51 protein-coding genes (1 of these 51 only partly in view) are annotated in these 57,671 nt (G+C 42.9%); 9 read left to right on the forward strand and 42 right to left on the reverse strand.

All coding sequences use genetic code 11. The features are described from left to right. Nucleotides 1-77 precede the first annotated feature (77 nt). From IJI01_RS01070 to IJI01_RS01090, 5 genes are all read right to left on the reverse strand, one after another. Entirely contained in the window at nt 78-1,391 is a 1,314-nt protein-coding gene (locus tag IJI01_RS01070) for a DUF6056 family protein (protein ID WP_292184517.1), read from the reverse strand. Nucleotides 1,392-1,409: 18 nt separating this feature from the next. After that, the gene (locus IJI01_RS01075) at nt 1,410-2,042 is read right to left on the reverse strand and encodes a flavin reductase family protein (RefSeq protein ID WP_292184521.1); all 633 of its coding nucleotides are present in this window, start codon (nt 2,040-2,042) and stop codon (nt 1,410-1,412) included. Nucleotides 2,043-2,112: 70 nt separating this feature from the next. Beyond that, a complete protein-coding gene (gene rbr, locus IJI01_RS01080) occupies nt 2,113-2,676 on the reverse strand; it encodes a rubrerythrin (RefSeq protein WP_292184524.1) in 564 nt (187 codons plus the stop codon). A gap of 152 nt (nt 2,677-2,828) precedes the next feature. Continuing rightward, nucleotides 2,829-3,077 (reverse strand): hypothetical protein, encoded by a 249-nt coding sequence (locus IJI01_RS01085; RefSeq protein ID WP_292184527.1) that lies wholly within the window; start codon nt 3,075-3,077, stop codon nt 2,829-2,831. A gap of 83 nt (nt 3,078-3,160) precedes the next feature. Next, complete coding sequence (locus IJI01_RS01090; RefSeq protein WP_292184530.1) at nt 3,161-3,733, reverse strand: hypothetical protein; 573 nt, start codon at nt 3,731-3,733, stop codon at nt 3,161-3,163. 167 nt (nt 3,734-3,900) lie between these two features. Between IJI01_RS01090 and IJI01_RS01095 the strand changes: the two genes are divergently transcribed. Beyond that, a complete protein-coding gene (locus IJI01_RS01095; protein ID WP_292184534.1) occupies nt 3,901-4,266 on the forward strand; it encodes a helix-turn-helix domain-containing protein in 366 nt (121 codons plus the stop codon). Nucleotides 4,267-4,297: 31 nt separating this feature from the next. Here the strand turns inward: IJI01_RS01095 and IJI01_RS01100 are convergent, their stop codons facing one another. Further along, entirely contained in the window at nt 4,298-4,723 is a 426-nt protein-coding gene (locus IJI01_RS01100; RefSeq protein WP_292184537.1) for a sugar 3,4-ketoisomerase, read from the reverse strand. A 47-nt stretch (nt 4,724-4,770) separates the two neighbouring features. Further along, a complete protein-coding gene (gene asnB, locus IJI01_RS01105) occupies nt 4,771-6,681 on the reverse strand; it encodes an asparagine synthase (glutamine-hydrolyzing) (protein WP_292184549.1) in 1,911 nt (636 codons plus the stop codon). Between the two features lie 178 nt (nt 6,682-6,859). Here asnB and IJI01_RS01110 point away from each other — a divergent pair, with 178 nt between their 5' ends. Next, nucleotides 6,860-8,104 (forward strand): glycosyltransferase family 4 protein, encoded by a 1,245-nt coding sequence (locus IJI01_RS01110; RefSeq protein ID WP_292184551.1) that lies wholly within the window; start codon nt 6,860-6,862, stop codon nt 8,102-8,104. A 99-nt stretch (nt 8,105-8,203) separates the two neighbouring features. On the opposite strand, the gene rd is transcribed toward IJI01_RS01110, so the two are convergent. The 18 genes from rd to IJI01_RS01200 form a co-directional block, all read right to left on the reverse strand. Next, nucleotides 8,204-8,362, reverse strand: a complete 159-nt coding sequence (rd, locus tag IJI01_RS01115; protein WP_013279763.1) for a rubredoxin — start codon at nt 8,360-8,362, stop codon at nt 8,204-8,206. Between the two features lie 105 nt (nt 8,363-8,467). Then, complete coding sequence (locus IJI01_RS01120) at nt 8,468-9,436, reverse strand: glycosyltransferase (protein ID WP_013279762.1); 969 nt, start codon at nt 9,434-9,436, stop codon at nt 8,468-8,470. Between the two features lie 48 nt (nt 9,437-9,484). After that, on the reverse strand, nt 9,485-11,113 hold the full coding sequence (locus tag IJI01_RS01125; RefSeq protein ID WP_292184557.1) for a hypothetical protein: 1,629 nt from the start codon (nt 11,111-11,113) through the stop codon (nt 9,485-9,487). Continuing rightward, on the reverse strand, nt 11,107-12,798 hold the full coding sequence (locus IJI01_RS01130) for a hypothetical protein (RefSeq protein ID WP_292184560.1): 1,692 nt from the start codon (nt 12,796-12,798) through the stop codon (nt 11,107-11,109). The genes IJI01_RS01125 and IJI01_RS01130 overlap by 7 nt, the downstream gene beginning before the upstream one ends. Nucleotides 12,799-12,906: 108 nt before the next feature. After that, nucleotides 12,907-15,672 carry a YfhO family protein gene (locus tag IJI01_RS01135; RefSeq protein ID WP_292184564.1) on the reverse strand — a complete coding sequence of 922 codons (2,766 nt, stop codon included), beginning with the start codon at nt 15,670-15,672 and terminating at the stop codon, nt 12,907-12,909. A gap of 59 nt (nt 15,673-15,731) precedes the next feature. Next, a complete protein-coding gene (locus tag IJI01_RS01140) occupies nt 15,732-16,844 on the reverse strand; it encodes a DegT/DnrJ/EryC1/StrS family aminotransferase (RefSeq protein WP_330622975.1) in 1,113 nt (370 codons plus the stop codon). A 58-nt stretch (nt 16,845-16,902) separates the two neighbouring features. Then, nucleotides 16,903-18,066, reverse strand: a complete 1,164-nt coding sequence (locus tag IJI01_RS01145; RefSeq protein WP_292184570.1) for a glycosyltransferase — start codon at nt 18,064-18,066, stop codon at nt 16,903-16,905. A 6-nt stretch (nt 18,067-18,072) separates the two neighbouring features. Further along, the gene (locus tag IJI01_RS01150; protein WP_292184572.1) at nt 18,073-18,954 is read right to left on the reverse strand and encodes an HAD family hydrolase; all 882 of its coding nucleotides are present in this window, start codon (nt 18,952-18,954) and stop codon (nt 18,073-18,075) included. A 132-nt stretch (nt 18,955-19,086) separates the two neighbouring features. Beyond that, nucleotides 19,087-20,325, reverse strand: a complete 1,239-nt coding sequence (locus IJI01_RS01155; protein ID WP_292184574.1) for a polysaccharide biosynthesis C-terminal domain-containing protein — start codon at nt 20,323-20,325, stop codon at nt 19,087-19,089. Nucleotides 20,326-20,445: 120 nt separating this feature from the next. Next, nucleotides 20,446-21,876, reverse strand: a complete 1,431-nt coding sequence (locus IJI01_RS01160; RefSeq protein ID WP_292184576.1) for a glycosyltransferase family 4 protein — start codon at nt 21,874-21,876, stop codon at nt 20,446-20,448. A 602-nt stretch (nt 21,877-22,478) separates the two neighbouring features. Beyond that, nucleotides 22,479-23,519, reverse strand: coding sequence for a polysaccharide biosynthesis protein (locus tag IJI01_RS01165; RefSeq protein WP_292184579.1), 1,041 nt, complete (start codon nt 23,517-23,519; stop codon nt 22,479-22,481). A 34-nt stretch (nt 23,520-23,553) separates the two neighbouring features. Further along, nucleotides 23,554-24,948 (reverse strand): sugar transferase, encoded by a 1,395-nt coding sequence (locus IJI01_RS01170; RefSeq protein WP_292184583.1) that lies wholly within the window; start codon nt 24,946-24,948, stop codon nt 23,554-23,556. A 27-nt stretch (nt 24,949-24,975) separates the two neighbouring features. Then, entirely contained in the window at nt 24,976-26,163 is a 1,188-nt protein-coding gene (gene wecB, locus IJI01_RS01175) for a non-hydrolyzing UDP-N-acetylglucosamine 2-epimerase (protein ID WP_292184586.1), read from the reverse strand. A 53-nt stretch (nt 26,164-26,216) separates the two neighbouring features. Then, entirely contained in the window at nt 26,217-27,419 is a 1,203-nt protein-coding gene (gene pseC, locus IJI01_RS01180) for a UDP-4-amino-4,6-dideoxy-N-acetyl-beta-L-altrosamine transaminase (protein ID WP_292184589.1), read from the reverse strand. Between the two features lie 35 nt (nt 27,420-27,454). Beyond that, a complete protein-coding gene (locus IJI01_RS01185) occupies nt 27,455-28,612 on the reverse strand; it encodes a glycosyltransferase family 4 protein (RefSeq protein ID WP_330622978.1) in 1,158 nt (385 codons plus the stop codon). Nucleotides 28,613-28,777: 165 nt separating this feature from the next. After that, nucleotides 28,778-28,972 carry a DUF6465 family protein gene (locus tag IJI01_RS01190; protein ID WP_292184592.1) on the reverse strand — a complete coding sequence of 65 codons (195 nt, stop codon included), beginning with the start codon at nt 28,970-28,972 and terminating at the stop codon, nt 28,778-28,780. A gap of 74 nt (nt 28,973-29,046) precedes the next feature. Further along, nucleotides 29,047-29,229, reverse strand: coding sequence for a hypothetical protein (locus tag IJI01_RS01195; RefSeq protein WP_292184595.1), 183 nt, complete (start codon nt 29,227-29,229; stop codon nt 29,047-29,049). Next, nucleotides 29,226-29,495, reverse strand: coding sequence for a hypothetical protein (locus IJI01_RS01200; protein WP_292184598.1), 270 nt, complete (start codon nt 29,493-29,495; stop codon nt 29,226-29,228). Before IJI01_RS01200 ends, IJI01_RS01195 begins: the two co-directional genes overlap by 4 nt. Before the next feature lie 12 nt (nt 29,496-29,507). Here IJI01_RS01200 and IJI01_RS01205 point away from each other — a divergent pair, with 12 nt between their 5' ends. Next, on the forward strand, nt 29,508-30,518 hold the full coding sequence (locus tag IJI01_RS01205) for a sensor histidine kinase (RefSeq protein ID WP_292184600.1): 1,011 nt from the start codon (nt 29,508-29,510) through the stop codon (nt 30,516-30,518). A gap of 61 nt (nt 30,519-30,579) precedes the next feature. Here the strand turns inward: IJI01_RS01205 and IJI01_RS01210 are convergent, their stop codons facing one another. From IJI01_RS01210 to IJI01_RS01245, 8 genes are all read right to left on the reverse strand, one after another. Continuing rightward, the gene (locus tag IJI01_RS01210; protein ID WP_292184602.1) at nt 30,580-31,317 is read right to left on the reverse strand and encodes a lysophospholipid acyltransferase family protein; all 738 of its coding nucleotides are present in this window, start codon (nt 31,315-31,317) and stop codon (nt 30,580-30,582) included. A 27-nt stretch (nt 31,318-31,344) separates the two neighbouring features. After that, nucleotides 31,345-32,382: a 5'-3' exonuclease gene (locus tag IJI01_RS01215; RefSeq protein WP_292184605.1), complete on the reverse strand. Its 1,038-nt coding sequence runs from the start codon at nt 32,380-32,382 to the stop codon at nt 31,345-31,347. 265 nt (nt 32,383-32,647) lie between these two features. Beyond that, nucleotides 32,648-33,283 carry an AAA family ATPase gene (locus tag IJI01_RS01220; RefSeq protein ID WP_292184606.1) on the reverse strand — a complete coding sequence of 212 codons (636 nt, stop codon included), beginning with the start codon at nt 33,281-33,283 and terminating at the stop codon, nt 32,648-32,650. Between the two features lie 76 nt (nt 33,284-33,359). Next, nucleotides 33,360-34,073 carry an ABC transporter ATP-binding protein gene (locus IJI01_RS01225; protein ID WP_292184608.1) on the reverse strand — a complete coding sequence of 238 codons (714 nt, stop codon included), beginning with the start codon at nt 34,071-34,073 and terminating at the stop codon, nt 33,360-33,362. Between the two features lie 101 nt (nt 34,074-34,174). Next, nucleotides 34,175-34,933, reverse strand: a complete 759-nt coding sequence (locus IJI01_RS01230; protein ID WP_292184610.1) for an ABC transporter ATP-binding protein — start codon at nt 34,931-34,933, stop codon at nt 34,175-34,177. Between the two features lie 3 nt (nt 34,934-34,936). Beyond that, on the reverse strand, nt 34,937-35,998 hold the full coding sequence (locus IJI01_RS01235) for a branched-chain amino acid ABC transporter permease (protein ID WP_292184613.1): 1,062 nt from the start codon (nt 35,996-35,998) through the stop codon (nt 34,937-34,939). Nucleotides 35,999-36,020: 22 nt separating this feature from the next. Further along, entirely contained in the window at nt 36,021-36,908 is an 888-nt protein-coding gene (locus IJI01_RS01240) for a branched-chain amino acid ABC transporter permease (protein ID WP_292184616.1), read from the reverse strand. A 90-nt stretch (nt 36,909-36,998) separates the two neighbouring features. Beyond that, a complete protein-coding gene (locus tag IJI01_RS01245; RefSeq protein ID WP_292184618.1) occupies nt 36,999-38,156 on the reverse strand; it encodes an ABC transporter substrate-binding protein in 1,158 nt (385 codons plus the stop codon). Between the two features lie 243 nt (nt 38,157-38,399). Here IJI01_RS01245 and IJI01_RS01250 point away from each other — a divergent pair, with 243 nt between their 5' ends. Next, nucleotides 38,400-38,912: a hypothetical protein gene (locus tag IJI01_RS01250; RefSeq protein ID WP_292184619.1), complete on the forward strand. Its 513-nt coding sequence runs from the start codon at nt 38,400-38,402 to the stop codon at nt 38,910-38,912. Nucleotides 38,913-39,020: 108 nt separating this feature from the next. Here the strand turns inward: IJI01_RS01250 and IJI01_RS01255 are convergent, their stop codons facing one another. Beyond that, entirely contained in the window at nt 39,021-39,380 is a 360-nt protein-coding gene (locus tag IJI01_RS01255) for a hypothetical protein (protein ID WP_292184620.1), read from the reverse strand. A gap of 185 nt (nt 39,381-39,565) precedes the next feature. Here IJI01_RS01255 and IJI01_RS01260 point away from each other — a divergent pair, with 185 nt between their 5' ends. Beyond that, nucleotides 39,566-39,841, forward strand: coding sequence for a hypothetical protein (locus IJI01_RS01260; RefSeq protein ID WP_292184622.1), 276 nt, complete (start codon nt 39,566-39,568; stop codon nt 39,839-39,841). Between the two features lie 85 nt (nt 39,842-39,926). On the opposite strand, the gene IJI01_RS01265 is transcribed toward IJI01_RS01260, so the two are convergent. Both IJI01_RS01265 and IJI01_RS01270 read right to left on the reverse strand, forming a co-directional pair. Next, nucleotides 39,927-41,249 (reverse strand): chloride channel protein, encoded by a 1,323-nt coding sequence (locus tag IJI01_RS01265; protein ID WP_292184624.1) that lies wholly within the window; start codon nt 41,247-41,249, stop codon nt 39,927-39,929. A 55-nt stretch (nt 41,250-41,304) separates the two neighbouring features. Continuing rightward, complete coding sequence (locus tag IJI01_RS01270) at nt 41,305-42,969, reverse strand: spermidine synthase (protein WP_292184626.1); 1,665 nt, start codon at nt 42,967-42,969, stop codon at nt 41,305-41,307. A 228-nt stretch (nt 42,970-43,197) separates the two neighbouring features. Between IJI01_RS01270 and IJI01_RS01275 the strand changes: the two genes are divergently transcribed. Beyond that, entirely contained in the window at nt 43,198-44,613 is a 1,416-nt protein-coding gene (locus IJI01_RS01275; RefSeq protein WP_292184629.1) for a sensor domain-containing diguanylate cyclase, read from the forward strand. Next, nucleotides 44,610-46,403, forward strand: a complete 1,794-nt coding sequence (locus tag IJI01_RS01280; RefSeq protein WP_292184631.1) for an ABC transporter substrate-binding protein — start codon at nt 44,610-44,612, stop codon at nt 46,401-46,403. The genes IJI01_RS01275 and IJI01_RS01280 overlap by 4 nt, the downstream gene beginning before the upstream one ends. A 65-nt stretch (nt 46,404-46,468) precedes the next feature. On the opposite strand, the gene IJI01_RS01285 is transcribed toward IJI01_RS01280, so the two are convergent. Genes IJI01_RS01285 through IJI01_RS01300 form a run of 4 tightly spaced genes read right to left on the reverse strand, consistent with a single transcriptional unit; the run spans nt 46,469 to nt 52,947 of the window. Beyond that, nucleotides 46,469-47,554 carry an FAD:protein FMN transferase gene (locus tag IJI01_RS01285; RefSeq protein ID WP_292184633.1) on the reverse strand — a complete coding sequence of 362 codons (1,086 nt, stop codon included), beginning with the start codon at nt 47,552-47,554 and terminating at the stop codon, nt 46,469-46,471. A gap of 28 nt (nt 47,555-47,582) precedes the next feature. Further along, nucleotides 47,583-48,938 (reverse strand): MATE family efflux transporter, encoded by a 1,356-nt coding sequence (locus IJI01_RS01290; RefSeq protein WP_292184637.1) that lies wholly within the window; start codon nt 48,936-48,938, stop codon nt 47,583-47,585. A 17-nt stretch (nt 48,939-48,955) separates the two neighbouring features. Then, nucleotides 48,956-51,742, reverse strand: coding sequence for an AAA family ATPase (locus tag IJI01_RS01295; RefSeq protein WP_292184640.1), 2,787 nt, complete (start codon nt 51,740-51,742; stop codon nt 48,956-48,958). Then, nucleotides 51,739-52,947 (reverse strand): exonuclease SbcCD subunit D, encoded by a 1,209-nt coding sequence (locus IJI01_RS01300; RefSeq protein WP_292184642.1) that lies wholly within the window; start codon nt 52,945-52,947, stop codon nt 51,739-51,741. The genes IJI01_RS01295 and IJI01_RS01300 overlap by 4 nt, the downstream gene beginning before the upstream one ends. Nucleotides 52,948-53,109: 162 nt before the next feature. Between IJI01_RS01300 and IJI01_RS01305 the strand changes: the two genes are divergently transcribed. Next, complete coding sequence (locus tag IJI01_RS01305) at nt 53,110-54,282, forward strand: serine hydrolase domain-containing protein (RefSeq protein ID WP_292184644.1); 1,173 nt, start codon at nt 53,110-53,112, stop codon at nt 54,280-54,282. Nucleotides 54,283-54,370: 88 nt separating this feature from the next. On the opposite strand, the gene IJI01_RS01310 is transcribed toward IJI01_RS01305, so the two are convergent. Continuing rightward, nucleotides 54,371-55,282, reverse strand: coding sequence for a hypothetical protein (locus IJI01_RS01310; RefSeq protein ID WP_292184646.1), 912 nt, complete (start codon nt 55,280-55,282; stop codon nt 54,371-54,373). Nucleotides 55,283-55,533: 251 nt separating this feature from the next. Here IJI01_RS01310 and IJI01_RS01315 point away from each other — a divergent pair, with 251 nt between their 5' ends. Then, nucleotides 55,534-56,811 carry an O-acetylhomoserine aminocarboxypropyltransferase/cysteine synthase family protein gene (locus IJI01_RS01315; RefSeq protein ID WP_292184649.1) on the forward strand — a complete coding sequence of 426 codons (1,278 nt, stop codon included), beginning with the start codon at nt 55,534-55,536 and terminating at the stop codon, nt 56,809-56,811. Nucleotides 56,812-56,977: 166 nt separating this feature from the next. Here IJI01_RS01315 and IJI01_RS01320 read toward each other — a convergent pair whose 3' ends face one another. After that, nucleotides 56,978-57,671, reverse strand: the final stretch of a protein-coding gene (locus IJI01_RS01320) for a glycoside hydrolase family 127 protein (RefSeq protein WP_292184652.1). 1,202 nt of this gene lie beyond the right edge of the window; 694 of the gene's 1,896 nt are visible here — the last part of the coding sequence; its start codon lies beyond the right edge, outside the window; the stop codon is at nt 56,978-56,980.

Below are 57,671 nucleotides of genomic sequence, written 5' to 3' on the forward strand. Positions count from 1 at the left end.
AATTGTCAATAATGCGTTATACGTGCATAAAATAGGTTTATTCGTTATATGTGAATAATTTTGAGGCGTAACACCTTCTACATTCCATTGCCAGAAAGAACGCCCTCGGTGTCATAGATATGATAGTAGATTGTCTGTCTGTCATAGAAAGAATCTCTGCCTACTGAGTAGATTGTTCCTGCAACCACCTCGAAAAGAGCCATAATGCTAAGCGCTACCAAAATTGCTGTTATGCCCTTTCTAAACGCCAGCGTTCCTTCTGATCTGACTATCATCGCAAGTGATGATGCAAATCCGATACAAATAAGAAGAAGTGGCAACTGGAAGATTCTGTTAGCAAAACCGCCAGCAAAGGTCATAACATATACACTTACGAAGGCAAGCAGGTAGAAAAGTGTTTCCTCTGGGAGGTTAACTTTTCTCTTGGCTGCATCAGCTTCTGTATTAGTCTGCTTGTAATGTCTGTATACTGTAAGTCCTAACGCAATTGCAAAAGGTATCATCAAGAACATGAGTGTGTAGAAAGACTCTCTGCCAATTCTAAAAATATAATTCTTGATGATGCTATTGGATTCTGCGTTTGCAGCCGCTGTCCTTGCCACGTTACCTGGCGCAAGGATCAGGAATGCTACGCCTATTGCACAGGACACAGCACCAAGGATCTGATAAATCTGGACTTTGTGCTTGTTGTAGATCATGTAGATAAAGAACAACATCAGTGCAAATAATATAGTGCAGGCCCCAGCCTCATTGGAGAGGCCGGAAATAAAGCCTAGTACTATATATATAATTGTTGATAGGATAACGTTGGATGTGTTCTGGTTATCAGCTGATGTGTAAGCTTTCTTATCAGAAACATCACAGTAAGTCTTGTAGTACATGAGCCCGAATATCAGAATGATCAGGTTGGTCCACAGATATGTGACTGTTCCTGTGATCCATGTAACTACTTCTGAAAAATCGGGCATGAAGAACCACAGCATAAGATAAATTGCAGATAACTCAATAACACTTGCAATTAACGGTGCTTCGCCTGCTGCCTCTTTTTCTTTGGCCATCTTATTATGGAATACCAACGCGTACTGGTGAATAACATTGGCAACAGCAATATATATCAGTGAGTTAACCACCACGAAAACCATCTTGGGCAACATCAGCATGAGCTGAATGAAGAACATGGAAATTGCTCTTCCGCCCCAGGTCATATAGTAGGTTGCAACTGATGGGAATATCTGCGCCACACTCACAATCCTGCTGCCATCCGCAAATGATGTCTGATGCTGATAATCGTCAACAAAGGCTGGCATCCTATATGCAAGAAACGCTATTATGCATCCCCAGAAGATATTTACAAGTATTAAATTAAGTGTGTGTTTCTTAGTACTACTCAAGTCGAACTGCTCCGTGTTTTATCTAATAATTTTCTCAAAATCATCCTTGCCGTGCTTGCAGATAGGGCAGATGAAATCGTCAGGAAGCTCCTCGCCTACATACTCATAGCCGCAAATGAGGCATTTCCAAATGGTCTCACCCTTAGGTGTTGTGCCCACTGGCTGTGGCTTGGGCTTGATGTTGTTCTGATAGTATTCATAAGTGCAGGATGAAACATCAGATAACACAACCATCTCAGTTGGCTCGCAGATAAAGAGAGTGTGTGAGCCCAGATCTACCTCTTTTTCCACCTTGAGGGAGAAGTATGCGTTGGTGCCTGCCTTGATATATGGGATTCCGTTCTCAGCTATAGCATAGGAATCCGCAGGAAAATCAGGAGCGAACTTATCCACATCTCTGCCTGACTGGAAGCCAAAATGCTTGAAGATGTCAAAAGAAGCCTCTGTGCTGAGGACAGAAATATTGCAAAGGCCGGTATCTTTGATCATGTCGTGAGTGTAATTGGCCTTGTTGATAGCAATAGAAATTCTGTTGGGATCAGATGCCACCTGAATCGCGGTGTTGGTGATACAACCGTTCTTCTTGTCACCTCTGACTGCGGTACACACAAATAAACCATACGATAATTTGTACATTGCCTTAGTATCCATGCTCGCTCCATCCTTTCGTTTAATCAATTACTAGTTCTAATTATAACATGCCTTGATAATTGCTGTGATATCAATAATTCTCAGCCTTGAGCTGGAAGTATGCCTGTGGGTGATTGCAAACTGGGCAAACTTCTGGAGCCTGCTTGCCAACTACGATGTGACCACAGTTACTGCACTGCCATACACAGTCGCCATCTCTTGAGAATACAAGCTTATCCTCAACATTTTTGAGGAGCTTTCTATAGCGCTCTTCATGCTCTTTTTCTATGGCTGCTACGCCCTCGAAGAGCTCTGCAATCTCATCAAAGCCTTCTTCTCTTGCCTTTTTAGCAAAAGATGGATACATCTCTTTCCACTCGTAAGCCTCGCCATCAGCTGCATCCTTGAGGCAATCTACTGTTGTTCCGATTCCAGAGAGAATCTTGTACCATATCTCAGCGTGCTCTTTTTCATTAGCTGCTGTCTCTGCAAATATATTAGAAATCTGAACATAGCCTTCTTTCTTGGCCTTTGATGCAAAGAAAGTATATTTGTTTCTTGCCTCTGACTCACCAGCGAATGCTGCCAGGAGGTTCTTCTCTGTCTCGGTTCCCTTTAAATCCTCTGCTCTACATCTCCATTTGTTCTCTGACATTGTTGTTTTTCCTTCCTTTTCTTGTAAGTAATATGTAATAGTGTCGTTTCCCACATAAGAAATGGTTATAAAAAGAGAAGGCCATGAACAAACATAACCTTCTCCATATATTATACATGTTAATTGTACGCAATTAAAGATTATTTAGCGTTTTATACTACTGTCTTTTCCTTGGATAGTTCTTCAAAAATCTTGTCTGCATCATAATCAGGAGCATATTTCAGTGCCGCATCATAAATGCGTTTAATATGTTCTTCATCCTCGTCTAACTCTTCTGCTATTATCTCCGGAACATGCCCTTTGATTATTTTTTTACATACTAGCTTGATTAGTTTTATTTCTTCCCCGTTTCTTCTTTCTTCCTGAACATCAAAGCCCTTAAATTCGTCAAACAATCCCATATATTCCTTCCTCTATCTTCATCTATTTTTTCATAAATACTCAAAAAAGCTTGACTTTCATATCAAACCCTAGTATCTTTTAATCAAGAAATGGGTTTTTTGTCGTGTACAGCATTAAGTTGCTCAAGCGGGTTGCTCGTTTCTTTTTTTACGTCTATAACGTCATAAAGATACATTTTCTCATCCTCTGAATGTCTAACTAGCAACGATGCATGAAATGCATTATATCTCTCTACACTTCCATCTACTGCATACACCGGAATAGCAAATCTTGAATCGTACCTGTACCAGCCATACTTAGCATTTCTATTATGCTTATCTTCATTGTTAAGGCGAAAGTGTTTACCATTAGCCGATGTTATCATCTCTGGTATTCCCTGTGATGCATTTGCCTTTGCTTTGGCTACAGCCCCATTAAGCGCATACGTATATTCTGATCCAGAATATTCGTTAGGCAAATCATTTCCGATAAATATCAAATCTTTTGTGTCATCAACAGTATAGGCTTTTCCAACAAATTGTCTAAGATAATCTCTTACTTCATTCCAACTTATTGCCCTTTTTCCTTTAAACCGTATCTCGTCAATTATCACTATTTCTTTTCCGTTTTTATCCTTTACTATTTTTACTTTATCTGAAAAACTACTATCTGCCACTACTATTCATCGCCCTTCTAATTAGCCATATTATTGCTATACGATAATGCTAACAATCCACATATATTAACCATATTGAAATATATATACTAATGTGCTATCGTAACCAATGGATAGTATTATAAAATATCCATTGGTTACCGTCAACTATTTATTAGGATTCAACTATGTCAAATCAGCTAATACCAGAACGATTAAAAAAAGCTAGAGAAAATCTTGGAATTACCATGGCAGAAGCTTCACGAAGATTGAATTTATCCAAAATAGGCTACTGCAGATATGAATATGGTGATAGAATCCCATCACCTCAAACTGTCGATGTAATAGCAAGAGTCTTTGGGACATCTGTGGCATACTTAACAGGAGGATCAAATGACATGTCCCCTGATTATAAAGTAATTAACAAAGCCGCAAGTCCTGAATTATTTGAACTGATAGAAATACTTTCAGACTGTGATTCTCCCAAGCTGAAACGCATTTTAGCTTACGCCCAAAAGCTCAATTCTCTTCAAAAAAATAAAGTGGTCGAATAAAAATCGACCACTTTATATAACATCCGTTCTATCAGTTCTCCTTCTGACCAACCTCAATTTTCTGTCTGGTCATGGCAAGAAATTCGTCATAATCTCTAATGTAATCACTCTCATCATAGAGCTCTGACGCAAGCACCATGAGTACTGCATCTGGTGAGAAATCATACATCTCTCTCCACATATCATTGGAGATGTATAAACCTTCGTATGGTTTCTCAAGTGGAACAACCTTGGTTTCTGTTCCGTTATCGAGCTTGATCTTACAGCTTCCATGAATACATACAAGAATCTGCTCCAGCTTCTTGTGAGCATGTTTACCTCTCACAACTCCAGAAACTGTATCGTACATGTAGTAAACTCTCTTTATCTGAAATGGTATATCTTTAAATTCCTCAAGCGCCACCAGCTGGCCTCTGTCATCACCATGTGGCTGGAACATATACTTAACAACCTGCATCTTCAATCATCCTCCGACTAGTATTTTAGCATGTTTATAGGCTATGCTCAACCACGATACCACTGCTCTGCCATAAGCATGTTCCATACAAGCTTGGTGTAGCCTGGATTCTCGGCTATATAATTCCAACAATATCTGACAATCTTACCATCCAGTATTCCATCACGAATGAGCTTACTGTTATCTATCATTTCCTGAGCCCACTCACGAGTCTGTCCTTCCTTAAGCCACTTCTCAAGCGGGACTGCGAAGCCCTGTTTTGGCCTTTCCATCATTTCTTTTGGTACATACTTGTAAAGGATGTTCCTAAGGACACGCTTACTAACGCCGTCACTGTACTTATACTGAGTTGGAATTCTCCATGCAAACTCTATGACATCCCTATCTAGCATAGGCATTCTGTTCTCAAGTGACACGGCCATTCCGGCGCGGTCAACCTTAACGAGAATATCATCAGGATGGTAAAAGAGCATATCATAAAGCTCCATGTCTGAAATCTGATCAGACAAGATGCTTGGCACCTGATTCTTCTGAGCTCTTCCTGTTACCACCTTCTCTAGTCCCACATGCTTCCTATCAAAAATAACATCTTTTAACTGGCATATATTCTGGGCACCAAGCGTTCCTATTATCCTATGAAGCTTAGGATTTCCTATGCTGTCAAATGGTGTCAGTACTGCTGCCCCAGTCTGCCTTATTCCCATAGGAATCTTATTTATCTTATTCCAGAATCCGTCACACTTCCAATAGCCTTCATATCCGCAGAACAGCTCATCACCAGCATCTCCGCTAAGAGAAACTGTAACCTTCTGTCTCGCTATCTTGCTGACAAAATACGTTGGAATCATTGAAGCATCGCCAAAAGGCTCAGAGAAATAGTATCCCATTTGCGGAATTGCTTCCTGCATCTCTTTTTCCGAGATGATCATCTCTGTATGATCTGTTCCTAAATGGTTAGAGATATCTCTGGCATAATCTGCCTCGTTATATTTAGGATTATCAAATCCAATGGTGAAGGTCTTGATCTTCTGATCAGACATATCCTGCATCAGAGAAACAATTGTAGCACTGTCGATTCCTCCTGACAAAAACGCCCCCAGTGGAACATCAGCAATCATCTGATCTGAGATTGAGTTTCTAAGGAGCTTTTCGAGCTCCTGTGTAGCCTCCTCTTCTGATCCTGTAAACAGATTTCTCTGGCCGAACTTGGCAGCTTCTACCATAGACCAGTACTCTTCTATTTCCGGTTCTGCATCAGGATCCTTAAGTGTCAGGATTGTCCCTGGCATGAGCTTATTTATGCCCTGATAAATAGACATAGGCGCAGGAATGTAACTATGGAGCATGTAATAGGACAGCGCCTCCAAATTCATCTCATTCCTAAATCCAGGTATTTCCCTAAATAGCGCTATATCAGACGCAAAGGCAAAAAAGCTTTCTCCACCTTCTGCCTGTACTCTTCCGTAGTAAAGAGGCTTCTCGCCTACTCTATCTCTTGCAAGCTGTAAAGTCTTATTCTCTCTGTCATAAACAGCGATAGCAAACATACCCTTACAAAGCTTCAAAGTTTCCTTGATGCCATAACGCTCTATTCCTTCAAGGAGCACCTCTGTATCAGATGTTCCTCTGAAGGAAAATTTAGAACCATCTGTCTTCTCAGAGCTATTTGATGACATAACATAGCCATCATTTACTAATTTATCTTTCAATTCCCTGACATTATAAATCTCGCCATTATAAGAGATGACAAACCTTCCCGAGTGGGATACCATGGGCTGTGCCCCGGACTCACTAAGGTCCAGTATTGATAATCTCCTATGCCCCAGTGTCCATCCAGACTGCTCATCCAGCCAGTGTCCCTGAGCATCAGGTCCTCTGTGGACCATTCGATCTGTCATCTTCCTTATAACTTCTGCTCTATTTATCTTGTTATTGTAGAATCCTGCAATTCCGCACATTTATTCAATTCCATCATCACCAAGCATCGTTACAAAGTAACGCCATGCCAAGTGATTGTCCTTTATTGTAGATATTTCTTTTCCCATTATAAAAGCTGCAATTCCCCCTTTGCAATAGACTACTACCATAAAATAGTGATAAACTGTGATGGAAATAATCAAAGCAAAGGACACTACAATGGACAAAAAAGTTATCGTTGCAAACTATAGATATCACATTACTGGCGGGCCGGAAGTGTACATGTTCAAGTTTCTGGATAAGTGCGCCAGCATTGGATATAAGGGAATACCATTCTCTGTGCGCTACAGCGTCAATGAGCCCACCGAATATTCCAAATATTTCATCTCAAGTAGGAGTGGTGACAGCGTATACTACGACTCTATCAAGAAGACTCCAAGTGCTATTATCAAGACTCTTCAGGGGGCATTCTACAATCCAGAGACTGTCAGGAATATCAATAAACTGATTGACGATGAGAATCCTGAGGTTCTATATGCACTTCAGGTTATAAACACTCTTTCACCCAGCATTTTCAAGGCAGCCAAGAAAAGAGGTCTCAAGGTAGTTCACAGAATTTCAGACTTTAACCTTGTGTGTCCTAGAAGTGACCTGCTTCGTGGCACTGATACCTGCAATGAGTGTGTTTGCGGAGATCTCAAGAAGTGCATCGAGCACAGATGTTACCACGGTTCCAAGGCTGCATCAATGATAAGAGCCTACTCCATGATGTATCACAGATGGAAAAAGCTTTATAAGTACGTGGATTATTTCGTAACACCTACAAACTTCACCAGAAACAAGCTGATCGAGGGTGGTTTCCCAGCTGAGAAGGTTGTGACAATTCCAACCTTTATCGATGCAGATGCTATTACACCTAATTATGAGAATTACGACTATCTCTTATTCCTCGGCAGAACAGTTAAGGAAAAAGGCCTTATTTATGCTGTTGAGGCCATGAAATACCTTGCGGAGTATCCAGACTTAAGACTTAAGATTACTGGCAACTACGAGGATCAGGATCCTGAGGTTAAAGAGTTTATTGAGGCCAACAACCTCTCAGACAGAATTCAGTTCACAGGCTTTGTGAGAGGTGAAGCTCTGACAAATCTCATCTCTAACGCTATGTGTGTTCTTTGTCCTGCCATCTGGTATGAGAACATGCCAAACACAGTAATAGAGGCCTTTGCCTATGGCAAACCTGTTATAGCATCTAACTTTGGTTGTTTCCCAGAGCTGATTACAGACGGTACAGATGGATACTTATTTGAACCCAAGAATCCACAGGATTTAGCTTCAAAGGTTAAGCTTCTGTTGGCAGATGAGAGCTATAGAGAACTTGGCAAAAATGCCAGAAGAAAAGTAGAAGAAGTCTTCAATCCAGAGCAGCATTTTGAGAAACTCAAGAAAATATTCGAGCTATAAAAGTTTCAAATCATTATGATGACATAATAATAGCTCCAAGTAGACCATATATTAGTCTACTTGGAGCTTTATCATTCTCATATTCTATTTTCTCTTTGATCAGGCTTCAGCAGAAAAGTCTTCCTTACCTACACCGCAAAGTGGGCAAACGAAATCAGCTGGAAGATCATCCCATTTTGTTCCTGGAGCAATCCCGTTATCAGGATCACCTGCTGCCTCGTCATAAATGTATCCACATGTGTTACATACATACTTCATAGTCTAATCCTCCTTAAGTTTCATAATATAATCGTTGTTCATATAAGCGCCTAATATAATTATATCAACATTTAGAAGAATTGTTTATTAATATATTGTAAACAATCAGCGTCTCTTCAGATAATCAAAGACGAATCCAAAAATCTTGGGAATTGACCTGACATATACACTCTTATAAAAAGGCTTTCTGTATCTCTCTGGGATAGTCTTAATAATCTCGCCATAGCCCTTAAAATCTCTACTGACGAGCATACTAAGAAATCCTGGAGCAAAATAGGTATCATACCAGTTTGAGAAGTCTATCTCATCGCCCCACAGCTCGCTCATTCCATTCAAAAGAGATATATGATGGCTGAACTTCTCAAGTCGGGAGTATCTGGAATTGTAGTTCATCTTCTCAATATCTGCATCAACTACCCTGTGAGCATCTGCCACAAAGTCCATGATATAAACAGGGCCTTTTCTAAGAAGCAGAACTTCATCCACAGCATCGTCCACAAACTCGCTGATCTTCTTGGCCTGAGCAAAGTACTCTCTGCCTTCCTCAGTCAGGAAGTAGTTCCTAAGGAACATTCCCAAAAGTCCCAGTGGCTTACACTGCTCATAGTCCTTAATAGAATACTCACTATTAAGCTGGGAAAGATCATGCGGAAGAATGTCATAGGCATGATCCTCAAAGTTCATTCTGAGTTCAATCCTGCTAAAGCAGGCCACATACTGGGGATGTTCGTCCATGAACTTGGTCTCAACTTCAATCTTGTTCTCGTTTATCCAATAGTCATCACCAGAAAGATTCGTGATATATCTTCCCCTGCACATAGTACGGGCTTTGTAGATATTCGCTGGGATTCCTTCATTCTTTTCATTGAAATTAACTCGAATAATATCAGGATACTTCTCCTGATACTCCTTGATAATCTCCCTTGTACCATCCTGTGAGCAGTCATCAGATATGATGAGCTCATAGTTGTAGTGCGTCTTCTGCGCAAGAACACTCTCAATGGCCTGTCTTATGTATTTTTCATGGTAGTAGGTGAGCATGTATACGCTCACATCAATCTGTTTCTCTGACATAATCTCTCTATTTCTTCCTGGTATCAACTACCTTATTTCACTCTGCCGTCACTGGCTTACTCCGTACGTTTCACCGTATTGCTCTATCCATTCATCTCTTGGAATCGCCCAAACCTTCTCTTTGCCATAGAAGATTCTGGCCATATAGTTATCCACATTGTCAGGGTCGCTGACAATTGGCATCTGCATGAGTGGGCCCTGCTCGTTATTGATCTCAGGTACAACTGCCTCAGTTCCTTCGCCGCTTAGAATACGTCTCTGGAGCTGAATCTGCTCTTTATAATCATCCGCCTGTCCTGACAGATAATACTCCATACACACATAGTCTGTGTACTTCTTAACTCCATGTCTAAATGTAAATGCAATGACCAGTATCAAAAGAATAAATCCAGTCCACGACAATATGCCCATTACCACATGGTTATCATGGGCGCCATCAGTATCTTCGCTGCTAACTAACTTCCTTCGCAAGCTTATCTCCGCAACCAGCATTCCCCAGCCAATCAGATATATTTCTATGCCGATAGCACATGCAAAGAATGTCCAGAAGTTGAAGTTCACATATCCACTGGATACTATTCCTCCCGCATATACTCTTGGCGCATAGACGCTGGCATTCAGGCAGAACATAACAACTACGAACAGAATCGGATGGGAAAAGACCTTCTTGATAGCTTCATAATCCCTGTCTGCCACAAAGTTATGTGAAACAGCAAGGCTCTTGTCTGAAACCAGCTTAAACATAGATGCAGTAAGAGGAACGATAAGCAGTAATGCGATAAGAATAAATCCCTTTTCACCAATAAATACTGTAACCGCCTCTTTTACTGACATGGTAAAAGAACTGACTATTGTATCAAGAATTCCATTAGCCGGATCTGCTCCGTCCTTAATATCAGATGCTGCTCTTACTGCATTTCCTGGTGCGATCATGCTGATCACAAGGCCTGCCACAAGTGCAGCAAATGGAATCAGTAGTAATATATTTCTCTTATCTCTTTTGCCACCGATGACAAAATCCGCAAGCCACAACAGAAACAGTGCTATTGGAAGAAGAAGTGCTGCTGGATATGTTGCGCCTCCCATCAGCGCGCTTACTATAAATAGGAGCACAAGGTCTTTGGCCTTATGATCCATCAGAAACCTATCGCCCCAGACGATTCCGAGGATCGCCATGAACATTGGCATTACGTAATGTACACATCCAACCCACCAAAAGAAAGCTGATTTCTGTGATGGTACAAGCTGAATCTCGAACAGTAGGTAAATAAGTCCTATTTGAAGCCAGTAGTTACCTGCAAACTGCCATCTTTCCTTCAGGAAGTGATGTGACAGGAGAAGGAATCCCACAAAATGCATCGCAAGGAAAATGTATGGCACAATCACATAGGCTGAATCTGAGAAAACCTCAGGATGCAGACAGAACACAAAGCAGTCAAACCAGGTTCCCTGCCAGCTCTGCCATGTAGATATCACTGTTCCCCATGCAGCCTTGATAGCTGCAATAACTGACCCTGTCGCCAGAAATGCCTGATGAGCCGCTGCTCCGTAGTTGTAGTCATCCCCTGCTGCCGCGTCATATCCCGAAATTATGAATATCGGAATAAGTGACAGAGCAAGCATCACACCTAGTACGATACATATGAAGTTTTGATGTTTAAGGATTTTTTTTACCATAATGCATTTCTCGCATTAACAAAATCATCCATGTTCTCGAAGCCATAAATATAAGCGCTATCGCTACCGTAGATCAGATGATCAGACAGTTTTAAGATCATAGCCGAGTTTGGATTGCCCAGATCATAATCTCTGGCACTTACAATAACAAAGAATCTTCCCTCAGGGAATTCCTGTGTATGTCTTACTTCCTGAAGCCATGGATACTCTGAACCAAGATCGTCAATATGATCCACATCCATAACAGTATGCATCTCAATTCTGCCATCAGTGAGAGCGTTTATAACGTTACTGGACCAGAACATTCCAAATCCCTGTTCATAGTCGCTTGCCTTAAGCCACTCTATAGCGTCAGTGATCGCATAATCCTGATAGATATCCTGTGGATTAGGATCTGCATAAACAGATACACTTGCAAGAGCTATTGCTGCAGCAATAAGTCCGCAGATAACACCTCTGTAATGATTGATATATTCGCCAACGCCTTCATGCACCACATCCACATGGCCGGCTCTGCTGGCACTGAAAAGTCCAAGCGCCATCAACACAAGGAAATATGGAATAACAGGAAGCCAGTAATATGCATAATACTTGTTACTACAAGACAGCACTACTGTTGTTATCAGTGTCAGTACTCCCACATATACCAAAAAGAGCTGAACCATAGGCTGGAACTTGGCAAAATTCTTGTACACGTAAACGATGCTGACAATAATCCCAACGATCAAAAGGAAATTCAGGCAGTTGATAAGTCCCTGCCAGCTCACAAAGCCAACCTCAGCATGCCATCCGAAAAGAGTAAATGCGTCCGAGAAGGTATCCAGTGTTCTGGACAATGAAAAGTTCCTCCAAGTCTCTCTGAACTGATCCTGGAAATGATATTTATTACAGAGAACCTTTCTGTTGATACCAAGTCCAATGCAGGAAAAGACAAACAGAATAAGCGCATTTACAAAAGCCAGCCTTGCAGAAGGAACAAACTCTCTTGCTCCTCTTAATTTGGCGAAATTAGCATAATGAGCACATAAGAGTATCACAATGCTCGTAGCAAATAGTGGCGCATAGCAGATCATGAGAAGTCTCACACCGCCAAGGCCTGCCACAAAGGAAACAGCTGCCATAAGAATTCCGTAAACAGCTCCAATAACTACATTATTCCCTCTGTCCTTATCTCCGTTTCTGCCTACCTGAACTGCCCTAAAGAACAATCCCATGGAAACAAAGGCAATGATAAAGTAAGTTACATAGCTCTGTCCGAAGGTTACGATTCTGACATACCACTGTCCAAAAGGCCATGTGAGAATACTTGCAGCAAGAAGACCCTCATCCTTAAGACCAATTGCATTTGTCATATAGAGGAATGAAGCCACAATAAGCACAAGGAAAATAGCTGCAGCTGCAATCCTGACCATAAGCCAGTTATCAGGCCAGATATGGAACAGAAGCTTATAAAGAAGCTGCGTATGAACCACGTGAAGCTCAGTAGAATAGAACCAGTTCTCACTGAGGATTCCGCCCTCCTGTGACAAGAGCTTACCCAGGATCATGTCGGAAGCTATATCACTGTTCTCCATGTAGAAGTCTTTTTTCCATATGAGGAAAAGAGTGAAGATTGCTCCCACTACCATAAATCCCCACAGGAACGTTCTAATTATTTTATTTTTGTTATCTTTCATCTTTGACATGTATGAGATCTCCATTCTCATTTTCATTTATACAGACCTCTACAAATACATCCAATCTGTAATTTAATCTATTTATCTATGCCATGATAAGCTCGATTACTGCTCTTTTCATTTATTCTGCTTCTTCTCAAACTTTATCATTACAACCAGCAGCACAACACCAATAATCATCAGCACAAATCCGGCAAGAAGCCCAGGTGTGTGATATTTCAGCACAACCTCATGTGCTCCGGCAGGCATCTCTATACCCATGAACATGGTGTTAACCTTCATGATGTCACACTTCTGTCCGTCAACATAAGCCTTCCACCCCTTGCAGTAAGGAAGTGTAATGCACACGATACCTGTATCCTCAAGTGTTATGTTACCAGTGATCTTATTTGTTGTATAAGAAATTGGATTCTTATTAAGCTCAATATCAGTTAGCATGCTGCTGCGAAGCTCACCCAGCTGCTTCTGGTAATTAGCCATTGGCTGGCAGTATACTCCGATGTCGTCGAAGGTGTAGGTACCAGGCTCACTGAAGGTAATAGTGATTTCATCCTTGGCACCCTGAGCATAGCCCATGTTGAGGAAGTAGTCGTGCCAGTCACTATAGAACTGGTTATCCTCAGTCTTGTACCAGATATCTTTTTTGGTTACTTCGTTACCCTGCGCATACGCATTCACGTGCATAAGCGGATAGTCTGTATAAGAATCAGATACATAAAACTCATCAAGCCACAGGTAAGTCTCGCAGTTCTCCGCGCCTGTGAACTTGATGTGCACTGACGCGCCATCTTCTTCCACAATCCACTTACCTTCACTTGCCTGAATATTTCCTTCAAAAGAAATCTCTATAGGGCAGTTTATAAACGAATACTCTGGCTCAGCCCACTGAAGGCTGCTAGCACCATCCTCAACCACAGCGCCGTACAAAAGAGCTTCCTGTCTGTTCACAGTAGGAATTGCCTCGTACTCAGATCTTGGAATCATTGAATAATAGGTATATCCAAGAGAAAGCGGCGCCTGGTTCTCGAACACTGCAAAGTTATATCTGTCGTGAATGTGAGCATAGCCAAAAGGTACATATCTCCACTCTTCCTCCGTGTTGAAACGAAGAGAATAATAGCGAACTCCAGCAAGAGAATTAAGGATTGTTCTGTCATCCAGTGCAAAGTACGCAAAGTTCTGCTGATCGTTGTTACCCATTTCCTTGAAATAGTCGGAAACAACGCCGTTTGCAAGGGACCAGTAAAACTGAGTTGATGAAATACCCTCAATAAGAGAAGCATTCCAGATCATGTCTCTTCCTGTATATCTGTAGAAGCTGTATGGATCAGTTTCTGTTGACTCAGCACTCTCCATAACAGCCTGAACCTCGGTACTCTCAAGGAGCACATGCATGTCGTCAGCATCAACATCTGTATAGTACTCGACGATCATATTGCCCTGGCTTGGATCATAGCCGTAGTATCCGTTGAATATGATTGCTACAAGAGTCTCTGCCATGATAGCTATCTCAGCAGCCTTCTTAACTCCGGTATTCTTAAGTAAGCTAACAACTATGCATATAGCAAGGCCGATTCCAGCGATAATAAGCTCTGTCCTGGCATTCGCATAAGAAAGGTTTCCTGTATTACGGCATCTGAGGACGAACAATGCTCCCAGAACTACTGCCAGAATAATCTCTTTAACATCCATATTGAAGAGATCATCCCACATATCCACCAACATAAATGCTGCTGCCAGTGCAAAAGCAAAGGTCCATCTGTTAATAGTATAGGCAAAGCCTGTGAGAGCATAGCCCACTGCAGGAATGCACACAAACAGGATGAGCAGCGCCATAACTATGAGCATCTGCCATCTTGATTTTCTCTGAGTTTTCTCATCTTCCGAATTAACTTTCGACCTGAAGATAAGCATGTACACTGCCTTGACTATCAGCAGTATAAATGGCAAAAGAATAATTCCATGAAGTCCGATCTGTGTATCATAGAGTCCGTGATAAACGAAACTAAAGAAGTTTCTGATAAGCTCACGGTAATATGTCTTAGTGTAAAAAAGTGGAAGTCTGATTCCGGTGCTGACTCTTGGGTTTGCAGGAAACGCCATGATTACAGGAAGAAGTGTTATCATAGCCATCATGCTACCGATGACACCTGAAATCATGAACTTAACAACAAGCTGTCCCCACTTAGGAAGGTTAGCACCATGGATGAAGGCCACTCTCACGATCACGTACACGATAGTAAGGAGCACCATCATGTAAAAGAAAAAGAAATTGTTGCTGCCAGCAAGGAATATAGCTACAGCAAAAAGACTCGCCTTATTTTCTCTTAGTATCTTCTCAGCTCCGAGAATTACCAGTGGGAAATAGATAAGTGGATTAGCAAAAAATGGATGCCAGATTCCAAGGAATAAAAAGAAGGTGCAAAGTGAGTAGGTGAACATTCCCGCCATTACACCAATCTTGGATGCCTTAGGTCTTAGGTAAAAGACAAGGAGTGAGAAGGTAATACCTGCAAGGTATGGCCTTAGCATCATTACAACCTGGAAATATATGTAAATATACTGATTCTTAACGAAGATGGCTGGGAGGTTCAGAAGGTCTCCGATAGCGTAATACTGAAGTGTCGGATAGATATCTGTTCCGTATCCCATACCAAGAGAATAGGTCTGAAGATTAAGTGAGTGCTCTTTAAACACCTGATAGAGCACACCTCTCATCCACTTGGAATAAAAGGCGAGCGCCTTAAGGTGCTGTCTGAAGGCATCTGCCATGTTTATGAAGGTAGCATTCGCCTCAAAGAATGCGTGAAATACAGCAAAAACCATGCCTACGAACAAGGCAGTATATATTAGATAAAAAAACGCAAAACTTTTCTTTTTCACAAGAACTCCCCTAATTATCAAGTATTTCAAATATATGATCTACGTAAACATACGAATTATCATTTGAACTCGTTAATCGCATCGATCACATACTGTATTTCTCCATCTGTCATGCCATAAAACATTGGTATACTGAGCTCTGTAGCACTGATTTCCTCAGCAATTGGGAAATCGCCCTCTTTAAATCCAAGATCCTTGTAGCAATCCTGAAGATGCATAGGAATTGGATAATGCTTGTTAGTAATGATTCCACGCTCATTAAGGAACTTCTCGAGCTCGTCTCTTCTCTTACAGCGGATTCCAAAGATATGCCATACAGGAACAGCATAATCTGGAACGAATGGCAGAATAACCTCAGGATTAGTAATTCCCTTCAGGTACTTATCTGCAATCTCTCGTCTATTCACATTTACCTTATCAAGGTGAGGAAGCTTGGCTGCAAGGAATGCTGCCTGCATCTCATCAAGTCTTGAGTTGTTACCCTTATAAATGTGATGATATTTATAATCTGAGCCGTAGTTACCAAGGGCTCTGATCTTATCTGCAAGGTCTTTACTATTTGTGACTGTTGCACCAGCATCACCAAGTGCGCCAAGGTTCTTGCCTGGATAGAAACTAAATCCAGCAGCATCGCCAAAAGAGCCGATGACCTTGCCCTTATAGGTAGCGCCATGAGCCTGTGCGCAGTCCTCTACTACAAAGAGTTCATGCTTCTTAGCAATCTCCATGATTGGATCCATATCGCAGGCCTGACCATAGAGGTGAACAGGCATGATCGCTACAGTTTTATCTGTAATCTTTTCCTCAATACGAGTTGGGTCGATATTGAAAGTCTTAATATCAGGTTCAACAAAAACAGGAGTTGCTCCAACGTAAGTAACAGCAAGTGCTGTAGCAATATATGTATTTGAAGGAACGATCACTTCGTCCCCTTCCTTTACTCCAAGTGCCTTAAGAGCCAGCATCAGGGCATCAAGACCATTGCCTACTCCAACGCAGTACTTGGAATCGCAGTACTTAGCAAAAGCCTCCTCAAACTTCTCGTCTTCTTTTCCCTCGATGTACCAGCTATTCTCGTATACTCTTTCAAAAGCCGCGCGAAGATCAGCGTCCAGCTCTTTTTCCAGAGGTTTAAAACTAACAAATGGAACTTTCATTGTATTATTACTCATACTCATATCTTTTCTCTACTCTTGTTTCTACTACAATATTCGTTAATTACTTTTTCTTTTATATATCCATTTCCCCAAGCGCCTTCACAATTGAGTCAACGCTTTGAGGAATTACCATGCTCTTTTCTGACTTAAGTGTCTCTCTGCAGCCACCAGTATCGTAAGTGATAACCGGTGTTCCGCAGCCTTCAGCCTCCATGTTAACTGTGGGGAAGGTATCCTCGTAGGTCGGATTGACGAACACATCTGCTGCCGAGTAGGCTTCCACCATCTCTTTCTGGCTGCTTGTCCTTGGAAGTGCGAGAATTCCTGAATTCTTTTTATCAAGGTCAGCTATCTGTTCGTCGTTAAGACCGATCAGCACAACCTTGTAATCCGCTTCGCCAGCTGTTTTCTTCTCTTCCAGTATCCTTGCCAGTTCAATGAAGTCATCAAAGCCCTTCCTCTCATTCCACATGCTGGCTACCCCAAGGATCATCTTTTTATCCTGGATTCCGTGGTCTTTCTTAAAAGAGGTTTCCACTGGCCTGAATATTTCTGTATCTATAGTGTTGTACTTAACTTCCACAGGGTACTCAGAAAGGTAACTTGTCTTCACCAGGTCTTTTAACCAGTTGGATGGAGTAACCAGTGTCATGTCGGCAACTCCGGTAAAGGCCGCTTTCTTGCGCCTGTAGTTATCTATACTGTTATCTCGGAAAGCTTCCGGATAGGTGGATAGCTGCGGACAATCGTGGCATCCATCCTTCCACTTATCGCACCTTACATAAGCAAAATGTGCGCAGTGTCCTGTAAAAGTCCAGCAGTCGTGAAGTGTCCATCTGACCTGCATCTGAGGCCTCGACTTGATCCAGTCAAAGAGCATCTCGTAGTTGATGTAGTAGCCGTGAATGTTGTGCATCCACAGAACGTCCGGATCGTACTCACTTGCCCACTCCAGGAACTTCTTTGTAGCCTTCCTTGAATAAAGGCCATGCTTACCAGTAAGCCTTGAAAGGATACCATGACAATAGACGTCCATATCGCTTCCGATACGCACGCCAAGTCTAACGTACTCAGGAGCCTTGTTCGCATTCTTCTGGCCGCGAACCTCCCTCATACTTCTGCCATATGCAACCTTAACTTCAAAGCCCTTCTGTTCATATTCGCTGGCGATATCCATTACGATTCGGCCAGTGGAGCCAAAGCCCAGAACAGAATTGATAATCAGTAATCTGCTCATATCTATTTATTTCTCAGCCTGCAAATATTCATTCTTCATCTGACGATGAATCTCGTGAAGCTTCTCATTGGCCTGAGTTCTATCAATAATTGTCTTGACCAGTACGTCAAGTTCGCTGCCGTCAGTGTAGTCCGCAGGTGCAAAATATCTGATTCTGTCTTCCTGCATCATCTTGTAAACCTTAGTCTTGTCGCCTGTCTCAGAATTGTAGACACCGATTGAGTGACCGCCATAGGCATTAACAAGTCTCATGCAAGGTACATCTGTGTCGCTATCACCGATGTAGATCATGTTCCTGAATGGCACGCGCACATCCTCGAGAGGAATGTAGTCATTGACCATAGGATCATTTGGATTAAGCACGCCCTTCTCGATTCTGAAAAGGAACTGTGTCTTATTTGTATAATTGACAACCTGAGCTGGCCATCTGACTTCGCCCCTGTCATCATAGTAAAAGCTGTTGGCATAAATCTGCTCAAACACGCCTTTTTTAGCAATTGAAGTGCCCTCGATCATCTCTTTTAACCCTGAAGAAATGATGTAGTGCTCAACGATAACGCCGTTCTCAGCGCCGTACTGACGGATTCTGTCAAACCACTCCTCAACACCCTTGAACAGCTCAACCTTGGAGCCATAGTCCATAAGCGCCTGACGGTTAAAGACAAATCGGCCCCTTGCCTCGTCCACCATCTTGTACATGTATGCAAGGTTCTGATCCATCTCATTTGCAAAAGCGACGCTGTTAGAATCCTTCCAGAATTCATCAACATCATAACCTACAGATTGAATGTACCCTTGAGCCTGCATATCATTAGGTGAAAGAGTTTTATCAAAATCGTAGCAGATTGCTACAACCGGCTTATCTTCCTTTGTTTTTCTTGTGAACATAATACTCTCCTTTTCTGATTCCCCTTAACTATTATGTTCCCCCTGCTATTCATGCGAAACTACTTGCTTATAATTAAGCCATTTCCGCAATTCAATACCATGCAATCTTCTTACCACAGAAGTTTTCCTTTGTCACTCCACAACCTCGCGGTAGGTCTCAGGCTTCTTGCCGTCGAAAATCTCATTTGCCCACATAACTGTCACGAGATTTTCCGTATCTGAAAGGTTGATGATGTTATGTGTGTATCCAGGAAGCATCTGAACTGCCTGAAGCTTGTCACCCGATACCTCGAAGTTTATAACCGGATACTCTTTTCCCGTATCAGGATCGATTCCAAGCTTCCTCTCCTGAATCAGGGCTCTTCCTGATACAACAATGAAGATTTCCCACTTGGAGTTATGCCAGTGCTGGCCCTTGGTTACGCCTGGTTTTGATACATTTATGCTGATCTGTCCACAGTTAAGTGACTTGTAAATCTCGGTAAAAGAGCCTCTGTCATCCTCATGTGTAGGAATATCAAAGATCATCTTCTCTTTTGGCAGATATGAAAGGTATGTTGAATACAATTTCTTGGCAAAAGAGCCGTCTGGAATCTCAGGTACAATAAGAGTCTTGGGAACTTCTTCAAAGGTATGAAGAAGATTAACTATCTCTCCAAGAGTAGCCCTGTGATAAACCGGAACACAGCAATATCTTTTACCATCGCCGTAATCACTTGTCTCTTCGCTTGCGTTTAATAATAGATCTGTCAGGTAATGCTCTTTGCCCTCAAGAGCATCAAGCATCTCTTCTACAAGATCGTCGATATATACAAGTTCAAGTTCAGTACTCGGGTCATTAACCTGAATAGGAAGGTTATTTGCTATGTTGTTACAAAATGTTGCTACAGCAGAGTTGTAATTAGGTCTGCACCACTTTCCAAAAAGGTTAGGGAAACGGTATACAAGCACCTTCGCCCCTGTCTCTTCACCATATTTGAAAAACAGTTCCTCACCCGCAAGCTTGGATTTGCCATACTCAGAACCGGCAAATCTGCCTGTAAGTGATGCCTGAATAGATGATGAGAGCATAACAGGTGCTGTATTATTGCATTCTTTTAATGTATTTAGAAGTACACTTGAAAAGCCAAAGTTTCCATCCATGTACTCTTTTGGATCCTTGGGTCTGTTCACACCTGCAAGATGAAAAACAAAGTCTGCATTCCTGCAATAGTCCTGTAAAAGATCAGGATCTGTATCTATATCAAATTCGTATATCTCATCAATTGTCAGGTCAGGCCTAGTACGATTCTTGCCATCTCTGATATTTTTGAGGTTTTCTACCAGGTTTCGTCCAACGAATCCCTTAGCACCAGTTACTAAGATTTTCATTCTGAACTCCTTGTATCATTATTATCTTTTCTCGAATCAAATTCTCACGACATCCGCTACTAGTGCGGTTTCCGTAATCAACTTCAAGATATCATCAATTCTTACATTACTCATTCAAATTCAATGTCTATCTGTCATCATATTGAGAAGTCTTTCGAGTTCCACAAAATGCTGCTCTTCCATGAAATTCTCTCTGAAATACTTGCGAGCCTTTTCGCCGCAATCAGAGTACTTTTCTTTATAATCCGCAAAGTCCAGAAGCGCCTGTCCATAAGCCTTGTCATCTCCTGCTGCAACACACTTGCCACACTCTGCCTCTTTTATGATATCCATGGCTGCGCCATTAGCCGCCGCCAGAATTGTCTTACCTGCTGCCATGTAGGTCTGAAGCTTACCTGGAAGTGTATCTCCGATATGAGTTGAACCATCCAGTGTCAGAACACAGGCATCAGCCTTGTTGTAATAAGCTACTGCTTCTTTAAATGGCTTAGGTCCATAGAAGGTAACGATATCCCCTATTCCAAGGTCCCGAGCCAGTTTCCGAATATTATCAAACTCAGAGCCGCCTCCTACCATGTGAAGGTGTACATCATTACGCCCCTTGAACACGGTCATTGCCTTCATCAGACAATCAAGATTCTGAGCCTTACCAATGTTTCCTATGAAAAGAAAGTCTGTATGATTTATTCCGTCATTTCCAACTAAATCATATGCATTATCATTAGATTCAGAACTAGTATTAGTCACATTCTGATTACTAATCTTACTCGTATCAAGCTCCAGCAGCCCCACATCCGCATACTGTGGCAGATAGCTCATCTTGTCCCTGCTAATCCCATTCTTTTCCTCCATGTACTGGAAGAATGGCTTGGAAGAAACTGCGATGTGATCACACTGTCTGTATATTCTCTTGGTCCACCAGTGGATGAGCTTATAAGGAAGTGTTCCTTCCTTGATACTCATAGCTTTGACACACTCAGGCCAAATATCCATACAATACAGGAAAAGAGGCTTTTTGTACCTCTTTTTAAGGGCAATCGCCGGAACTGCCATAGTCACCGGAGATACCTCCCACACATATATAACGTCAAAGTCTGCATCATCTATATCACTTAATGCACTACTTCTAATCCCAGCACTACCAATTCTATCTGTATCTTTCTGATTTTCACCTTTTCCCCATACATCAGTATGTTTCCAGTCCTGGGTTCTGGCTCTCATCCATCCATTTACAACAAATGACAGGTAACTAAGACTTCTCCATATCGGTCCATGGTGCCTTGCTATGGTCTGAACTCGGTAAACGTCAGCGCCCTTGTAGTTCTGGTGCCTGTTCTGCCCATGTCTGTACTCAGGCGGAATCTTAGTAGTGGTGTAATCCGGAAGTCCTGTTAGAACTGTTACCCTATGACCTCGCTTAACCAATTTCTCAACTATATCATTGATTGCATATATATCCGGCCAGAAGCACTCTGTAACCACTAGGATACGCAGCGATCTATTTCCATCATTATTCACTTTATCTATCCCAACTACGCTTGTATCCGTCATCGTCTCTTGCTATATCCACACAGTTAGCCGCAAATTACTCATTTTCCTCTTGCGGCTAATCGAATTTCACTGCTACTCACTCTTTTTTTAGTCGCAATCACCTCTTATCACTACTTGCGGCTAATCGAGTTCCACTGCTACTCACTCTTTCTTTAGCCGCAATCACCTTTTATCACTACTTGCGGCTAATCGAGCTCCACTACTACTCACTCTTTCTTTAGCCGCAATCACCTCTTATCACTACTTGCGGCTAATCGAGTTCCACTGCTACTCACTCTTTCTTTAGCCGCAATCAACTTTTTTCACTTATTGCGGCTAATCGAATTTCACTGCTACTCACTCTTTCTTTAGCCGCAATCAACTTTTTCACTTATTGCGGCTAATCGGGCTCCACTGCTACTCACTCTTTCTTTAGCCGCAATCACCTCTTATCACTGCTTGCGGCTAATCGAGCTCCACTACTACTCGTTTTTCTTTAGCCGCAATCACCTCTTATCACTACTTGCGGCTAATCGAGTTCCACTGCTACTCACTCTTTCTTTAGCCGCAATCAACTTTTTTCACTTATTGCGGCTAATCGAATTCCACTTCGCTTGTCGTCTTTATTTACCCATTGCAGCAAGCTCTTCCTGAACGAAAGTTGTAGAAAGGAGCTTCTTAACTGTGCCCTCAACATCAAGTCTTGTTGTGTTATGGCTTGTGTATGCCTCTTTGGCAGCTGTCTGAACTTCGCCCTGAACATAGAACTTGTCGTAGTTAAGATCTCTAGCGTCAGCTACAACTCTGTAGTAGTCGCCCATATCCTCTGCACGAAGTCTCTCTTCCTTGGTCAGAAGAGTCTCATAGAGCTTCTCGCCGTGTCTTGAACCGATGATCTTGGTCTCAGTCTCGCCAAAGAGCTGCTGAACAGCTGTAGCAAGATCTCCGATTGTAGAAGCGTCAGCCTTCTGAACGAAAAGATCTCCAGGATTGCCGTGTGTAAATGCAAACATAACAAGATCAACAGCCTCATCAAGGTTCATCATGAATCTTGTCATGTTAGGATCTGTGATTGTGATAGGATGTCCGTTCTTGATCTGATTAACGAAGAGCGGAATAACTGATCCTCTTGAGCACATAACATTACCGTATCTTGTACAGTTGAGGATTGTTCCTCTCTCTGCTGCCATTCTTGCGTTAGCATATACGATGTGCTCCATCATAGCCTTGGAGATACCCATTGAGTTTATAGGGTAAGCTGCCTTATCAGTTGAAAGGCAGATAACATGCTTAACTCCATTTTCAACAGCTGCATGGATCAGGTTGTCTGTACCCTCGATATTGGTACGAACAGCTTCCATTGGGAAGAACTCACAGCTTGGAACCTCTTTAAGAGCTGCTGCATGGAATACATAGTCAACGCCTGGCATGCAGTCACGAAGACTCTGAATATTCCTTACGTCTCCGATAAAGAACTTAACCTTGCTGTAGTGCTCAGGATGGAAAGCCTGAAGCTCATGTCTCATGTCATCCTGCTTCTTCTCATCTCTTGAGAAGATTCTGATCTCCTTGAGGTCGCTATCAAGGAAGTGGTCAAGTACGCAGTGACCAAAGCTTCCTGTACCACCTGTTATAAGAAGTGTTTTATCCTTAAATTCGCTCATTTTAATATCTCCCTATTTTCTAATATCATTTCTATCATCGAGTCTTATCACTCATAGTCTCACCTGCTGCCTCGTGCATCTCCATAGCTCTTTCCTCAGAAAATCCTTCTGTGCTCTCTTTCTGAACCAGAATCTTGACTGTCTCAAAGAGAATCTGAAGATCAAGTAGCAGTGAATAATTTGTTATGTAGTACAGATCCATCTTAAGCTTGTTAAGAGGACTGGTATTATACTTACCAAAAACCTGCGCTGGGCCTGTAAGTCCGCCCTTAACCTTGAGTCTGTATTTGAACTCAGGTATTTCCTCGCAGTACTTCTGAACATGTTCAAGTCTCTCGGGCCTTGGGCCAACGATTGACATATCACCCTTTAATATATTGAGGAGCTGTGGAAGCTCATCAATTCTGGTTGCTCTGATAAAGTTACCAACCTTGGTGATCCTGGGGTCTTTCTCTCCCGCCGGATGAGGTCTTCCGTCCTTCTCAGCATCAACTATCATTGACCTGAACTTGAGAATACTGAATTCTCTGCCATTAAGTGTGGCCCTCTCCTGTCTGAAGAACACAGGGCCTCCGTCTTCTAACTTAATAGCAATCGCTGTAACTAGCAGTATCGGACTCGTTACGATTATTCCAATCAGTGAAAAGAAAATGTCGCAAGCTCTTTTTACGAAAGCCTGTCCGAAGGTAAGTCCTGAATTCCTGCACAGATAAAGCGGTGTATCAAAAAGGTTTATCTCCTCAGAATTCTTACCAATTATGTCTGAAATCTTGGGAGTAAAGTAAACTCTCTTATTCCTGTTAAAGCATTCCTTGAGGATGTCGTTCTTGATCTCAGAAGGAATATCGTTGATGAGAACTGCATCGTAGTCCTCCATCTCTTCAAAGATCTTATCAAGGCCTTCACTTATGTTGATGATGTTCTTGATATGGAACTTATCAGGTCTGTCATTCATGAAGTGAAGCTTCTCATAGGAAGCATCCTGATAAATCTCCAGTATCTGGTGAGCCTTAAAAAAGTGCCTGTACAGATCAACAAAAGGTATGACCAAAAGGCACAGCACAACCGACTGTACAAGAGCCAGCAACACGTATCTCCACAGGAAATCCGGAAAGAATCTGAACTGTCCTGTAATCGCACAGGATACCAGCACCTCAACAGCATCAACGCTAAATAGTGTCAGCACCTGACTGGCCAGTAGGTTCGCCTTTCTGTCAACGCCTATCCTGAAGGCCTTAAGCGCCTTACCGATTATGTGATACAAAAGGAAGTAAATGCCAAATGCCATGAGCAAGTTACCCTTACCCATCAAACTTCCGGTCTGGTTGTTGATCTTAACGAATGCAACCCATACCCAGAAGAACATGCAAGTGGCGATAATCGATAAAATAATCATGCACAGCCATCTGTAAACATATTTATTTTTCAAACGATTCTGCCCCATGAACTCCCCCGTTTAGTTCTTTCTCCAAACCATTTTATTAACAACTCCAGTAAAGCTCTGGATTATCTTAACAACCTTATCTGACACGTTCTCGTCAACGTAGTCAGGAACTGGGATTCCAAAGTCGCTATTCTGATTCATCTCAACTGCTGTATCAACGGCCTGAAGAAGGCTCTCCTCTGTGATACCAGCAAGGATAAAGTTGCCCTTATCCATAGCCTCAGGTCTCTCTGTGCTGGTTCTGATGCATACAGCTGGGAATGGGCTTCCAACGCTGAGGAAGAAGCTGCTCTCCTCTGGAAGTGTTCCAGAATCAGAAACCACTGCAAAAGCATTCATCTGAAGGCAGTTGTAATCATGGAATCCAAGTGGCTCATGTCTGATAACTCTCTTATCAAGCTCAAAATCAGAAGCCTCAATTCTCTTACGGCTCCTTGGGTGGCATGAATAGAGGATTGGCATGTCATATTTTTCTGCCATCTTATTAATAGCAGTGAAAAGAGATGTGAAATTCTCTTCTGTATCGATGTTCTCTTCTCTGTGCGCAGAAAGAAGAATATACTTGTGAGGCTCGATTGTTACGCCAGTCTCTTTACTGAGTCTTGCGTGAACATCACTAGCCTTGATCTTATCAAGGTTATCGTGAAGCACTTCAGCCATAGGTGAACCTGTAACAAAAGTTCTCTCCTTAGGAAGTCCGCAGTCTGCAAGATATCTTCTGGCATGCTCTGAATAAGCCATGTTTACGTCAGAGATGATATCAACGATTCTACGGTTAGTCTCCTCTGGAAGGCACTCGTCCTTACAACGATTTCCTGCTTCCATATGGAAAATAGGAATATGAAGTCTCTTAGCTCCAATAACTGAGAGGCAGCTGTTGGTATCACCAAGTACCAGGACTGCATCAGGCTTAATCTCAACCATGAGCTTGTAGCTCTTATCGATGATGTTACCCATTGTTGCACCAAGGTCATCACCAACTGCATCGAGGTAAACTTCTGGATCATCAAGCTCTAAGTCCTTAAAGAATACACCATTTAAGTTGTAATCGTAGTTCTGTCCTGTGTGCGCCAGAACAACATCAAAATATTTCCTGCACTTCTTAATGACCGCAGCAAGCCTAATTATCTCAGGCCTCGTGCCAACAATAATCAATAATTTCAGCTTTCCATTATTCTTAAATCCTACAAAATTAGACATATCGTCTCCCATTTCACTAGTTGCAATACTAACTATATATGTTGCGTCCTCAATTATTTACGATACCAGTTTACAATCTTCTTCACTGCTGCGATTGAAGACTCAACGTCCTCATCTGTAAGCATAGGATATAGAGGAATACTCATGATTCCCTTGTAGATCTTCTCAGCATTAGGGCAAAGACCTCTCTCATAGCCCATGTTCTGATAGAATGGGAACCAGTAAACAGGCACATAGTGAACCTGGCACTGAACATTCTCAGCACTCATAGCCTGGAAGAACTCAGCTCTTGTGCAGTTTAACTTATCAAGGTCAAGCTGGATAATGTACAGATGTCTTGTTGTGTCAGACTCTGGAATCTCCTTCTGTACAATGATCTCAGGCACATCAGCAAATGCCTCATTATATTTATTAACGATCTCTTTTCTTCTATTAGAGAACTGCTCAAGCTTGTGAAGCTGGCTTGTTAAAAGAGCTGCCTGGAAATCTGTCATACGATAGTTAAATCCAAGTGTCTGCATCTCGTAGTACCAGATTCCCTCTGGGTTCTTCTCAACAAAATCCTCAGGATTACGAACAATACCGTGCTGGCTTGCAAGACGAAGCTTCTTGTAAAGCTCAGGATCGTTAGTTGTGATGGCACCGCCCTCACCTGCTGTAATAGTCTTAACAGGGTGGAAGCTAAAGCAGGTCATATCAGCGATAGAGCCTTCTGGCTGTCCCTTATATTTAGTTCCAATAGCGTGAGCAGCATCGCATACATAAGTAAGATTGTGCTTCTGACAAATCTCACGGATTCTATCATGCTCAACAGCCTGACCTGTGAAATCAACTGCTACAACAGCCTTGGTCTTGTCTGTAATATGAGCCTCGATACTGTCTGGATCAATGTTATAAGTCTCAGGATTAACATCAGCAAAAACTGGTCTTGCACCAACGTAAATAGCACAGTTAGCAGAAGCTGCAAAGGTAAGTGGTGTTGTGATAACCTCATCTCCAGGGCCAACTCCAGCTGCGATCATTGCACAGTGAAGAGCTGCTGTTCCGTTACATACAACAACTGCATATTTAGCGCCTGTAACCTCAGCAAGCTTTTTCTCAACTGCAGCTACTCTTGGGCCGCAGGTAATAAGATCTCCTGTAAGAGCACCAGCTACCGCCTGCACATCGTCTTCGCCGATCCATTGACGACCGTAATCAATTCTCTTTTCTCTAACTGGCTTACCGCCATGTATCGCAAGTTTTTCTTTTTCCATGATGTTTCCTTCTTTCTATTCGTAAGTACAATTACTTATTTCTCACCCGTATAAAGCTGAAGTGTCTGCTCCACAACCTTGTCCCAGTTGTACTTGTTGCAGACATAGTCAGAAGCCTCTGCCCTATATGCCTGTACAGTATCGTAATTAGCCAGTAGACTGTGCATCTTGGCCTTGAGGTCCTGAACATCTCCCTTGTGGAAGGTGAGGGCCTTATCTCCGATAAAGTCCATACACTCTGGTATGTCTGAAACGAGGCAGCACTGTCCGTAGCTCATAGCCTCCAAAAGAGTAAGTGGCATTCCCTCGAGATCTGACGGAAGCACGTACATGTAGCAGTTACTCAGAAGCTCTGACAAAACTCTTCCCTGAACAAATCCAGTGAATACGATTCTGTCATCAGAAGCAGCCAGGTCCTTCATTCTCTCTTCAAATTCCTGAGAGTCGCTGCTGCCCCCGGCTATAATCAGCTTCTTGTTGGTGTTAAGCTCTTTGAATGCCTTGATCAGGTATTCCAGTCCCTTCTCAGGAACAAGTCTTCCAAGGAAAAGAATATATCCATCCTTATCGATTCCATATTTTTCCTTGATCATCTCAGGCTGCAGAATTACAGGCCTGTTAACACCATTAGGAATAAGTACTGTATCCCTTCCATAGGTCTCTTTAAAATACTGCTGAGCACTCTCACTAAGGACGATGATCTCATCAGCGAGCTGAACTGCACGCATCTCGCCCTTCATGATGTAACGCTTTGCAAAATATCCCCATTTCTGGCGTTTATGGTCGAGACCATGAATGGTTGCAATACATCTTTTACCAAAGAGTTTGGGAATCCACATGGTAGCACAAGGTCCCTCTGCGTGGAAATGAACCACATCGTATCTGCCAAAGGCCGCAAAAAGCGCGCCAAAGAAAGAGGATGTAGCTGCCGCGAAACCTTTTATGTTAATAGTAGGAACATTCTTAAGGCGAACACCTTTGTAGATATTCCCCACGTACGCGTCGTACTCTTCTCCCGCAACATGATGACCGCTTCTGTTAAGACAAGTTACCTTATGTCCCATGCTGGCCATCCTGACAGATAATTCCTCCACAACGACTTCTACGCCGCCCTCCCTGGAAGGAACTCTCTTGTGCCCCAACATTGCTATATTCAGTTTTCTATCTGTGCCAGTTGTGTTCTGTTTACTCACAAACTTAAGCTCCAATGCGTAATAATTATAGTAACGCTAATTTTACATAATTCGACATATTATTATACCATGCTCGTCAACACATAGAAAAGACGAGTGGAAAACATCAGTAATCCACTCGTCTCTTTAGTCGTTATTTCAATGTTTGTGTCCCCACGCCGCATATCAAAGATCGAAGCTGCCTGTGACATCATTGTTAACAACGTAGTAAGCCTTGCACTCCTCTGGCTTAACATAGATATCAAGGTTTTTAACGTCCTTTTTACCGTATGCTTTCTTAGCCATGGAAACAAGCTGCTCTTCGTTTATTGCCTTGTCACCGAACTGAAGCTCGATCTTGGCGTTAACCTTTGCTGCCATCTCATTTCCTCCTCATGTAAAAAAATGTATTGAATACATTATAACTCTTTTTCGTTAAATGTGTGAATATTTATTTATATGTTTGCCAAAATCAGACAAATTCCCGCAAGCCCCAGCATAACAATGGATAAAATTCTCATCCACTTATTAGTCTCAGGCTCCTCAACCTCTTTATCTTTCCTAAGCTGCGCATATGTGAAAAGAACTACAGCACCTATGAAAATTATTTCCGCATAAATTAAAAGAATTGTTTTCATACGCCCTCTCTTAACGATTTTTCATGTATAATTATATCATGAAAATCGAATTCTCTCTTTTTAATCTGAAAAATCGTTATAGATATAGTCTTAAGCAATTGGTAGAATTTGAAAACACCCAAGACGTAAAGGATCAGAAAAGCAGAACTGCTCATATCCTTCTGACTGGTTTCATTATCTACTGTATTATTGCTACTTTCCTGACTTCCGACAGCTATGATCACGGTAAAGTCACCAATATCAGTGTCGCCCTTTTTCTTTTCCATATGGGACTGCTGTTGTGGAGAGCGCATCGTCACACCATGCTGAGTATCCTTGCATCCTTCGGGGTTTGTACAATACTCTTTTTCCATTTCATCATGGAGGTTGACTGGACCATCGGAATGGACGCCTACTGGCTCTTTATCCTGATCCTGCCATTTATCACCAACTACATCGCCGGAGTCGTGTATGGATCCATCAGCGCATTGAGTGGACTTCTTCTTAGCATCGTTCTGTTTGATACACCTCTTATTGGGTATCTACAGCCCTACGGTCAGAACATGGTAGACTGGTTTCCTATAATCTATGTGGTTGTTATGATCGCCGCAGCCATTATGGAATACGAGCTTACTTCCTATCAGATTGAGAAAAAGATATCCGATGAAAAGATCGCCTATTATCAGGCGGAGCGCACCAAGCGTCTTAGAGAGCAGCTCTCCATTTATGAGAGTAATGAGCTGACCATCAGAAAATATAAGCACGACATCAGGCACTTTAACAGAGTACTATCAAGCTTTATCGATGATGGCGAATACGAAAAGGCCTCCAATTACCTGCGGGAGTTTGATTCAATGCTTGAACAGGTTACCACTGTTTCTTTCTGTGATAACAAGGTTGTGAATGAACTTTTGACTATTTATGCAGCAAGATGTCAGAAGCTTGGTTTTAAGCTCCGTGCCAAGGCAGCTGTCCCTGAGCGCTTTGCCATGGAAGAAGTCGAGCTTACCAGTCTCCTTGCCAATGCCCTTGAAAATGCTCTTGAATCTCAGGACAAGGCTCCCAAGGAAAAGAGATTTATATCCGTTGATATTAACTACGACGGCCGTAAGCTAAGACTCCAGACCAAGAACTACTGTCCTGAGAAGATCACCTTTAACGACGAGGGAATGCCAATCAGCACCAAGATTGTTCAGAGTGGTATCGGAACTCAGCAGATCCGTGCAATTGCCCAGAAGTACAGCGGAATTGCAAGCTTCAAGTTAGAAGGGGATGTATTTGTAGTAAAGGCCGTTATGACCTGTCTGTGAGAAAATGCCATACAGTACCCGTTAACTCTTATGATAACTGTCACATAGAAAAGGACACGTCTTATGACGCGTCCTTATTATTTGCAAGATGCTCTGCTATCTTAGCTTTTATTCTATTCTCTACTATCTCAGCGATCTCTTTGGTCTTGAGATTCTTGTACTCGTCGTAGAAAATCGGCTCCATATAGTAAACATAAGTTGTTGTTGGTCCGAAGTGATCGTCGCTGTTGTAAACCTTGTAGGAATCAACGAGAGCTACGGGAACGATTGGCACCTTGGACCTCTGTGCCAGCTTGAAGCTTCCTGGCTTAAATGGCTCAACGATGTTGTTATTGTTCTCCTTATATCCACCTTCTGGGAAAAGAATGAATTTCCTGCCGGCCTTAAGCTCCTCAGCCATCTCCTGGAATACTGTGATGGTCTGTCTTGGATTATCCATCTCAAGTCTCTTGCCATCCACGAGATCTAGGAATTCTCTTACGAGAATAATGTGAGACCTCTTCTCGTCCATAATAAATGACAGTGGCTTTTCATGCGTGTTGAAGATTCCGAGAACGTCATACTTGCCCTGATGGTTAGGATAGAGCATGTATCCGCCCTCTTTTGGAAGATTCTCCTGGCCATAGGCGATGGTCTTGTAGCCTGATGATCTGTTCATCTTGGTGACCATCTCGTTAGCCAGAGCATAGCGCTCTTCCTCGCTGTGTCTGTCCTTGTGACGCATCCATATTCTTGATTTCAGGACATAATATATGATCCTGAATATGTTGATGATGATTGTGCGGTAATAGTTACGCATTAAACCTCTTTCTTGGAACTTCTGTAATTATAATTTCTCAATAAGGGATTTGAATCCATATTCCATGAAAAGATCTTTCGCCTTCTCTTTGTCTATATTGATCCTGAAATCCTCAAGGCTCTTGCCTGTATCATAATCCCTTCTGATCTGAGCCAGTTCTTTGGACAAAAATGCCATGTCTCTGTACTCAGTAAGCGCCTTCATAGGGCTTCTGGAAATGCCGAGATCTTCTTTCCAGTGAGCGCCGAGAGCCTTGACCGCCTTGGCATCCTCTCCGCATTCGTCGATGGCAGCATAGATGCCCTCAACAGTTCCATACTCAGCAAGAAGTGGAATCGCAGCGCTGCTGACACCCTTAACGCCTGGGATGTTATCACTTGTATCGCCCTGAATACCCTTAAGGTCAGGAATCTGCTCAGGCCTTACGCCATATTCAGACAGGCACAGCGGTGGTGTAACTTCAAAGGCCTTGTCTGGAATTGCTGCAAGCTTGCTGTTCCAGCCATATTCAGCGCCATATTTATTCTGAAGTTCATCAGCTGTTTCCTGCTTGGTCTGAATGAGCCAGACTCTTGTGTAGTCACTTACAAGCTGGAGATAATCGTGATCCTTGGTAATAATATAGGAAGGAATCTCTTTTTCATACTTGGTAACAACGCTTCCTACGATGTCATCAGCCTCAAACTTGCTATCGTAGAAAACCTGGAAGCCCATTTCCTGAAGGAGGTTCTCCATATTCTCGAACTGCTCCTTAAGTGGCTGAGGTGTCTCGCCTCTGTTGCCCTTATAATCAGGAAACTTCTCTCTTCTGAAGGTATCCCTTGTCATATCAAAGGCAAACATCATATGTGTAGGCTTCTGCTCTGCTATGATCTTGAGAATGGTACGCATCATGCCATACATTGCATTTGTGTACTGTCCTTTGTCATTATGAAGAATCTGGGAATAAAGCTTCTCTTTTTTCTCAGGATCTTTTTCAAATAAAAGAGCCTTGGGAAGATTGCCATAGTAGTTGGTCACCAGCATGGAGCTTCCGTCTATTAAAATAAATTTCTCATTTGCCATGATATTCACCTGTTAGTGCTATTAAATTGTGGCACACGCCAATCTTAATTATATCGTAAATCTCAAATTTTGTAACTATTTTTGAAAAAGGGCTTGCGCAATTTGTTAGCCTATGCTAATATGATTTTGTTAGCTAATGCTAACGTGTTAAAAGACGTCAAGCCAAGGCGTTATTTACATATGACATACAATAGTCATAAAAATCTCCTACCTAAAAACCTCAGCATCTTGCCAATGCTGAGGTTTTCTTTTGCGTTGTTATCTTTTAGTCGAATACATCTTCTCCGAATCTTACTCTGGCGTGGGCCTTGATCGCTTCCACGCATTTATCGAAGCCGAGCTTACTACTGTCAAGGCAGAGATCATAGTTCATGGCATCTGTCCATTCCTGACCTGTGTGATGCTTGTAATAATCTGCGCGGAACTTATCTTCCTTGGCACAGAACTTCTCAAGCTCTTTTCCCTTAAGAGGCTGAACCTTGGCAGCCTGTTCCATGAGGAAATCATGAGGTGCATGAACGAATACGCTAAGGACATTGTCGTAGTCCTTGAGGACGAAATCAGCGCACCTTCCCACGATTACGCAGGGCTCTGTCTCAGCAAGTCTCTTGATACACTTTGCCTGCAGGTTAAAGAGATTATCAGGTGATGTATACTCTGGACTATCCGGTCCAATAATCTCTGACTTATACACATTTATAGGAGTTCTGAGGAACCCTTTTTTCCAGAAACGTTCATCTGCGTCAAGGAAAAGGCTCTCGCTTATTCCGCTATCTTCTGATGCAAGCTTGGTGAGCTCCTTGTCGTAATAATGAATTCCAAGCTCATCTGCGAGCTTGATTCCTACTGTTCTACCACCACTTCCATACTGACGTGCTATTGTGATTGTGATCTTCTTCATATTTCCTCCTCGTAAATACCTCGCTAAGTGTTCACCCAAGGTTCGCACTAGATTCGAAACTACCTCATCAAGTGCTCTACTCTCCAAGATATGCTTTCTTGATTGATTCGTCATTTAGAAGTTCGCTGGCCGGTCCCTCTTTTACAATAGATCCTGTCTCAAGAACATAGGCTCTGTTGGCAATTGAAAGGGCCTTCTTGGCATTCTGCTCAACGAGGAGAACTGTAACTCCGTCCTTATTGACGTCCTGAATGATCTTGAAAATCTCATTAACAAAGATTGGTGAAAGACCCATAGATGGCTCATCCATAAGGATAATGTCAGGATGTGACATAAGAGCTCTTCCCATGGCCAGCATCTGCTGCTCACCACCACTGAGAGTTCCGGCAAGCTGAGTTTTTCTCTCTTCAAGTCTTGGGAATCTCTTGTAGATCATCTCCAGAGTCTCGTTTATCTCTGCCTTGTCTTTTCTGGTGTAGGCGCCCATCTTGAGGTTCTGCAGAACAGTCATCTCCGCAAAAACTCGTCTTCCCTCAGGAACCTGAGCCATTCCAAGACTTACGATCTTGTGATTAGGAATCTTAGTCAGATTCTCTCCTTTATAGAGAATATCGCCCTTATCAGCATCTATAAGACCGGATAATGTATGAAGTGTTGTGGTCTTGCCAGCGCCATTAGCTCCGATAAGCGCCACTACTTCTCCCTTATCTACGTGAAAAGAAATCCCTTTGAGGGCCTGGATCACGCCGTAATATACACTTAAATCTTTTACTTCAAGTAATGCACTCATTTATTACCTCTCTATTCTGGGATTCTCACTAAGCTCGAAATAACCTCGCTAAGTGTTCACCCATGGTTCGCACTAGCCTCGAAAAAACCTCGGCAAGTGCTCTACTCACCAAGGTATGCCTTGATTACCTCAGGGTCACTGAGTACTGCTTTGGTCTCGCCCTGACAGAGAACTCGTCCAAAGTTAAGAACTGTAAGCTTTTCGCAGATTCCGGAAACAAGCTTCATGTCGTGCTCAATAAGGAGAATTGTCATATCAAATTCTCTTCTTACAAGTGCTATCGTATCCATGAGCTCTTTTGTCTCGTTAGGATTCATGCCTGCTGCCGGCTCATCAAGGAGAAGTAGCTTAGGATTTGTAGCCATAGCTCTTGCTATCTCAAGCTTACGCTGCTTACCATAAGGAAGATTTGAAGCCAGGATGTCTTTTTCCTTATCAAGATCAAAGACCTTGAGGAGCTTCTCAGCTTCTGCATCCATCTCTTTTTCCACCTTGCTGTACTTACCAAGATGAAGGATGCCCTCGAGAGTGCTGTACTTAAAGCGCTCATTAAGGCCAACCTTGACGTTATCCATAACAGACATGTTCTTGAAAAGTCTGATGTTCTGAAAGGTTCTGGCGATTCCAGCGTGGTTGATCTCAATGGTGGACTTTCTGGTTATGTCTTGTCCCTCCAGACGGATAATGCCCTCGTTAGGCTTGTATACGCCGGTTAGGAGGTTAAAGACTGTGGTCTTACCCGCACCATTTGGTCCGATGAGGCCGTAGAGCTCACCCTTTTCAATACTTAAATTAAAATCATCAACGGCTCTAAGTCCGCCGAAGGATATACACAAATTGTTAACTTCGAGTAATGCCATAGTTTATGCCCTCTGCTTCTTCCATGGGAAATTGATGTTTCCAAGTGTTCTCTTTCTCCACTCCAGAACCTTGGGTGACCAGCTGTAGATCATCATCACAATGAGGACGATTGAGTAGATCAGCATTCTGTAGGTGTTAAAGCCTCTAAGGAGCTCTGGAAGCAGGTACAGGATGCAGGCTGCGATAACGCTTCCTCTGATATTTCCGATTCCACCAAGAACTACATATACCAGGATCATGATGGATGCGTTGTAGCCAAAGTACTGTGAGCTTGCTGTAAGTGTTGTAATGTTATGGGAAAAGAGAACCCCTGCTGCCCCTGCAATCGCTGCGGAAATAATGAAGGCCATCATCTTGTATCTAGTCACATTGATTCCTGTAGCTTCTGCTGCGATGTAGTTGTCTCTGACAGCCATGATCGCACGGCCATCTCTGGAGTTAACCAGGTTCTGAACCACAAACAGAGCCAGTAAAAGAACTATGATTCCCACTGTAAAGCTTGAATTGTGAGGAGTTCCTGTAATTCCCATAGCTCCGTTTACAATGAGCTGTCCGTCAGGCTCCATGCCAAGCTCCATGGCATTTTTAAGCGAGAAATGAACGCCCTTACTATCTACACCAATGTAAAATGCATTGATTACGTTTTTGATAATTTCACCAAAGGCCAGTGTTACGATTGCAAGATAGTCGCCTTTAAGCCTCAGTACAGGGATACCAATGAGGAATCCGAAAAGAGCTGCAAATGCAATTCCGATCACAAAAGCCAGGATAAATCTTGGGGCTGTAGGAAGTGATTCCTCTGTAACCTTGGAGAAAAATGCACTTGTGAAGGCTCCGATACACATGAATCCGCAGTGTCCGATACTGAGCTCGCCCAGGATTCCTACACAAAGGTTAAGGGCAACAGCGATAACTGCGTAATAGGTCATTGGAACAAGTAGTCCCTTCATGTGGCTTGAAAGATTACCCGTAACAGCCAGAAGCTGGAAAACAGCGAAGGCCACTACTACGATGCCATATGTTATAAGATTGTCTTTTGTCTTCTTATTCATAGTCAATTTCATAATCTCTTTTCTCCTGCCATCATCAGACTTTTTCCTGAATCTTCTTGCCCAGAATACCTGTAGGCTTAACGAGAAGTACAACGACCAGAATTCCAAATACGATTGCATCAGAAAGCTGGGATGAAATATATGTCTTACTGAGAATCTCTACTATTCCAAGTACAAGTCCGCCGATCATAGCTCCTGGAATTGATCCGATTCCTCCCAGAACCGCTGCTACGAAGGCCTTGATACCAGGCATAGCACCTGTATATGGTGAAAGAGATGGATAAGCAGAACAAAGAAGTGCGCCGGCAATGGCCGCAAGAGCTGAACCAATGGCAAAGGTCAGCATAATGGTCTTATTGACGTTGATGCCCATAAGAGCTGCTGCTCCTTTATCCTCCGCAACAGCCAGCATAGCCTGGCCCTGACGGGTTTTCTTTATAAAGAGCTGCAAAACGATGAGCACTATGACACTGATGGCGATGGTTACGATCGTAACGCCCTGAATACGAAGATCTCCGCCAGCAAATGTAAGGCCTTCCCACTTAATAACTGAGGTAAAAGACTTGATGTCAGCGCCAAAGATAAGAAGTGCTAAGTTCTCAAGGAAATAGCTGACGCCGATAGCTGTAATAAGAACAGCAAGTGGAGAAGCTGCGCCTCGAAGTGGTCTGTAGGCCACAAATTCAGTTGTGATTCCAAGGAGCGTACACAGAACGATAGCTACCAGAATACCCACTATGGAATTACCACTTAGTGCTCCGCTTACGGTAAAGATAATATAGCAGCCCACCATGATAAAATCGCCGTGAGCAAAATTAAGCATCTTGGCAATACCATAAACCATGGTATATCCAAGGGCTATAATCGCATATATGCTCCCCAAGCTAAGTCCACTTATGAGATATGTAAGGAAACTACTCATTCTATTGCCTCCTGAGAAATATAAAACGAGGGACACCTTTGACAGCGTCCCTCGCTGAAAGATTGATATTATTATACTATAAAACGAGTTTTACTGAGCAGATACATAAGCTCCGTTCTTGATAACTACAGCCTTAGGCTCCTTGTTAGGCTCACCGTTTGCTGCCCATGTCATCTTGGCAGATGTAAGACCTGAAGCCTCGATCTCTGTCATAGCGCCCTTAAGAGCTTCGCAGATATCTGAAACGCTCATGTCAGGTGTTACGTTCTTAGCTTCCATAGCCTTCTTGATGATGTAAACTGCATCGTAAGCATCTGCTGCGAACTGGTTAGGAATCTCACCGTACTTCTCCTGATACTTAGCTACGAAATTAACTGTAAGATCATCCTTGGCATCAGCTGCGAAAGGTGTTAGAAGCATAACGCCCTCTGCAAGAGATACATCAAAGTTCTCAACTGTAAGGATTCCGTCGAGACCATCTACACCAAAGAATGTAGGAGCGTATCCCATTGTGTTAGCCTGTGTAAGGATAAGTGAAGCATCCTTGTAGTAGATAGGAAGGAATACAAGGTCAGCGCCTGCATCCTTAGCCTTCTGAAGCTGTACAGAGAAATCTGTGTTGTTGTCCTGTGTGAAAGCCTCAGCAGAAACGATCTCGAAGTTCTTGCCTGCTGCTTCCTCTGTGAACTTCTGGTAAATACCGCTTGAATATACATCTGAGCTATCGTAGATGATACCTACCTTAGTAGCCAGATTGTTATCTGAAATGTACTGAGCAGAAGCAATACCCTGGTTAGGATCTGAGAAACATACTCTGAATGCGTTGTCATACTTAACACAGTCCTCAGCTGATCCTGAAGGTGTGAGCTGGAACATGTTGTCTGCCTTAGTATTCTCAGAAACTGCGATTGAACATGCACTTGTTGTAGAACCAACAAGAACCTGCATTCCCCAGTCCTTAAGTGTATTGTATGCGTTTACTGACTTCTCTGCATTGAGCTCGTCGTCTTCCTTCTTATACTCGATCTGATATCCGTTGATACCACCAGCAGCGTTGATCTCCTCAACAGCAAGCTCTGCAGCGTTACATACTGCAAGACCATAAGCAGCTGCGCCACCTGTAAGAGGTCCGATAGCACCAATCTTGAAAGTGTTACTTCCACTTCCCTGTGCTCCACAACCAGCCAGCATTGATACTGCCATCATTGAAGCCATTGCTAAACTTACTACTTTACTGAACTTCTTCATAACCAGTTCCTCCTCGTTAAATTATTTTGGATAAAAAACGTAGTGAAAAAACATACGAAATTAAGAAATGTATATTTGTATACAATCTTATACTTTTAAAGATTAAAGCATTGTAGTGTAAAAGTCAACAGAAATATGGATATATTCAATAAACAATATATTGATTAATTATTTTCTACAATTTAGCAGATTGCATTCGTACATTAACATTGTTAGAATTAATACATAGAGGGGGAATTGAATATGCTTCAATTATCTTATTTGGGAATTGCCTTTGCGGCAGTTTTCTATTTGGTATTTGGAATTACTGTACGTCTTATGGCTATTAGTAGCAATACTCGTAATAAGCTAAGACTAGGTATTCTGATTACTTCATTTTCTTTGGTAGCTGTTTTTTCTCTTTTTGCAGGATTGCTTAACCTGAACGGCGGAAGGCTGTTTTTGGGTGTTCTCCTTTTCCTGCTTTCTTTTGGAGCGTTCTTTGTTCTTGCTGCGATCTTTGTCGAACTCCACCACATCAAAACAAAAGTTAAAATGCGCAGGTTTATGGTTTTGTTTGATATCGTGGATAAATTTATCACGGAAGGCAAGACACAGGACGAGATTCTCTCATATCTTGTAGAGATTCAGAAGCTTACATTAAAGGAAGCCAGAGATTTTCTGGAGTTTATAACAGATCCTCAGAATCATCAGTTCCTTGTTGATGTTAATGAGAAGATCCATGAAGCTCAGCTTCTGAGGGGCCTTACTAAATAACGCGTATGATCCAAGTTCATACATATTTCCTTTTGCAAAAAGAAGCGGCACCAACCCGAAGAATCGTGTTGTGCCGCTTCTTTTTCTATGTGCATTCCTACCTTTGACTTAAGCAAACAGATCGAGATTTGCTCCAGATACGCCATAGCTCATAGCATCCTGGCTCTGTGAGTATCCGACTGTCATTCCCTGGAACTTTTGAGCCACATCATTATACATGCGGTTAGCTTCCTGGGATTTTTTGACCATATCAATTGCCATCTGCATCGGATCATCTTCATCATCCTTTGTATCTGATACGGCCTGAGCATTAGGGTATCCAACAGGTGTAACATTTGGAACTAACCCTTTAGCTCCGTGGTTTACAAACTCGTCCGAAACCTCTGACTGATTCTTAATAGTATAATTCATGGGCTGGACAAAGCTCATACCATATGAACTTCCGATTGCTCCTATAGAAATTCCCATAAATCTCCTTTACAATCAACACCACATTTTCCTATCTACATACTATTCTAAGGGCCCTTTATATGCAATTATCCCCTTCGGAATTCTGCATAAAGATTTTGCGATATTTTATTAAAATTTGTTAAAATTTATGATATTATAATAAAGAGTAACTTCATTTTGCATCTAGAAAGGAGCAACGACAGATGGGCAACAGCCAACTGCAGTATTCTCCGTTCAAACCAAATTTGAAGACAGCAGAAGTATTCGCGTGGGGCGATCCGGAGTACAACTTATTTGATCAGCTTAATGAGAAATATGAAAAGAGCCATCCTGAGTATCATGAGCTCTCTTCCTATGAGAAGATGGTGATCAGACAACAGATTCATCACGAGGCAATTGGCCTCACACCTCTTAACCTTATTAAGGCTTTCGTAGAAGATCCGCAGTTCGATGAATTCCGTTCAGTGGACGCTTATTAAATTTCATATCGAATATAATCTATGTAAATAGTTTACGGGCTCTAAAAAGCCATCGGGACCACAGTCTCGATGGCTTTTTGCGCGCTTATTTAGTCTCGCGGTTGACGTATTTATTGTGGAACTTGGAGTAGGCTATCTTCTGGCTGCTGTAGAGGCTGGAGTAACCTGAGAAGGTGTAGCTGAGGGCTACTGCCAGGAGATAGTAAGGCATTCCCTTGAAGCCAAAGAGCTCAAAGCAGATGAGAAGGGATGAAATCGGGCAGTTTGTAACGCCGCAGAAAAGCGCTCCCATTCCGATAGCTGCGCAAAGAGCTGGATCAAAGCCGAATATCTGTGAATAAAGGCATCCGAAGGTAGCTCCAATGTAAAGAGATGGAACAATCTCACCACCCTTATAGCCTGCGCCAAGAGTAAATGCAGTGAAAATGATCTTGAGAAGGAAGGCCAGATGAGGCGCTTCTCCCTTGATTGCCATTTCAATCACGTCCATACCTGCGCCGTTGTAGTATCGAATGCCAGGTATGTAGTGGAATCCAGTGCTGTCAATTCTAACCCCCATGAGATATGTAAGGGCCACAACGATGCAACCACCGACGAATACTCTCACATAAGGATTAGGCAGGAACTTTTTGTAGTTTCTACCAGCGAACTTAAGACTCTGGCAAAAGAAAACGCTGACTACTGCGCAGAGGATTCCGAGGATTCCTGTAAACACTGCGTTGTACAGGTCAAAGGCTGGAACTACTGCTACGGTAAAAACTTCTGCTGATACGCCAAGAATTCTTGCAATTCCCTGCGCTGTAAGAGCAGAGATAACGCAAGGCACAAGGGCTGAATAGTACATGACGCCTACATTTTCTATTTCCATTGCCATGAAAGCCGCTGTCATTGGAGTTCCGAAGAGTGCTGAAAAAGCTGCACTCATGCCACACATAGTGATGATCTTGATATTTCCCTCTTTTAACTTAAAAAGCCTTCCGAGGTTATAGCCAAGGCTTCCTCCCATCTGAAGAGCAGCACTCTCACGTCCTGTAGAACCACCAAAGAGGTGTGTTATTGCAGTTGAGATAAATATAAGCGGCGCTTTGGTGATGGGAAGGTTGTCGCCCTCCTGAATAGACTTGATAACAAGGTTTGTTCCCTTGTCCTCATAGTCCTTGCAAAGTCTATACAAAAAGACGATGAAAAGACCTGCAAAGGGCAGCACCAAAATAATGTAGTCATGGGCGGTTCTAAAAGCTGTAGCCCAGACAATTGCATAGTAAAAGGCTGTTCCTATAACGCCTACAATAAGTCCTGTAAGGCATCCAAAAAACAGCCATCTTCCTAATACTCTGATTCGTCCCAGCAAATCCAGCTCTGGCATATGCTCGACGATGTACTCTATTGGGTTTTCTCTTTTTTCCATAATATCATCCTCATAAACCTGACAAACTAAGATAATATTATAGTACATCCTTTATTTATAACAATTCAAGAAGTCCCTTAATTCCTTTGTCCTCGTAAATTCTCTTATAAACATCAACCTCATCCTTGATGATAAGATCAATCTGCTTCATTCCAAGAAGCTCAACTGGAGCTTTGTCATCTGTCAAAAGATGTCCTGTACTGCTATAAGGAATGATTGTCTTTTCCACATGTTCCATCATAGCCTTGAGATCTGAATTTTTCTCAAAATAAATGTCGTTGCCAAGTCTTGTAACAAGGTCATCTCCGTTTGTTGCAAAGAGTTCCTTGTTGGTTGAGCCCACAACGTCAACAATCATTACCTGATCAAATACTGAAGAAATAGTGTCAGCAAGGTAGGTATTAATGGTAGCGTCAGATGAATTCTGGCTGTCTTTTGCCATATCAAAGCCTGCATCCTCGCTGTACATGTTCATGTTTACTACCATAACGCCCTGTTCTGTCAGGTGCTCTTTTACCAAAGTAAAGAATTCCTGAGAAGACATCTGGAAAGGAATTGTGATGTCCTGATAGGCATCAACCATGATTACGTCGTACTTCTTATCTACAGCGTTAAGGAAAGCTCTGCCATCATAGGTTGTAACCTTGGTAGTTTCCGGAAGTTCAAAGTACTTGTGAGCAAGGTCGGTGATCTTGTCGTCAATCTCGACGCCCTCAACGTTCACGTTATCAAAATATCTGTCAAGCTGCGTGGCATAGGTTCCTGAGCCCATTCCAAGGATTAGAACCTCGAGATTATCGTCCCCAACCTGCTGCCTAATCTTGGCATTAGCCATGTAGGGAGCAGCAAGGGCGTAGTCATAATACATTCCAGTCAGTGATCCATCTTTTATAAGAATTGACTGAACTCCGAAGAGTACGTTTGTTGAGAGAATAACGCTGTTTGGAGTCTCTTTTACCTGAAGGTAGTTATAAACAGACTCACCCTCGAAAGTAAGGTCTTTTTCCCAGAAAGCGAAGCTTCCGCTGTGACCGAATACGCAGCAGAGTGCAAAGATAAGGACACTGGAAATAATTTTGGCTGTGACATTCTTCTTGGAGCCTGGGCTCACGAAATATAGGATTGAGAGAGCTAACAGGATTCCAGCGAAGATAAGGAAGGTGATTGCTGTACCAACTGCTGGAATAGTCACAAAGGTAGGCATAAAGGTTCCGATGATGCTGCCGATTGTATTGAAAGCGCCAAGGGTTCCGATGATCTTGCCGTTGTCCTCAAGGGAATCTGTGGTGTACTTGGCAAGGCTTGGTGTAACAGTTCCAAGAAGGAACAGCGGAAATACGAAAACTATCATGCATGCTGCAAAAGCTGCAATTACCAGGAAATTACTGTTAACTGCGAATATGAGCACCGCTGAGATTCCAAGGATTATATACTTGCCCAGAACGGGAATAGCTGCAATCCACAGAGCTGCAACGATAATTCTGCCATAAAGCTTACCTGGATCAGGATCTTTGTCGGCCTTTCTGCCACCGTAGATATTGCCAAGTGCCATGGCTATCATGATTGTTCCGATGATGATTGTCCACACGATCTGTGATGAACTGAAATATGGAGCTAAGAGCCTGCTTGCACCAAGCTCTACCGCCATTACAGACATTCCAGCAAAGAACTCCGTCATGTACAAAAATAACTTGTTATTAAGAATCGCTTTCTTTTCCATACCTGTTATAAATTTCTCCCAGTTTTATCGAATAATACGAACATTATGAGTATATCACAGCCGATATAAATTGCGCACTATCTATTATTTTTTCACATTTAGGTCATAGCGCTTATTTACGAATATTATTATATTTATTTTCGTTTGTTTTAATAAATAAAACACCTTTAAATGCTACAATTTATCTGTGTAACTGTGTACCTTTGCGTTCTGATTTGGACTAATAATATGTGGAACAAAGCCCAGGAAAGATTTAGGACACGAAGCCTCATAGCCACCATAGTTCTCATCATTGCAGCTGTCATAGGCTCTTTATTCTATGTCATCTACATCAGAAGCTATACAAGGCAACGAAGCTATCTGGAACTTAAGACGTCTACCGAAGAAACCATCGAAGCCATCGAGGGTGAATTTCGTGCGAGCAGAAATATGCTCCGTCTGACTGCGCGTATTATCTCAAGTTCCAACGATTCTCTTCATTCCCTCAAGACCAATTCATATATGACCACAGGACAGGTTACATCTACTATTTCTGATATCGCGATCCTTACTCCGGAAAACAAGGTTATCCGTATTTCAGGTAGTGACCTTGACGCCACTGGAGTTCTTGATTTTGATAGTCTAAAAGAAAAAGGTGAGCACATTTCCACTCTTCAGCGTGATCTGGATACTCCGGAAGTCAACACCCTGAGAATCTTTGCGCCTATCCGCCGAAGAGGTGAAACAATCGCGTTTATTTACGGTACTGTATTACCCACTGATATCTTAAGTTCCTGGGTTCCTAATATCTACGATGGCAATGCTGCTGTTTCTGTCGTTGAAAGAGAAACCGGAGTCTTCATAATTGATGGAAATGGCAGAGAACTTAAAACAATTGAAGAAGCAGATGTTCAAATAAACTCCATCAGCACCGACAGCTCTTTTACCGAGGCTATAAGAAATGGCGAAAGAGGCTATGCCATCGGAAAAGACTCTGTTACCGGCAAAGACCGTTACTACTGCTTCCTTCCTATGAACATCGCCAAGTGGGAAATAATAGTAAGTGTTCCTGAGAGGGACGTTTACGCAGCTGTTCGACCAGTTCACACCTACTTGTACGTGTACTTGTTCTTGACAGCGATCGGACTTGTAATCTACTTCCTGTACATTATCCACATCACAACGGGTTCTCTCGTTGGTATCGAGCGAAGAGCAAATATGGATGCTCTGACAGGTCTCCAGAACAGAAACCGATACGAATATTTCTGCTCACATCTGCAGCAGGGCACAGATGGCCTTGCCTGCATCTATTTTGATGTCAACGGACTTCATGAGCTGAACAACACTCAGGGCCACCTGGCTGGTGACAACATGCTCAAAACTGTTGCCAAGCTGATCGTAGAAGAATTCGGCGAAAATAACACCTACAGAATCGGCGGCGATGAGTTCGTTTCTTTTAGATACGAGCGCGATGAAAGTCTCGTGCGCAAGGACCTTGCCAAGGTAGTGCAGGCTATCGAGGATAACGGCTACCACGTAGCTCACGGCCTTGCTATGGCTACTCCTGACAAAAAGCTCCTTACTGTCATTAAGACCGCTGAGGAAGAGATGTACGAGAACAAGCGCAAATACTATGAATCTATCGGAAAGGAGATGCGAGGATGAGAAAGCATAATCGCCTTATAACTGCATGCACCTTAGCTCTCCTTCTGTTTGTTTCGGGCTGTAGCTACACTTTACCTGACATTGAAAATCATAACATCGAGAGCTCTGTTGCCGAAGATGCTGTTGTATACAGAACTCTGTACTCCTCCGAGGTTGTGAATCTGAACTACCTGGTCTCTGAATCCAGCGTAGATTCTGTTATCAGCGTAAATGTTATCGATTATCTTGTTGATTACGATGACCACGGCAATATCGTCACTGGTCTGGCATCCAGCTGGGATACCAACAATGATATGACAAAATGGACCTTCCACCTGCGTGACGGCATCAGCTGGGTAGATTATAACGGCGATTATTACGCAGATGTTACTGCGGACGACTGGGTTTGCGCCTACGAATATGCTCAGTCTGCCATTAATAAAGAGATTTCAATAGCCAGTGTAGAAGCCAAAAACGCCAGAACCCTGATCTACACTCTCAATGAGCCATGCCCATTTTTTACCAGCCTCTTATCTTATGCATGCTTCCTTCCGGTATGTAGGAGTTATCTGGAAAAGACAGGCAGCATGTTTGCCAAGGATTACAAGCATCTTCTATATAACGGCGCTTATATCCTGAACTATTTCCAACCCTTTGAGCAGCAGATTCTGGTCAAGAACCCATCTTACTGGGATAAAGAGCATGTCTACATCGACAGAATAGAGAATTATTTCGATTACGATGCCACTGCAATTTCTACAGAGAGATACCTGAAAGGTACCGTAGACAGAGCTATCGTTCCTTCAGACAAGCTCACTGCTTACCTTGAAGATCCTGAGATTTCCGAGCATGTACACAGAACAAGGCCCGATAATACGGCATCCTGCTTCTATGCTTTCAATTTCTATCCGCGTTTTGACCCCAAGTATGAACCTGAGAACTGGGCCAAAGCTGTGGCCAACGAAAACTTCCGTCTGGCCATCATGTACGCGATTGACAGAGTTTCTCTTTTATCAATATATGAGCCTAACTATCCGCAGATGCTGCTGTGCAACACTGTGACTCCTTCGGGCGCTCTTTATGTAAATGGTCAGAACTATGCATACCTTCCTGAGCTTGAGCAGATTTCCACCAGAGACAGCTACAATCTTGCAATGCAGAGTTACTACCGGAAGATGGCAAGAAAAGAGCTACGAGAAGCCGGAGTTAAGTTCCCGATCAAGATTCTCATGCCTTATGATCCTTCTATCGAGGGCTGGGGAAAAGAGGCAGACAAGATTGCCGTACAGATCGAAGCTGCTCTTGGCAGAAACTTTGTGGATGTTATCGTGGAAGCCGGAACTTCAACCGGATTTGACATGTCTGTAATTCACAGCGGCAAGTATGCCCTCACAAAATGCAGCGTGAGTGGCGCCTACTACGATCCTCAGACCTTTACCAAGCCTTTTGTAGATGACAGCAATTACATTTTCTGGGATAAGTGCGAAGATCCTGAGATTCAGGATCTTAACGAGGAATGGAATATTCTTGTGGAAAGAGCTGCTGCCATTACAACCGCTACCTCCCGCAGATATTCTGCTTTTGCCAAGGCTGAAAAGCTCCTGATCAGCCACGCCATCATCATTCCTTTCTCGATACTAAACGGTGATGGCTACGAAATGTGCAAGCTCAACGAATTTGAGGGCGAATTCTCCCACTATGGTCACGCTAACAAAAGGTACAAATATTTGCAGCTTCACGAAAAGTCCATGAATATGGATGAGTACTATGAGGCATATATGCAATGGATGGTGGGATTCTTTGAAAACTGATGTGAATTGGATAAATGTAACTTGAATCAGTGATATGAAAAGAGGTCGGTATAGCAATACCGGCCTCAATTTATTACATGAACATTCAGATTATAGTATTCGGATGCTAAAGAGAATCTGTCTGCAACTCCCTTGGTGACATAAACTTCTTCGCTGTCTGTAACAAGGATCATGTCGAAGGAGTTCTCTGAATTTGTGTCGATATTAGTGTCTTCGTTATCACTCGCCTTACCATACTCGTGATAATACTCAACTGCCCCATCAAGGCCCTTTACAAAAAGAGCTGTAGACAGGCCATCGCAGAGAAGTCCATCTTTTCCAATTATGGTAACTGATATCAGTCCGTTCTCTGCTGGCTTTCCTGTAGCAGGATCAATGATATGCCAGTAGGTCTTACCGTCTTCCTCAAAGTATCTCTCGTATCCACCGGAGGTTACCACCGCTTCATCACTAGCCTTGATAACTCCAAGGATTCCGCTGGCGCTATCCTTAAATGGGCTCTTAACTGCCACGTTCCATGCATCGCCATTTGGCTTACTGCCTATGCACTGGACATTTCCCCCAAGATTGATAAGTCCGCTTGTCACACCTTTTTCTGTGAAGTATTCATACAGCATTCTCGCAGTATAGCCCTTAGCTACACTTCCAAGGTCAACCTCAGTGCCCTTTGGGATTATGCAGGAACCGCCAAGCTCTACCTTGTGATAGTCCACATTTTCAAGAAGCTCAGTAATCTCGCCATCTGTTGGAACCCTGTACTCACTGGTGGTAAAGCCCCAGCCTTTCAGAACCGGATATATCGTTATATCCAGTGCCCCGCCTGTGCTGTCACAGATACCAAGTGCTTCATTCATAAGGTTTGCAACGTCCTCTGATAATTCCTGCTTTCCGCTGGCATTTAGCTGCGCAATCTCGCTGTCGTCATCAGTTACCGAAAGCTCTTTTTCCAGAGTTCGGATCTTGTTCTCCCCCTCACGAAGGAGCTCCTCATCTCCCATGATCTGCAACTCCATTACAGTGTCCATGGCAAAAAGAGTGGATGTCTGCATGGTCTTAGAAACGCTGCAACCACAGAGTATTGCAGACATAAGAAGCACAGAAATACCGCCCTTTATTCTTCTATTTTTCTTTTTCCAATTCTCACTCATCATAAAAATCATCTTGCTAACTATTCTAATATCAGAATTTCTTTAGTTCGCTATAAGCCATAGGCACTGCCACGAACATAGCAAGTACATCTGCGCAGGCCTGAGCCATCTCAACACCTGTAATTCCCAGGAATACTGGAAGTATCAGAATCATAGGGATAAAGCATATTCCGTTTCTGGCAGAAGCAGTTATAGAAGCCTTAACGCCCTTACCAATTGACTGAAGCATCATGTTGCTGATAACAATCGCGCCGGAAAGTGGAAGGGTACAGCACTGGAATCTGAGAGCTGCAACACCAACCTGAACTGCTGCCGGATCCTTGGAAAAAGCTGCGATGATGTTTGGTGCAAAGATAAATGCCACCGTTCCTATGCCGATAAGTACTATTGTTGAGTACTTAACGCAGAACTTGAAGCCCTCTTTTACCCTGTTTGTAAGCCCTGCTCCATAGTTAAATGAGCATACCGGCTGATAACCCTGACCAAATCCAATAAGTGCAGATGCCATCATCATCAGGACCTTACCTGCAACACTCATGCCTGCAATCGCAGCATCAGAGCCGATACTGCCCGCTGTATAGTTGAGAACCAGCGTAGAAATTGCTGCCAGTCCCTGACGGAAAAGAGATGGTGCTCCGCCGTTAATGATCTCATAAATATAATGCCAATTCAGATGCACATTTGATACAGACATCTTGATGTTCTCGCCCTTGCTGGTACCAATCAGGAGAACGATAAAGCTTGTCATCTGTCCCATTACTGTAGCAATAGCAGCGCCTCTTACTCCCATGTGAAAGCCCATAATGAGGAGCGGATCAAGAATCATATTCATAACCGCACCGCACATGAGGCCAATCATGGCGTAGTAAGCTGCTCCCTGGAACCTGAGCTGATTATTGATAACAAACTGAGCCATCATAAAAGGCGCACCAATGAGAATGATCCTCATGTAGCTCTTGGTAAACTCAATTGTCAGATCGGTAGCTCCCCTTCCGAGAAATGCTGCAATTGGATTCACAAAGATATTACCCACAATTGCAATTACAATTCCCAGGATAATAGCCAGCGCAAAGCCGGTTGAAGCCATCTCATTAGCTTCCTTGTGGTTATCGGCACCGAGCATTCTCGATAAGTAGTTGCCTGAGCCATGTCCACAGAAAAAACCCATAGCCTGCACAAGTGCCATAACTGTAAAAACAAGTCCTACAGCCGCTGTAGCTGAGGTGTTGACCGCATCAATATCTGAAACTCTGGCAACAAAAAATGTATCCGCTGTATTATAAATTGCTGTGACCATCATACTGATGATGGTTGGGACTGACAGTGTCAAGATCAGCTTGGGCACTGGAGTCTGTGTCATATATTCTTTTCTGTTATTTGTTGCCATTACAATTCCTCGTGTTTCTATATGATTATCTGCGCCTTACTTCCGCCGCTCTTTTCCTTGGTTACGACGATCTGCTTGTCGATCTTATCCTTGAGCTCTGTCACGTGTGAGATGATTCCAACAAGGCGATTGCCCTCAGTCAGACCTGCAAGTGCGTTGTAAGCAAGCTCCAGCGAATCAGAATCCAGAGTTCCAAAGCCTTCATCCACAAACATTGTGTCAATCTGGATTCCACCAGCTGAAGACTGGATCTCGTCGGATAGTCCCAGTGCCAGTGAAAGTGCTGCCATAAAGGATTCTCCTCCTGAAAGTGTCTTGACGCTTCGCTGGCTTCCATTGTAGTGGTCGATTACACCAAGGTCAAGTCCACTCTGACAACGGTTATTAGCCGCTTCCTCAAGGCGCTTGAGCTCATACTGGGCATCAGACATCTTCATAAATCTAAGGTTCGCTCTTGCAATAATCCTGTCAAAGTATGTGGTCTGAATGTAGGTCTCCAGCATGATCTTTTCTTTGCCTGAAAGCTTACCACTTGCTGTGTCAGAAAGAGCTGCAACCATTGTAAGGCGCTTCTCTGCTCCGGAAAGTTCGCTACACTTTGTATCTATTCCGGTTCTGGCTGATTCATTAGCTTCAATCCTGAGGTTCGCACTGTTAAATAAGCTGTTCTGCTCGGCTCTTGTAGTCTCAAGCTCTTCTTTTCTTCCAAGCTCTTTTTCCAGGTCAGCCTTTTCAGATTTATCTATAGTCTCCTGAAGTCCCTTGATCTGGCCCTTTAAAAGATTTATCTTCTCGGAATGGGCCTTTAACTCTTTATCTGCATTATCGAAGTCTCTCTGAATAGCTTCTGCCAGTTTCTTGAGCTCAGAAATCTTTTCCTCTGCCGCCTTCTTACTCTCAAACTTAAAGCTCTTTTTGAGTTCTTCGCTCTGTTTCTTAACAGCTTCAAGGGCAGACTTATCTGCTGCCAGCTTTTCTTTGAAGGAAGACTCGTTGCTCCTGGCTTCTTCCAGCTGCTTCTCAATATCTGGGAGTTCTTTTTCTATGGATTCCTTTCTATTAAGAAGCTTATCTGCCTCGTCCAGTTTGGATCTGGTGTCCATCATCAGTTCTCTGACTTTGCTGATGCAATCTGAGACAAGATTTTCCATAGATTCGATCTTTATTGAATCCGTATCCTGCACATTACTTCCGGATACCGTCACAAGCTCTCCGGCCACATTTTTCTTGTTGGCGTCAAAAGAACTGCCTAGTTCGCCGCATTTTCTGCTGGCCTTCTCCACAGCATCCCTTGCAGTGTCTGCATCTTTCTTGGAAGTCTTAAGCTCTGCATCAGTTGGAACTTCCCCCTCCAAAGTGGCAGGACTTGGATGTGTCAAAGATCCGCACACAGGGCATGGCTTGCCCTCTTCAAGAGTTCCTGCAAGCACTCCCGCCTGTCCATCTCTATACGCCTTGAACAGATGCTCATAACAAGCACTCTTTTCCTGATACTCCTTATCAAGCTCGATGTACTGAGCCCTTGCTTTTTCAAGGCTCTTTTCATCTTCCTTGAGTGTTTTGATCTTGCCAGCAAGCTCTGCCAGACGGTTTCCTTTTTCCTGAGAAGTCTTATATTTAGCAAGTAGCTTTTCTCTGTCAGCTCCGGCATTCTGAATACCTGACAATTCCTTTTTAAGCTCCTCCTGCCTGGTTAAAAGACCTTGCGCATTAGCCGCAGCTTTCTCAGCACCAGACTGATCTGCCATGATTGCCTTGTTAAGCTCAGCTTCACTATTTATCAGCTTCTCATACTCGTTATATCTTGGAAGCTCGGCATCTATCTGAGCCTGTGCTTTCTGATGTTTGTCCTTTTCTGGGAGCTTTTCTTCAGCCTGCTCAAACTTAGCTTTGAGTTCTTCCTGTTTTGGAAGCTCGGTTTCAAGGTCAGCTTGCGCCTTTTCCAGGTCATCCTGAGCTTTTTCAAGCTGTCTGGCTTTACCAATATTCTGGTTAACTGTCTCCAGCTCTTTATCCAAAGAAGCAATCTGCACCTGAGCATTGTCACGTATAGTCAGGTCCTGAGCTATCAATTTCTCTATCAGAACCAGTACGTCCTCTGTGAGCATTTCCCCAGCCTTAGCCTTGTCAATCTCAATAGAGAGCACGTCAGTATCCTGGCACTGAATGCCAGAGATGTACTGTTTGACGCTCTTCTTGGCATCCTCGCAGGCAACATAACATTTCTTGCGCTCGCTCTCAAGTTTCTCCTGGAGTGTTTGGTAATACTCAGTCTTAAAAAGCTTTCTGAAGATCAGCTGACGCTCCTTGGTGTCTGCCAGAAGGAGCTTTAGGAAATCGCCCTGTGCCAGCATGGCAATCTGTGAAAACTGCGTTCTATCTATCCCAAGAAGCTCAACTACTGCATTATTTACGTCCCTTACCTTTGTAATAACACTTCCATCGGGCATACGAAGCTCCGCATTAGGAAGCTCTTTTTTCTCACCATCACCGCGCTTAGCTGGACGCATATACTCTGGGTTACGCTTAATATAAAACTCTTTTCCACCATGGGTAAAAGACATCTCAACAAAGGTTGGTGTATCGGGATCAGCATACTTGGAACGCAGCATTGTGGCTTCCCTGCTGCCTCCGCTGGCTTCACCAAAGAGTGCAAAACAAATAGCATCAAAGATTGTGGTCTTACCCGCGCCTGTATCACCAGTAATAAGGTACAATCCCTTATCCCCAAGGTCGTCCATATTCAGTTTAATCTCCCCGGCGTATGGGCCAAAGGCAGATATTGTTATATTTATCGGTCTCATTTATTCCAAATCCCCTCTATCAGTCCCTGCACCAGTTCTTTTTGCTCATCAGACATGCCCTGATTGTTCTGCTTCTCGTAGAATTCTTCAAAGAGCTCAATCGGTGACTTCCTGTCAACATCAGCGCCGCCATCGATAATGCGATTCTCTCTGGTACGCTTATTGTCGTAGGTCAGCTTCATGAGATTTGGATAAATGATCCTGAGCTTACTGATCGCATCTGGAACATCCTCTTCGTCAGTGAGGATTGCATGGATGTAGTCTTCTCTATTTGTACCTTCATAGCTCTTTTTATCAGAGAGTTCCTCATAGGTTCCCTTGATCTGGCGAAGGTCTCTCTTAGGAGTCAGAGGCAGCTTCTCGATCTCGATGTCACCTTTTTCTTTTACTGTAATGACAGTAACTGACTTGTGGTGGTCCTTTTCTGAAAATGAGTATTTAAGCGGTGTTCCGCTGTATCTTATGGTTTCTCTTTTCACAAACTGTGGTCCGTGAATATGGCCAAGAGCCACATAGTCGAAGTCGTCAAAAGCTGAAGCATCCACATTATCAAGGCCGCCGATGGTTATTTCCTCTGATTCGCAGCGCTCCGCACCAGTAACAAACTGATGGGCAATGAGAATATTTCTCTTGGAATTATCTATTCCATTTCTAGCTTCATTTGTAGTTATCGTTCCATCTACGCTATCTGTAATATCTGCTGCCGGTCCCCCAATATGTTTGAGCGCAGCCTGCACCGCAGAGGTGTAATCTGTAATCTCTTCCTCTGGATAGAAAGCGCGCACATTTGCAGGCTTAATAAACGGAAGCATATAGATATTCACGTCACCGCACTTATCTGAGAATTCGTCAGCATAAGTAAAATGGCTAAGCTTCCCGTCATATACAGGTGATAAGTGAATTCCTGCTCCGTCAACAATTCGTGAGTGCTGCGCAAAACGCACAGCCGAATCGTGGTTGCCGCTTATGGCATAAACCTGAAGGTGTCTTGTGGCCAGCATATCCAGGAAATCATCCCATAGACGCACTGCATCTTCACTTGGCACAGACTTATCATAGACGTCACCTGCAATAATGATGCCATCTGGCTTAACTTCGTCTATTATATTTATGATCTGCAGCAGGATATATTTTTGATCCTCGATCATGGAAAATTCGTTAACTCTTTTACCAAGATGAAGGTCAGATAAATGAATTAGTTTCATATGATTTTCCCCAAATCTTTTTTCATATACCTTTATATTTTACACTTTCAGCGTCGCCATTCCAAATTAAAAAAAGAAGCTGAAAATTCACTTTTATTCACTTCAGCAAAGGTGATAAAATGGAAACTGATTTATTTCATATGATCAATGAGGAGAAAGCCTATGCGAGATAAAAATAAACTGATACAAGACGCCATGGACAGAGCTGTTGCCAATAAAGAAGTAGCTGGCGTGAGCCTTCTGGTTATCCAGGATGGCAGAGAAGCCTACTATGCCCAGAGCGGACACGCTAATATTGAAAAAGACATCCCTATGAACAGGGACACTATCGTTCATCTCTATTCTCAGTCCAAGCCTATCACAGCCGCTGCAGCAATGCTACTGATGCAGGATGGAATCTTTGATTTGAACGAGCCTGTTGCTAACTTTTTTGACAGTTTCAAGGATCAGAGCTGCGTCATCGATGGAGAGATTAAAAAGCTTCCTGCAGACAAGAATGTTCGCATCATCGATCTTCTGAACATGACTTCTGGTCTTGTATATCCAGGAATGAACACCCCAGCTGAAAGATCAACTACACTTCTCTTTGATGATGCCATCGATAGACTCAAAAAACCTTACGAAGAGCAGCTGACAACTCTTGAATTTGCTGAAGAAATTGGCAAACTTCCCCTTCAGTTCATCCCAGGAACCCAGTTCCAGTACGGCACAAGTGCAGACGTACTCGGCGCAGTAATTGAGAAGGTAACCGGCCAGAAATTTGGAGACTTCCTCAAGGAAAGACTCTTTGATCCACTTGAGATGAAGGATACAGGTTTCTATGTACCAGAGGAAAAGAAAAACCGCCTTGCCCTTGCTTACGAAGTAGTAGACGGACAGTTCCAGGAGCTTAACGGTGACCACCTTATCATCAGAAAGGATGGCAACAGGAATGCCTTTGAGTCCGGCGGAGCAGGCCTGTTCTCAACTCTTGATGACTACTCTCACTTTGCACAGATGCTCCTTAATGGTGGAACATATAATGGAAAAGAAATCCTTACTCCTGCCACAGTTCGCTTTATGACAGAAAGCGCTGTCATGGAAGGGCCTCAGCATGCCTTTGATAACTGGTATGGTCTTGAGGGTCACACCTACAGTAACCTTATGCGAATCCTTGTTGATCCAACTAAGGCTCTTATTATTGGTAACAAGGGTGAATATGGATGGGACGGATGGCTCGGTGCTTTCTTTATGAACGATCCAGAGTCTAGAACAACACTCCTTATGATGACTCAGATGCGCGACTACGGCACAGGACATCTTACAAGAAGACTTAGAAACATTGTAATGTCATAAGATATTCTATTTATATAGATAACAAAACAAGCCTACACCGGTGAACTTCGCCAGTGTAGGCTCTTTTCATATTAGTCTTTAGTTTCTCTTATTTTCTTCTTGCTGCAGCTCTTTTTTCTGCAATTTCAGCAAGTCTCTTATTGATCTGATTTCTTATAAATACCTGATCTGTCTCTTTTACCAGGAAATACATATATGAGTCTAGGACAAGACTCTGTGGAAGGCCACGGCCAACAAGCTTGAAATTCCTAAAGCCCATATCAATATAATCGTTCAGCTCCTCCTTAGAAATGAAGGCTGGCTTATTCATACAATCAGCAAAGGATTTCTTTTCCTGTCTGTTAGGACAGTTAAAAGGTCTTGCTATCTCAAACTCAAGCTGCTTTTCTGCTTCATCTCTATAGTGTTCAAGGCGCTTAGGGCACTGTGGGAAGCAGATCTCATCTACGAGAATCTCAACTCTGTCCGCTACAGGCTTAAGGCTCTCTAAAACCTCCTGGTCATGGTTCATGTCGTAGTCCAAAACTACCATGAAATAATCTTTTTCCAGTTCCTGATGAAGCTTGTCCGGGTCAGTTATTCTCTTGGTTGTGGATGAAATAAATTTGAAATTCGGATACTCTTTTCGCAAATATTCCTCAAGAACAGGTGTGTTAACAAGTACCTGATTCTCGCCGTTGTCCGCAAGTCGCATAACGAGATTGCAATAAGTATCGTTTAAATGCTTATTTTCTATAAGTGGATTGGTCCAGGTGAAACGAACTGGAACGTGCTTGGAATTAAAGAGCTTGATAGTGCGCTCGATCTCATTCTTGGGACAGAATCCCAGAACTGTTCTCCCCCCATTCCATATAGCTCCAGGGAAAGTGCCATAAACACTACCCACGCGGTAATTCTCGTAGAAGCTGTTAGGAAATTCTCTCATGAGATCGATCAGGATACTGTTAAGATCCCTGAACACACTGAATCCTGGCAGATGCCAATAGATATAGTCCTTCATATATATCCCCCGAAATACATATTTGTAATCCCCATTACAAGTACACTTAATTATACTCAGAATCAAGCTGTTATACTACATTTTCTTTACCAAAAATCACAGAAAAATATTGCATATTTTTCACATATCACCTACGTTTTGCCGTAAAATATATCACGTTACTTCTTTAATCCAATAAAGTCTGTTATTAACAGTTGAAATATGGTATTGTAATAGGGATGTGCTTTATTTTTTCAAAGGAGATCTATAATATGAGCGAACAGAGAATTGGAACAAAATGCGTGCAGGCTGGATATACTCCAGGAAACGGCGAGCCTCGTCAGATTCCTATCATTCAGTCCACAACTTTCAAATATGATACAAGCGAAGACATGGGTAAGCTCTTCGACCTTGAGGCTTCTGGATATTTCTACACAAGACTTCAGAACCCTACAAATGATTATGTAGCAGCCAAGATCGCTGCTCTCGAGGGCGGATGCGCTGCAATGTTGACATCTTCAGGTCAGGCAGCTAACTTTTTTGCCCTGTTCAATATTTGTGAATGCGGAAGCCACATCGTAGCTTCTTCATCAATCTACGGCGGAACCTTCAACCTCATCGCTGTAACAATGGCCACGATGGGCATCGCGGTGACTTTCGTTTCTCCTGATGCTTCAGAAGAGGAACTCAACGCTGCATTTAAAGAAAATACCAGAGCAGTATTTGGTGAGACAATCGCCAACCCTGCTCTTACAGTTCTTGATATCGAGAAATTTGCTAAGGCTGCTCACAGCCACGGCGTGCCACTTGTAGTAGACAACACCTTCCCTACTCCTGTTAACTGCAGACCTATCGAGTGGGGCGCAGATATCGTAACTCATTCAACAACCAAGTACATGGATGGCCACGGCGCTGGCGTTGGCGGTGCAATCGTTGATTCAGGTAACTTCGATTGGATGGCTCACGCTGACAAGTTCCCAGGTCTCACACAGCCAGATGATTCATATCACGGCATTACATACGCTGAAAAGTTCGGAAAAGAGGGTGCTTTCATCACAAAGTGTACAGCACAGCTCATGCGTGACTTTGGCTGCATCCAGTCACCTCAGAACGCATTCATCCTCAACCTTGGTCTTGAGTCACTTCACGTTCGTATGCCAAGACACGTTGAAAATGGTCTTGCTGTTGCCAAGTTCCTTCAGGCTCAGCCTGGTGTTGTTAAGGTTAATTATCCTGGCCTTGAGGGTGATAAATACTACGAGCTTGCACAGAAGTATCTTCCTAACGGCGGATGCGGAGTTGTTTCCTTCGAACTCGAGGGTGGACGTGCTGCTGCAGAGAGCTTCATGAAGAAGCTCAAGGTATTCGCAATTGAGACTCACGTTGCTGATGCCCGCTCCTGCTGCCTGAATCCAGCTACATCAACTCATCGTCAGATGACAGATGAACAGCTTGCAGCTGCTGGAATCCCAGCTGGACTTATCCGAATCAGCTGTGGTCTTGAGGACAAAGAGGATCTCATCGCAGATCTTGCAAATGCACTTGCATGAACATACGTGTCATGATTTAAGTATTCATAATTTCTATAATGAGAACAATAAAGCCTGTGTATTGAACAACACTCACAATCCACAGGCTTATTTTATTGCCGAACAGTCATATCTATCTACTCTTATTTATCTATATCAACCAGCATTTTTCACTTATCTATGTACTTCACTTACACTGCATCCAGACTCTCATCTCGTTTTCACCGCGATTTCCCCAGGTGTAATAAGGTACTGCTATAGCTTTAACTGGAGTTGTCTTCTCTTCATCCGTTGTGTAGAGTCCATCAAAGTCTTCAACGCGCTCGCCAGATACCACCAGAGTTGTAGCTCCAAGCAGCTCGTTATAGCCTCCAAGCTCAATCGCTTTTGACCTGTCAACTCTGATAGCTCTGACGCATCCGTTATCCACACCTTCAAAGCAATAAACAAGTGGTCCTCTCTTAACTGCTGTCATTCCAGTAAGTGCAGGGATCTTACCTGATGCGCGCACAAATACAGGAGTGCCATCCAAAGTGAGTGTTGCGTTAATCTCACCATCTACATCGATGTATACATAGCCATCTACAGGCTCTGCGTCAACTTTTTTACCGTCAACTACAAGCTCGTAGTTCTTGCTCCAGCCTGGAATTCTGACTGCGAGCTTGCCGTTTCCGGTCACCTTGTACTGCACATTCATTCCGTGGGGGTAATCTGTTGTGCACACAAGTTTAATACCATTGTTAAAAGAAATCTCGCCTGCTGCATACATATGACAGAAGGCAGTGTCCTCATTTTCGCCGTAAGCATACATTCCGAAGGAACTGATAAGCCTCGCTGCGTTTGGAGGGCAGCAAGCACATGCATACCACTTAGGGCGCTGT

It is taken from the genome of Butyrivibrio sp., from assembly GCF_017433805.1.
Taxonomy (GTDB): Bacteria; Bacillota; Clostridia; order Lachnospirales; family Lachnospiraceae; genus Butyrivibrio.

Excerpts from the sequence above, each read along its gene's own strand:
- IJI01_RS01100 (WP_292184537.1), bottom strand. The coding sequence starts at position 4,723 with ATGCAGGTTGTTAAGTATATGTTCCAGCCACATGGTGATGACAGAGGC.
- IJI01_RS01265 (WP_292184624.1), bottom strand. The coding sequence starts at position 41,249 with ATGGAAAAAAGAGAAAACCCAATAGAGTACATCGTCGAGCATATGCCA.
- wecB (WP_292184586.1), bottom strand. The coding sequence starts at position 26,163 with ATGTCTAATTTTGTAGGATTTAAGAATAATGGAAAGCTGAAATTATTG.
- IJI01_RS01225 (WP_292184608.1), bottom strand. The coding sequence starts at position 34,073 with ATGAGTGCATTACTTGAAGTAAAAGATTTAAGTGTATATTACGGCGTG.
- IJI01_RS01110 (WP_292184551.1), top strand. The coding sequence starts at position 6,860 with ATGGACAAAAAAGTTATCGTTGCAAACTATAGATATCACATTACTGGC.
- IJI01_RS01165 (WP_292184579.1), bottom strand. The coding sequence starts at position 23,519 with ATGAGCGAATTTAAGGATAAAACACTTCTTATAACAGGTGGTACAGGA.
- IJI01_RS01240 (WP_292184616.1), bottom strand. The coding sequence starts at position 36,908 with ATGAGTAGTTTCCTTACATATCTCATAAGTGGACTTAGCTTGGGGAGC.
- IJI01_RS01220 (WP_292184606.1), bottom strand. The coding sequence starts at position 33,283 with ATGAAGAAGATCACAATCACAATAGCACGTCAGTATGGAAGTGGTGGT.
- IJI01_RS01250 (WP_292184619.1), top strand. The coding sequence starts at position 38,400 with ATGCTTCAATTATCTTATTTGGGAATTGCCTTTGCGGCAGTTTTCTAT.
- IJI01_RS01085 (WP_292184527.1), bottom strand. The coding sequence starts at position 3,077 with ATGGGATTGTTTGACGAATTTAAGGGCTTTGATGTTCAGGAAGAAAGA.
- IJI01_RS01155 (WP_292184574.1), bottom strand. The coding sequence starts at position 20,325 with ATGAAAATCTTAGTAACTGGTGCTAAGGGATTCGTTGGACGAAACCTG.
- IJI01_RS01190 (WP_292184592.1), bottom strand. The coding sequence starts at position 28,972 with ATGGCAGCAAAGGTTAACGCCAAGATCGAGCTTCAGTTCGGTGACAAG.
- rbr (WP_292184524.1), bottom strand. The coding sequence starts at position 2,676 with ATGTCAGAGAACAAATGGAGATGTAGAGCAGAGGATTTAAAGGGAACC.
- IJI01_RS01200 (WP_292184598.1), bottom strand. The coding sequence starts at position 29,495 with ATGGAAAAGAAAAAGGGCGACACTGATATTGGTGACTTTACCGTGATC.
- IJI01_RS01245 (WP_292184618.1), bottom strand. The coding sequence starts at position 38,156 with ATGAAGAAGTTCAGTAAAGTAGTAAGTTTAGCAATGGCTTCAATGATG.
- IJI01_RS01280 (WP_292184631.1), top strand. The coding sequence starts at position 44,610 with ATGAGAAAGCATAATCGCCTTATAACTGCATGCACCTTAGCTCTCCTT.
- IJI01_RS01235 (WP_292184613.1), bottom strand. The coding sequence starts at position 35,998 with ATGAAATTGACTATGAATAAGAAGACAAAAGACAATCTTATAACATAT.
- IJI01_RS01215 (WP_292184605.1), bottom strand. The coding sequence starts at position 32,382 with ATGGCAAATGAGAAATTTATTTTAATAGACGGAAGCTCCATGCTGGTG.
- IJI01_RS01150 (WP_292184572.1), bottom strand. The coding sequence starts at position 18,954 with ATGTTCACAAGAAAAACAAAGGAAGATAAGCCGGTTGTAGCAATCTGC.
- IJI01_RS01230 (WP_292184610.1), bottom strand. The coding sequence starts at position 34,933 with ATGGCATTACTCGAAGTTAACAATTTGTGTATATCCTTCGGCGGACTT.
- rd (WP_013279763.1), bottom strand. The coding sequence starts at position 8,362 with ATGAAGTATGTATGTAACACATGTGGATACATTTATGACGAGGCAGCA.
- IJI01_RS01210 (WP_292184602.1), bottom strand. The coding sequence starts at position 31,317 with ATGCGTAACTATTACCGCACAATCATCATCAACATATTCAGGATCATA.
- IJI01_RS01075 (WP_292184521.1), bottom strand. The coding sequence starts at position 2,042 with ATGGATACTAAGGCAATGTACAAATTATCGTATGGTTTATTTGTGTGT.
- IJI01_RS01140 (WP_330622975.1), bottom strand. The coding sequence starts at position 16,844 with ATGAGTAATAATACAATGAAAGTTCCATTTGTTAGTTTTAAACCTCTG.
- IJI01_RS01270 (WP_292184626.1), bottom strand. The coding sequence starts at position 42,969 with ATGGAAAAGAAAGCGATTCTTAATAACAAGTTATTTTTGTACATGACG.
- IJI01_RS01095 (WP_292184534.1), top strand. The coding sequence starts at position 3,901 with ATGTCAAATCAGCTAATACCAGAACGATTAAAAAAAGCTAGAGAAAAT.
- IJI01_RS01290 (WP_292184637.1), bottom strand. The coding sequence starts at position 48,938 with ATGGCAACAAATAACAGAAAAGAATATATGACACAGACTCCAGTGCCC.
- IJI01_RS01160 (WP_292184576.1), bottom strand. The coding sequence starts at position 21,876 with ATGACGGATACAAGCGTAGTTGGGATAGATAAAGTGAATAATGATGGA.
- IJI01_RS01315 (WP_292184649.1), top strand. The coding sequence starts at position 55,534 with ATGAGCGAACAGAGAATTGGAACAAAATGCGTGCAGGCTGGATATACT.
- IJI01_RS01145 (WP_292184570.1), bottom strand. The coding sequence starts at position 18,066 with ATGAGCAGATTACTGATTATCAATTCTGTTCTGGGCTTTGGCTCCACT.
- IJI01_RS01275 (WP_292184629.1), top strand. The coding sequence starts at position 43,198 with ATGTGGAACAAAGCCCAGGAAAGATTTAGGACACGAAGCCTCATAGCC.
- asnB (WP_292184549.1), bottom strand. The coding sequence starts at position 6,681 with ATGTGCGGAATTGCAGGATTCTACAATAACAAGATAAATAGAGCAGAA.
- IJI01_RS01310 (WP_292184646.1), bottom strand. The coding sequence starts at position 55,282 with ATGAAGGACTATATCTATTGGCATCTGCCAGGATTCAGTGTGTTCAGG.
- IJI01_RS01300 (WP_292184642.1), bottom strand. The coding sequence starts at position 52,947 with ATGAAACTAATTCATTTATCTGACCTTCATCTTGGTAAAAGAGTTAAC.
- IJI01_RS01285 (WP_292184633.1), bottom strand. The coding sequence starts at position 47,554 with ATGATGAGTGAGAATTGGAAAAAGAAAAATAGAAGAATAAAGGGCGGT.
- IJI01_RS01130 (WP_292184560.1), bottom strand. The coding sequence starts at position 12,798 with ATGTCAAAGATGAAAGATAACAAAAATAAAATAATTAGAACGTTCCTG.
- IJI01_RS01305 (WP_292184644.1), top strand. The coding sequence starts at position 53,110 with ATGCGAGATAAAAATAAACTGATACAAGACGCCATGGACAGAGCTGTT.
- IJI01_RS01125 (WP_292184557.1), bottom strand. The coding sequence starts at position 11,113 with ATGGTAAAAAAAATCCTTAAACATCAAAACTTCATATGTATCGTACTA.
- IJI01_RS01195 (WP_292184595.1), bottom strand. The coding sequence starts at position 29,229 with ATGAAAACAATTCTTTTAATTTATGCGGAAATAATTTTCATAGGTGCT.
- IJI01_RS01260 (WP_292184622.1), top strand. The coding sequence starts at position 39,566 with ATGGGCAACAGCCAACTGCAGTATTCTCCGTTCAAACCAAATTTGAAG.
- IJI01_RS01120 (WP_013279762.1), bottom strand. The coding sequence starts at position 9,436 with ATGTCAGAGAAACAGATTGATGTGAGCGTATACATGCTCACCTACTAC.
- IJI01_RS01255 (WP_292184620.1), bottom strand. The coding sequence starts at position 39,380 with ATGGGAATTTCTATAGGAGCAATCGGAAGTTCATATGGTATGAGCTTT.
- IJI01_RS01295 (WP_292184640.1), bottom strand. The coding sequence starts at position 51,742 with ATGAGACCGATAAATATAACAATATCTGCCTTTGGCCCATACGCCGGG.
- pseC (WP_292184589.1), bottom strand. The coding sequence starts at position 27,419 with ATGGAAAAAGAAAAACTTGCGATACATGGCGGTAAGCCAGTTAGAGAA.